General features: G+C 47.4%; 33 protein-coding genes (1 of these 33 only partly in view). 13 read left to right on the top strand and 20 right to left on the bottom strand.

Annotated elements, in window-relative coordinates; all coding sequences use genetic code 11:
- The 3 genes from OU814_RS24405 to OU814_RS24415 form a co-directional block, all read right to left on the bottom strand.
- Window positions 1-210, bottom strand: partial view of a hypothetical protein gene (locus OU814_RS24405; RefSeq protein ID WP_268242351.1) — the start only. It extends 1188 nt beyond the left edge of the window; the window shows 210 of its 1398 coding nt (coding positions 1-210); it begins with the start codon at window positions 208-210; the stop codon falls past the left edge of the window.
- A gap of 120 nt (window positions 211-330) precedes the next feature.
- Window positions 331-1251 carry a HetZ-related protein 2 gene (locus OU814_RS24410; RefSeq protein WP_190651965.1) on the bottom strand — a complete coding sequence of 307 codons (921 nt, stop codon included), beginning with the start codon at window positions 1249-1251 and terminating at the stop codon, window positions 331-333.
- Window positions 1252-1409: 158 nt separating this feature from the next.
- Entirely contained in the window at window positions 1410-1664 is a 255-nt protein-coding gene (locus OU814_RS24415; RefSeq protein WP_017288715.1) for a hypothetical protein, read from the bottom strand.
- 287 nt (window positions 1665-1951) lie between these two features.
- Here OU814_RS24415 and OU814_RS24420 point away from each other — a divergent pair, with 287 nt between their 5' ends.
- Entirely contained in the window at window positions 1952-2626 is a 675-nt protein-coding gene (locus OU814_RS24420; protein WP_086371008.1) for a sugar transferase, read from the top strand.
- Window positions 2627-2761: 135 nt separating this feature from the next.
- Here OU814_RS24420 and galE read toward each other — a convergent pair whose 3' ends face one another.
- Window positions 2762-3760 carry a UDP-glucose 4-epimerase GalE gene (gene galE / locus OU814_RS24425; RefSeq protein ID WP_017288712.1) on the bottom strand — a complete coding sequence of 333 codons (999 nt, stop codon included), beginning with the start codon at window positions 3758-3760 and terminating at the stop codon, window positions 2762-2764.
- A gap of 604 nt (window positions 3761-4364) precedes the next feature.
- Between galE and OU814_RS24430 the strand changes: the two genes are divergently transcribed.
- Complete coding sequence (locus OU814_RS24430) at window positions 4365-5573, top strand: YdcF family protein (RefSeq protein ID WP_017288710.1); 1209 nt, start codon at window positions 4365-4367, stop codon at window positions 5571-5573.
- A gap of 82 nt (window positions 5574-5655) precedes the next feature.
- Here OU814_RS24430 and OU814_RS24435 read toward each other — a convergent pair whose 3' ends face one another.
- Window positions 5656-6726 (bottom strand): hypothetical protein, encoded by a 1071-nt coding sequence (locus OU814_RS24435; RefSeq protein WP_017288709.1) that lies wholly within the window; start codon window positions 6724-6726, stop codon window positions 5656-5658.
- A gap of 194 nt (window positions 6727-6920) precedes the next feature.
- Between OU814_RS24435 and OU814_RS24440 the strand changes: the two genes are divergently transcribed.
- A complete protein-coding gene (locus tag OU814_RS24440; RefSeq protein WP_017288708.1) occupies window positions 6921-8675 on the top strand; it encodes an ABC transporter ATP-binding protein in 1755 nt (584 codons plus the stop codon).
- Window positions 8676-8727: 52 nt separating this feature from the next.
- Here OU814_RS24440 and OU814_RS24445 read toward each other — a convergent pair whose 3' ends face one another.
- From OU814_RS24445 to OU814_RS24455, 3 genes are read right to left on the bottom strand one after another with little or no spacing between them, the layout of a single operon-like run.
- Window positions 8728-9807: a DUF4350 domain-containing protein gene (locus OU814_RS24445; protein ID WP_268242352.1), complete on the bottom strand. Its 1080-nt coding sequence runs from the start codon at window positions 9805-9807 to the stop codon at window positions 8728-8730.
- The gene (locus tag OU814_RS24450) at window positions 9807-10427 is read right to left on the bottom strand and encodes a DUF4129 domain-containing protein (RefSeq protein WP_017288706.1); all 621 of its coding nucleotides are present in this window, start codon (window positions 10425-10427) and stop codon (window positions 9807-9809) included. Before OU814_RS24450 ends, OU814_RS24445 begins: the two co-directional genes overlap by 1 nt.
- A gap of 6 nt (window positions 10428-10433) precedes the next feature.
- A complete protein-coding gene (locus OU814_RS24455) occupies window positions 10434-11054 on the bottom strand; it encodes a CPP1-like family protein (protein ID WP_268242353.1) in 621 nt (206 codons plus the stop codon).
- 375 nt (window positions 11055-11429) lie between these two features.
- Between OU814_RS24455 and OU814_RS24460 the strand changes: the two genes are divergently transcribed.
- Both OU814_RS24460 and OU814_RS24465 read left to right on the top strand, forming a co-directional pair.
- Window positions 11430-12131, top strand: coding sequence for a response regulator transcription factor (locus OU814_RS24460; RefSeq protein WP_017288704.1), 702 nt, complete (start codon window positions 11430-11432; stop codon window positions 12129-12131).
- Window positions 12132-12284: 153 nt separating this feature from the next.
- Window positions 12285-12848 carry a DUF3611 family protein gene (locus tag OU814_RS24465; protein ID WP_017288703.1) on the top strand — a complete coding sequence of 188 codons (564 nt, stop codon included), beginning with the start codon at window positions 12285-12287 and terminating at the stop codon, window positions 12846-12848.
- 12 nt (window positions 12849-12860) lie between these two features.
- Here the strand turns inward: OU814_RS24465 and OU814_RS24470 are convergent, their stop codons facing one another.
- Complete coding sequence (locus OU814_RS24470) at window positions 12861-13121, bottom strand: DUF2949 domain-containing protein (protein ID WP_190651962.1); 261 nt, start codon at window positions 13119-13121, stop codon at window positions 12861-12863.
- A gap of 439 nt (window positions 13122-13560) precedes the next feature.
- Here OU814_RS24470 and OU814_RS24475 point away from each other — a divergent pair, with 439 nt between their 5' ends.
- The 6 genes from OU814_RS24475 to dut all read left to right on the top strand — a co-directional run bounded on the left by OU814_RS24475 (window position 13561) and on the right by dut (window position 20774).
- Window positions 13561-15207, top strand: a complete 1647-nt coding sequence (locus OU814_RS24475; RefSeq protein ID WP_268242354.1) for an alpha/beta hydrolase — start codon at window positions 13561-13563, stop codon at window positions 15205-15207.
- Window positions 15208-15214: 7 nt separating this feature from the next.
- Window positions 15215-16066 (top strand): tRNA pseudouridine(55) synthase TruB, encoded by an 852-nt coding sequence (gene truB, locus OU814_RS24480; protein ID WP_326498327.1) that lies wholly within the window; start codon window positions 15215-15217, stop codon window positions 16064-16066.
- Window positions 16067-16098: 32 nt separating this feature from the next.
- A complete protein-coding gene (locus OU814_RS24485; protein ID WP_017288699.1) occupies window positions 16099-16572 on the top strand; it encodes a molybdenum cofactor biosynthesis protein MoaE in 474 nt (157 codons plus the stop codon).
- Window positions 16573-16656: 84 nt separating this feature from the next.
- Window positions 16657-18483, top strand: a complete 1827-nt coding sequence (locus OU814_RS24490; protein ID WP_268242356.1) for a S8 family serine peptidase — start codon at window positions 16657-16659, stop codon at window positions 18481-18483.
- Window positions 18484-18606: 123 nt separating this feature from the next.
- Window positions 18607-20325, top strand: coding sequence for a GTPase HflX (gene hflX / locus OU814_RS24495; protein ID WP_017288697.1), 1719 nt, complete (start codon window positions 18607-18609; stop codon window positions 20323-20325).
- 11 nt (window positions 20326-20336) lie between these two features.
- Window positions 20337-20774: a dUTP diphosphatase gene (gene dut, locus OU814_RS24500; RefSeq protein WP_268242357.1), complete on the top strand. Its 438-nt coding sequence runs from the start codon at window positions 20337-20339 to the stop codon at window positions 20772-20774.
- A gap of 160 nt (window positions 20775-20934) precedes the next feature.
- Here the strand turns inward: dut and OU814_RS24505 are convergent, their stop codons facing one another.
- The 9 genes from OU814_RS24505 to OU814_RS24545 form a co-directional block, all read right to left on the bottom strand.
- A complete protein-coding gene (locus OU814_RS24505) occupies window positions 20935-21420 on the bottom strand; it encodes a WbuC family cupin fold metalloprotein (RefSeq protein ID WP_268242358.1) in 486 nt (161 codons plus the stop codon).
- 168 nt (window positions 21421-21588) lie between these two features.
- Entirely contained in the window at window positions 21589-23313 is a 1725-nt protein-coding gene (locus tag OU814_RS24510) for an ABC transporter ATP-binding protein (RefSeq protein WP_026148700.1), read from the bottom strand.
- A gap of 418 nt (window positions 23314-23731) precedes the next feature.
- Window positions 23732-24346 carry a DedA family protein gene (locus OU814_RS24515; RefSeq protein WP_190651956.1) on the bottom strand — a complete coding sequence of 205 codons (615 nt, stop codon included), beginning with the start codon at window positions 24344-24346 and terminating at the stop codon, window positions 23732-23734.
- A gap of 139 nt (window positions 24347-24485) precedes the next feature.
- Window positions 24486-26105 (bottom strand): alpha/beta hydrolase, encoded by a 1620-nt coding sequence (locus OU814_RS24520; protein ID WP_268242359.1) that lies wholly within the window; start codon window positions 26103-26105, stop codon window positions 24486-24488.
- 99 nt (window positions 26106-26204) lie between these two features.
- Complete coding sequence (locus OU814_RS24525) at window positions 26205-27398, bottom strand: glycosyltransferase family 2 protein (protein WP_268242360.1); 1194 nt, start codon at window positions 27396-27398, stop codon at window positions 26205-26207.
- Between the two features lie 80 nt (window positions 27399-27478).
- Window positions 27479-29683 (bottom strand): GumC family protein, encoded by a 2205-nt coding sequence (locus OU814_RS24530; RefSeq protein WP_017288690.1) that lies wholly within the window; start codon window positions 29681-29683, stop codon window positions 27479-27481.
- A 323-nt stretch (window positions 29684-30006) separates the two neighbouring features.
- Window positions 30007-30768 carry a WecB/TagA/CpsF family glycosyltransferase gene (locus OU814_RS24535; RefSeq protein WP_017288689.1) on the bottom strand — a complete coding sequence of 254 codons (762 nt, stop codon included), beginning with the start codon at window positions 30766-30768 and terminating at the stop codon, window positions 30007-30009.
- A gap of 1647 nt (window positions 30769-32415) precedes the next feature.
- Window positions 32416-33024: a serine O-acetyltransferase gene (locus OU814_RS24540; RefSeq protein WP_017288687.1), complete on the bottom strand. Its 609-nt coding sequence runs from the start codon at window positions 33022-33024 to the stop codon at window positions 32416-32418.
- A gap of 60 nt (window positions 33025-33084) precedes the next feature.
- Window positions 33085-34359: a glycosyltransferase family 4 protein gene (locus OU814_RS24545; protein WP_268242361.1), complete on the bottom strand. Its 1275-nt coding sequence runs from the start codon at window positions 34357-34359 to the stop codon at window positions 33085-33087.
- Between the two features lie 441 nt (window positions 34360-34800).
- On the opposite strand from OU814_RS24545, the gene OU814_RS24550 reads away from it, so the two are divergent.
- Complete coding sequence (locus OU814_RS24550) at window positions 34801-35808, top strand: glycosyltransferase (RefSeq protein ID WP_268242362.1); 1008 nt, start codon at window positions 34801-34803, stop codon at window positions 35806-35808.
- Between the two features lie 123 nt (window positions 35809-35931).
- Here OU814_RS24550 and OU814_RS24555 read toward each other — a convergent pair whose 3' ends face one another.
- On the bottom strand, window positions 35932-37221 hold the full coding sequence (locus tag OU814_RS24555; protein WP_017288684.1) for an O-antigen ligase family protein: 1290 nt from the start codon (window positions 37219-37221) through the stop codon (window positions 35932-35934).
- Window positions 37222-37801: 580 nt separating this feature from the next.
- Here OU814_RS24555 and OU814_RS24560 point away from each other — a divergent pair.
- Complete coding sequence (locus tag OU814_RS24560) at window positions 37802-39454, top strand: GMC oxidoreductase (protein WP_268242363.1); 1653 nt, start codon at window positions 37802-37804, stop codon at window positions 39452-39454.
- Window positions 39455-39557: 103 nt separating this feature from the next.
- Here the strand turns inward: OU814_RS24560 and sat are convergent, their stop codons facing one another.
- The gene (gene sat, locus OU814_RS24565; protein WP_268242364.1) at window positions 39558-40721 is read right to left on the bottom strand and encodes a sulfate adenylyltransferase; all 1164 of its coding nucleotides are present in this window, start codon (window positions 40719-40721) and stop codon (window positions 39558-39560) included.
- Window positions 40722-41236 lie beyond the last annotated feature (515 nt).

Here is a 41236-nt window from a genome sequence, read left to right on the forward strand (position 1 = left end):
CAGCAGCACCTCTTCGGGCGGCCATTGTTTCACAACTTCGAGGAGAAACCGATACAGGGTTTCTTGAGCTTGGTGAATCGATGGCTCAACCCATTCAGTACGCGACGGCTCCAAAGCAGCAACATCGACTTCATCGACGGCAATCTGGGCTTCAGTTTCTGAAGCATTTGATCGCAGATCTTGCGGCTGTTGGTCTGACGTTGTACTCATAATTCATTCCCAGAGAACAAACGAGGGAGTTGACCTAAACCTCATGAAACGAGTTCAGTAATCTTACGGACACTACCACTCTGATTCAGTGTGCCCACTCGCGACTCTCAAACGAACAAGTTAACGTCCTAACCATTCTGTAACGAGTTCAGGCTGGCTCTTTTGAGCAAACACACGGACTGCATGATAATTCACTTTCTCACGCAGTCGATACACCTGCTTGATTGGCATATCTAACATCTGCGCGATCGCTTCTTGCGTTTTACCTTGTAAATAAAACCGTAACCACTGGGCGGCATCTTCTCCAACCTTCTCGGTCAGATAGTCTTCAAACTGCCGCGCGATCGCGCCTCGCAGTTCTTGCTGCTGTTGTTGCGCTTCTGCTTCTTGGAATTGCGCGATCGCTTCTCCATCTAGCAAACTGACTGTGCCTTCTGCATCATCCGAGGTAATCTCTTCAGAGACGAGCCGAATAAAATCAGCCGCGGGCACTTGAGTCATGCCGCCCCGCTGAGTGCGCTTTTGAAAATTGACGAATCGATAAACTAGCAAAGGCTGGTTGCGAATCGGGCGGAGACAGTACTCTTCGGTTGCGGTTAGCACGATGGCATTGCGTAATCGGGGATCACTGGTGCATTCAGCGATCCACTTCACTTGTTGCTGCATATAGTTGTCATTTTGCAGCAAGTCCTGGATCACTTCTTGTAAGACATCGACAACCGTCGTTTGCCGATCGCGTGACAGCGCAATCCAGGTGTTAATTTTGTTACGAATGACAAACATACTTCCCAAACGCTGCATCAGATTCTTGTAAGCGCGTTGGGGAGGAGTCTCAAAATACCGTTGAACCAGAATGCGATAGCGGTAATCCATCGCTTGGACTTCGATGTCGAGCCGTTCTGCGGTGTAGGTTTCAAAGCGATCGAGATCGTCTCCTAATAACCATTGAACGATACTTTCTCTCGTGGTCTCGCTGCTACGGGGAAGTTCAGTTTTAAGCCGCGATCGCCAGTCCTCGGCGATCTGTTCTACATATGTCATGGTTGCCGTCCTCAATGCCCTGATATAGAGTGTGCCGCAGAGTCGCTCACAAAATCACTTACCCGAATGGGTAAGACTAGTAAACACCGCACTCACTTATATCCGAGGCTTCAGTATAAATCGTTTCTCAAAAGTCGCTCGATGACTCTTAAAATCTTCTAGCTCTTGGAGTCGAGTGACGTGGCAATCCGATCTAGAGTTTCAGTGAGATGAACAATATGATTGACCAACGTCGATTGATTTTCGGTCAAGGTCTGTAAAGCGTTCGTTAAGGCGGAGAGTTGCTTGCCTTGCTGATCGACTTGTGTCGTAATCGTGTCGAGTCGATCAGAGAGTTGCTCGATCGTTTCAGCCGCCGCGATCGTCGTCTCGGCAAGATCGTGCACGATCGCCGCAAGTTGTTGTGATTCCAAAATTCAATTTCCTCCTCATCAGCTGAAATTTGATAGGGCAACGGCTGAACCCTATTTTAATCGAGCTTTCTCATTCCCTGCGCTGTAATTAATTGCGTCAAGCGTAAAACTACTCAGGTTACTCTTCACGGAATCTTCATAAAAGCCAAAAATGCGGACAAGAGTAAAAAGTTTTGAGGAAATATCTGAGTGAGGGCTATTAGTAAATTTGGGCTTTCGTTAGGCTTTACATGAAAGTATGAGACCTGACTTCAGTGATACCACGGTTTCAAGCATTTGCCCGAACTATGTTTAATCCTACTCTTGCCTCGTCATTCACCGATTCTCAGATTGCATCAACCAATTTTCAAGTGCCCCATCGATCTACTACTTCTTTCTTGAAGCGCGCCATCGACATTGTTGGTAGCGTAGCCGGACTCTTGATCGTAGCGATATTATTCGTCCCTTTGGCGATCGCGATTCGGTTAGATAGCCCAGGGCCAATTTTCTATGGGCAAGAACGGCATGGTTTGTTAGGCAAACCGTTTCGGATGTACAAGTTCCGATCCATGGTCGATGGAGCTGAGCATCTAAAATCCCAGGTTGAGAATGAAGCAGAAGGCTTAATTTTCAAAAATCAACAAGATCCGCGCATTACTCGGGTTGGGCGTTTTCTTCGGAAAACGAGCCTCGATGAGTTGCCCCAGTTTTGGAACGTATTGCGGGGCGAAATGAGTCTCGTTGGGACTCGTCCACCGACTCCCGATGAGGTCGCTCAGTATAGCGAACATCACTGGCAGCGCTTAAATGTAAAGCCTGGTATTACAGGCGAATGGCAGGTGAATGGACGATCGATGGTGAAGGATTTTGAAGAAATCGTTCAGTTAGATCTGCGGTATCAAGCGCTGTGGACACCGTTTTATGACATTGTTCTGATTGTGAGAACGATTTATGTCATCTTTGCCAGGGTTGGAGCGTTTTAGATCACTCGAATCATTGTAAACAAAAGCTCTGAGTTCTCAAAACTCAGAGCTTTTGGCATGAATTGGGGATTGTGTCATTTTGCATGAGGCAAGAAGGTGGAGTTTTACAAGACTCCGCCTTCCGAAAATTTTTGTCTAAGCGTGGCGTTTCTGATGCCATTGCCAAGCGTGGCTAAGAATCTGCTCTAAATCCGCATATTGCGGATTCCAACCGAGCAGGGATCGCGCTTTTTCTGCACTGCCAACCAGCGCAGGCGGATCGCCCGGTCGACGATCGCACTCGATCGCGTTAATCGATCGACCCGTCACCTTACGCGCCATCTCGATCACTTCTCTAACCGAGAATCCGTTGCCATTGCCCAAGTTAAATCGCTGAGAATTACCCCCTTGCAGCAAGTAATTCAGCCCAAGCACATGCGCGTCAGCCAGATCGCTGACGTGAATATAATCCCGAATACAGGTTCCGTCAGGAGTTGGATAATCTGTTCCGAGAATTGAGATGGCATCTCGCTTCCCTAGAGCCGCCATCAACACTAACGGAATTAAGTGAGTTTCAGGCTGGTGATCTTCACCGAGCCGTCCCTGGGGATCAGCTCCCGCAGCATTAAAGTAACGAAACGCCACAGATTTGAAATCGTAGGCTTGATCGAAATCGGCTAAGATGCGCTCAACCATCAGCTTCGTCGCACCATACGGGTTGATCGGATCTTGAGGATGATCTTCAGGAATGGGGACTATTTTCGGAACGCCATACGTCGCGCAAGTCGAGGAGAAGACAAAAGATTTAATCCCAGCCGCGACCATTGCTTCTAACAAAGTCAACGTTCCAATCACATTATTGCGGTAGTACTTATCTGGGTAGGCGACTGATTCACCGACATAGGCATAAGCAGCAAAGTGCATCACCGCGCTAAAGGGACGAGCAGCAAACACACGATCGAGCAATTCGCGATCGTTCGTATCTCCTTCGATTAACTCGACCTTCAGCACATTCTCAACAATATCGCGGTGTCCGTAAACGAGATTGTCAAAGACCACCACTTCATAGCCCGCATTTTGCAAAGCAAGCACCGCGTGAGAACCGATATATCCGGCTCCACCTGTCACTAATACGATCGGCTTTTCAGATGACACAATAAATCCTCACCCAAGTTCTAGGACTATTCCCACTTCAGGAACGCGCTTTCACATTCAGGAGAAAGCGGCGAACTTATTTAAGTTTTCATGACGCGGGAGTTACTTGAAAATATCGCGCGTTAACAAGAATAAGATCACTGCAAATACGATACCCGCTAAAATCAGTTCCACTGAATTTTCCTCCTGTACACCCTTAGTCTGTTTGCCACTTTTGCAAAATTGATTGGAAGATTCAAGCCATCAATCTTGAATTTTGCCTGATTTTTGATCCGTTCTGACACTCAAAATCCGTAGATTTTCCAAAAAAGTGTTTCCGCTACGATGTTTTTGAAAAAAATCTGCAATTCGGTTCAAGAAACGCCCTACGAACTAAGAAATTTCGGTACAATCCTAGTCTTGAAACCGTTTATTTTTTAGTGCAAGTCTAAATTAATGGAGTTCGATCGTCATCATTAGGTGATTCATTTTTTACGAACGAGTTACGTTTGCAAATTGGATACCTACGGGTAATCTTGAAGCGATGAAGTTTTATCTTCAATTTAATCGTTGAAGGAGTGCTTTCGGTGGTGAGGAACATTTCAACAATGCAAGGGATTGTTAGATGGTTTTATTAGTAACTGATGTATTTGTGCTATTGACTCAGGTGTTGCTCTGGGTGGTAGTGGGTCTGTTTGCCTGGTATGTCTTGCTGCGCGCACTTCCGAGAGCATTCCTGGGTGGATTAGTTCTTTTACTACTATTAGGGGTAGCTGCATTTACGTTCTATCGCGGATCGCCTCAAGAAGGGCTGATCGGTGATCTGTTCCGAGTAATTGCGATTCCATTTACCCCGCTTGGGATTATCTTGGTCTTGCTGCTGATTGCCTTTACTGAGTTGGTTCGGGGCGGGAAGTTGTCCAAGACTGGATTACTGCTGCTCCGAATTGCGATTCCGGCGTTACTGATTCTCAGTATTCCTGCGGTATCGTACTTCTTAGCACAGCGAGCAGAGGCGGAAGCGATCTCGATTACTCGTCCGATCGCGACCGAAGCGCTTCCGGCGGGGGCAAGGCGAGTGATTGTGGCTTTGGCACAGGATACGACTCAATTACAGTTAAGACCGCTCACGCAACCGATTCCTGCGCCCCCTGCGCCTCCGACCAATCAACTCATTCAGCCGCCGGCTCCGATTCCGCCTGGAGCATTTACAGTGTTAGCAGAGCAACCGATTCAGCTAACAGAGCGAGGAGATATTCTCACCTATACCAATCAGCTTTATCAGGACGAACGAGCACGGGGAACGGCTCCCCTGGTATTGGTAAGTGCAGGCACTCGACCTGAGCGGAATCGCAAGCAGGGAGAAACTCGGGATGAGGTGTCTGAAGCCGCAGATGCGCGGAGATTTTTACAGCGATTAGGAATTCCAGCAGAGGATATTATCGGCGATTCTAATAGTCCGACGATCATTGATAGCGCAAGAAATGCTCGTGAAGAGTTACGACGACGTGGCGTGAATTTTGGCAATCAGTTGATTTTGGTCGCTTCTGCGATCGAGATGAATCGGGCGACGCTCACGTTCACTCGCGAGTTTAATCTGAATAATGTTCCGCTGAGCGTAATTTCGCGTCCGACGAACTTTTACACGTTGCCGCCCAGAGAGTCACTGCGAGGCAGGGCACAAGGACGAGATGTGGTGGAGCGCAATTTTCAACTCTCGGATCTCCTGCCTAGTATTGATGCGCTGTCTCTGAGTTCTAAAGTGCTTAATGAATACATCGCTTCGATCTATTACTTCTTACGAGGATGGATTCGACCGATTCGGACGCTCTAGAACGCATTTGCATTGAGTTTGTATTGAATAAAGGGTAGAGATGGTCCGTCTCTACCCTTTTTCTTCGGACAGCCCCGCGGGATTAGGGAATATGAGGGAGTTGATTCAACGCTGCTGCAATCTGTTTGCCAATGACGGGTTCTGCCATTTGCGTTTCCCACCATGCCAGAGTTTGCTCGTGAATTTCCCGCATTTGCCGTTGATCGCTCAGTAGTGCTGCAAGAACAGGTTCAAGATTTTTCCAGTTTTTCACACGCACGACTGGAGCATTTCGATAAAACTCACGGTTTGGTAAATCTTCAACGACAATCACGCAGCCATAGCGCATGGCTTCACAAATCCGAAAAGACTCAAGGGTGGTTCCTCGGGGCACTAAACACACTTTGGCGTTCATTAAGTTCTCGCTGTAACTCCATGCCGATTCTTCGCTGACGACTCCAAACGCCTGTTGAATGGCTAATTGCACCCGATATTGAGGATGGTTTTGGTGAAAGCGATCGAGATTTTCCAGCATCTGCGATCGCGCCACAATCTTTGGTGTTTTGAGCCAGTTTTTAGTTGACCACTTGGAATAGATATTGTTCTGAACACTGCCATCGAAGAACACATCATAGGTACGATCTTCTATTGCTTTAATAGGCAAGTTTTCAGAATTGTAATATCCGCCGGGTATATCAAAGATAGGCGCAACTCTTACGTTTTTTAAGATAAGCGATCTGAGCTTTTGAAATTCGTAGTTAATTAGTAACGGTAGCCGTAACGATAGATTGCTAAAATACTGAATTAGCGTAATGAAATCTCGATAGGAAGGCTTCAAGAAATTCTTCCATTGCATTTCCTGAGTAATGCCATAGGACTTAAAGACTGCCCCAACTTTGTGAATGTATTGAGGAATTCGATAGTGTTCATCGCCGATGATTAAGACGATGACATTGTCACCATAAGAGGGCAACGTCCGCATATCACTCAGCGTGACATAGAAAACCAGCCCGCTTCTTCCTAGATTTTCCTCAACCTTTTGCAAGACCTGACCAAAGTAGGCAACAAACCCGCGGTTCTGAGGATTTGGGTCGTAGATATCCCAAGGTTCCGGGGGAAGGGTTGGATCGACATAGATATAGTACTGGTTTGCCAGCCTCTGCGTGGTTTGCATCGTTAGAAGCGCCAGATAAATTTGATACTTTCTATTGTCCAACAAGTCGCTTATCGATTCCGTAAATCCCCTTAGTGATCTTGTGAACTTTGCGTGAAAAGTTGGTTAAGTTGCATCCGTATTTCTCTTTATTTAATTGAAATTTGCTTTTTCAAGCACGCTACTATAGGAAAGTTTCGATAGTAGGCAGAGTTATGGCGCGATCGCAGGGACAACTTCAAAAGCTGGGAACTTATCTTCGTCCGCATTGGCGAGATGCAACTCTCGGGGTTTCGGCGTTGTTAGTGGTGAATGCGATCGGCATTTATATTCCGCTGCAAATCCGCAATGCGGTTGATACGCTGAGTGTGACATTTAGTGTCCAACAAATTTTCTCTTATGCGCTGTTAATTTTGGCACTTGCATCTGTGATGCTAGTTGTGAGAATGACTTCGCGAATTTTGCTGTTTGGGGTAGGGCGGCAGGTTGAATTTGATTTAAAACAGAAAATTTTCAATCACTTGCTGACCTTAGAGCCTGCTTATTTTGCTGCGAATACGGTCGGAGATTTGATCAATCGGGCGACGAGTGATGTGGATAATATTCGTCGCCTCTTGGGATTTGCAGTCTTGAGTTTAGCGAATACTCTGTTTGCTTATGCGTTGACGTTGCCTGCGATGATTGCGATCGATGCGAGGCTGAGCCTGCTCGCGCTTTCGGTTTATCCATTTATGCTGATTTTGGTCAGTTTGTTCAGTAATAAACTGCGATCGCAACAGTTAACCGTTCAAGAAGAACTCTCAACGTTGAGTGAACTGGTTCAAGAAGATATGAGCGGCATTGCGCTGATCAAGATCTATGCGCAAGAGCAAAATGAGCGGAATGCGTTTCGAGGTCTGAACCGATCGCTACTAAATGCTAATCTCAAGCTCGCCTTGACCCGAAATATTCTGTTTCCGATTTTGCAGGGTGTCGCTTACGGAAGTGCATTGATTTTGCTGTGGTTTGGAGGTGGATCGATCGCGCGGGGAGAAATTACAGTCGGTGACTTTATCGCGCTGCTGATTTTCGTCGAACGATTAGCATTTCCGACGGCATTACTTGGATTCACGATTACGGCTTATCAACGCGGTGAGGTGAGTATCGATCGCATTGAATCGATTCTGACCGTCGAGCCGAAAATTCAAGATACGCCTGACTCGATTCCGCTGCCGTTAGCGCAAGTTAGAGGCAAGCTGAGTGCTCAGAATTTGACATTTCGCTATCCCGGTGCAACTGAGCCTGCATTGAATCAGATTGATTTTGTGATCGATCCGGGTGAAACAGTTGCGATCGTCGGTGCAATTGGATCGGGAAAATCGACGTTGGCAAATGCTTTGCCGCGATTGCTCGATATCTCACCGAATCAGCTCTTTGTGGATGGGTATGACATTACAGATTTGCGATTAACCGATTTGCGAGGTGCGATCGCTTATGTGCCTCAAGAAAGTTTCTTATTTAGTACAACAATTCGCAATAATATTCGCTATGGCAACCCCATGGCGGATCAATCTGACGTGGAACTGGCTGCAAAAATTGCTCAGATTCATGGCGAGGTGCTGAATTTCCCGCAGCATTACGACACGATCGTTGGAGAGCGAGGCATTACCTTATCCGGTGGACAACGGCAACGGACTGCATTAGCCCGAGCTTTGTTAGTCGATAGCCCGATTTTGATTCTAGATGATGCGTTGTCGAGTGTAGACAATCAAACAGCAACTCGGATTTTGAAGAATTTGTCAGAAGGCACGGTTCGGAAAACGGTTGTGTTTATTTCGCACCAACTTTCTGCGGCAGCCTTAGCAGATCGAATTTTTGTCATGGATCAGGGGCGAATTGTACAGATGGGCACTCACGGTGATTTGATTGAGCAACCAGGGCTTTATCGATCGCTCTGGGAGCAAAACCAGTTAGAAGAGGCTTTGAAGTAAGTGTAGTTCGCAGCCAAAACGCCTACGGTTTGCAATTTGATGGTGGCGAAAATCACCTTGGAAGATGCTGTTTAATTTCGCGAACTTGAGTTAACCATTTGCGTAACTCTGTCTCACTCAAGCGCCGATTCGCAAAAAGCGGCTCCAATTCTGAAGCAGTCCGACCCGTTTGTTCGACCCAGGCGCTCATCAGCGCTTCTCGATCGAGCAACGCTCCCCCAATGCCTAACGATCGCTGAATCTGCAACCGCTCCTCTCGCCCGACAACATCCACCACAAACTCGCTCCGTCTCGCTTTGTACAGCACGCCTGCTAGCGCCTGCGTATACGCCTGACTATCATTTGTCTTAGGACTTTCCAACGGTTGCGGTTGCCCAAATCGGCGATTCTTTGCCCAAATTAATACCAAGATCACTACACCTGTCTGGAGCAACACCACAGCGAGTGGCGTTCTCATCAAATAATCGCCCCAGTTCCGTGCTTGGTCTGCTCCTGATTCTTCGGATTTGTCCTGATAGCCATGAAGATACTCATCAACCCAAATCTTCTGCCCGTATCGAGTAGCAAGCTGAGCGAAAAATGGAAAATTTCCAGGCTCATCTTGATATGCATTGGCTGCAATGAAAGGCGTTACCACGAAAATGACGCGTCCTTTTCCTTTCTTGACTTCCCACACGATCGAGCCGAATCGATCGCCTAAAATCTCCATTGCACCAGATTTCAGCAATCGCCGAGATGTTTCAATTTTTACTGTCCCCTGATCGCTCTGATGCTGTGTCGAAAATCCTGCCTCGGTTGCGGGTAACTCTCGTCCCAGAATGATCCAAGTATTTCCACGTTCTACCCAGTTTTCTACGTCGGTTGCTCTCGATTGCGTCGGATCGATCTGAATCATCGTATTGCCCGTTCCAGTGATCGAGCGATCGACTTCCGAAGTACTCTTGCGCCAGCGTTGCACAGGGGTGCCTTGACGCTGCATATAAGCGTACCAAGCCCCGTAGCCATCCGGCGAACGGCTAAACGTCGAACCGCTCATCAAGCGATTGCTTCTGGGCGCAACAAATAACGTGAGGACAATCAGCACCGCGACTGCAATCAGCCCAAATACCCAACGTCGATCGAGTTTTTTCATCACGCCATTTTTGCCATATCGAGGGTCGCGCGTTCAATGTTGCCATAAGCTCGCTGAACCCGCTCAAACATTTCGGCAGAAATCGGCGCATTACTGAAACAAAGCAGCTCATGCGTCTCTAACACCATCTGATAGGACTCAGAGTCTGGTAGAAGCTGAACCAAGCGCAAATATTCTCGATCTGTGCGGCTTTGATCCGTTGGAATCAATTTTGTCTCACTTAACCGCTGCAACATTGCCATATAGAGCGCACGCGAAGCCTCTCGGTAATTTCCCTGCTGTTGAAATTCCTGAGCCGATCTGACCCAAGCCGCGATCGAGCGTTCTTTTTCGGGTTGCGTGGATCTGCGATCGAGAAATTTGCCGAACTGCGATTGATTAGCTTCTAGCAGCGGACGCAGCCACAGATAAATTTGCCACAACAGCCAGCCCCCCGCGCCAACAATGATCAGCCAAAATGCTGCTTCCCACCACCAAGCCGGAAACGACCAATTCGGCATATCGGGAACCCCAGGCGGTTGCAATCCAGCGAACCTCAACTCAAGCCATTCACCCGCCTGCCGGAAAAATTGCTGAATTTGCCAACTAATATCACTTTTCTGAAATTGATCCGCCGCCATCTGGATTTATTTGGTAAAGCTACTGACCAACCATAAAACCAGAAAAGTCACCAAACTGATCAAAACTTCATTCGTCAGCACCAACGTACCCAAATAAGGTGCTAAAAATGTGTAAGCCACGCCCCCGATCGCAAATCCCAACAGCAACCCAACTATGCCTAATAAAACTGAGCGACCTAATTTTCGCTCCTTACGGTAAAGAAAATACAACGTGCTGCCTGTTGCGAGCGCCATCGCCATCTGAAGGACAGCATTCGTTGGAGAGAAATACACTAACGTCCCTAGCGCTGCCATTGTCATTCCTGGAATGACAATATCTCTGGCACTCGGCTGATCGATCAAACTTTTCAACCATTGAGCCGACTGATTTGCAGGTGCAGGCGTTTCGACAGGAGCCGGGGTCGCCAACTTTTCAGGGAAGCGAATTCGATCGGGCACTTTAATCTTGCCTTCTTGCCGCAACCGTAGCCGTTCCATCAGCACAGAATCATATGCTGCCTCAATTTCCGAAATTTTTCGCTGATCACCAGCTAATTCTTCAACCAAACGAGTTCGTGCCGTTTGAATCTCTTCAAACGTCGCACCTTCGGAAACGCCTAACTTTTCATAGGGACTTTGCGCGCTCATGGGCTTGTTACTCCACCTTCACCTACTAAAGTAACCTAGCGATGGTCGGGATTACAACTAGAGTGTAGACGATAGAATACAGACTTGAGATATTTTGCCTTCAGCAAATTTACGCCCTGCGATATCCGTATACTGCGAGAACTTCGTGACTTGGAGTGTTCGCAATTTCCACATCGAATAGAACGGCGACCGTGATTTTGCGGAAACTCGGACAAATCGGGATATTCTATTCAAAAGCTGAGGCATACTAATGCTGATGACAAGATTCTTCTGTGTAAGCAGAATCAGGGATTTTTCTGTTGGCTCCGATCTCAATTTGCTCTAGGTACTGTCATCTGCCCTTCTCAATTTATTTTTTAGCGCAAGGTTATGGTCATGGCTCCAGCCAAGATACTCGTCGTTGATGATGATCCAGCGATTCGCAATTTGGTTCATCGTTTCTTGACTAAGCAAAATTATCAAATGGAATCTGCTGAAGATGGAAAGTCTGCGATGCAGGTGTTTGAGCAGTTTAATCCTGATTTGGTGATTTTAGATGTGAATTTACCGGATGCAAATGGCTACTCGCTGTGCCAAGAAATGCAGAGCCGGACAAATGTATTTGTCTTGATGCTGACAAGCCGCACGGATGAGGCGGACAAAGTTCGGGGCTTTGCTCAAGGTGCAGATGATTACATTACGAAGCCCTTCAGTTTGGTGGAATTAGGTGGACGAGTGGGGGCAATTCTCAAACGTCAGCGAATTGTGACCACCGCAGAACAGCAGTGTCTCACGTTTGGTGGATTAATGATTGATCCGGTTCGGCGTGAGGTCAAGTTGAATGAGGAAATTGTGCCGTTGACGGCATTAGAGTTTGATTTGTTGCATTTCCTCGCAGCACATCCCGGGCGAGTTTGGCGACGGGCTGAGTTGATTCAAGAAGTTTGGGATTATGAATATGTCGGTGACCAACGTGTGGTGGACGTGCATATCGGACAAATCCGCAAAAAGATTGAAATCGATACGAGTCAGCCTGCTTTGATTCAGACGGTGCGGGGCGTAGGTTATAAGTTTGAATCGCCTGCGGTGGTCAGTTAGAGCAGCATTTGAGTCTAAGTGTGCCGGGATGAAATTCGTCCCGGCTTTGTTGTATTTGGGCGCGATCGCGAGTTTCATCATCATTTTTAATTGCAAGTCCGACTTCCGACTGCATCTTGTTTTAAGCTGGAACTAGCTTCTGTGTGAATTCCTATGGCAAGATCTGACTCTTCTCCGACCTTGAGAGAAATTGCAAACACATTTCGATTCGCGGGATGGTTTAGCTTTTGGTTTCAGTTAGTTTTAACTGTGATCTCTGGCGCAATTTTGTTATTTGCCGCCGTTTCAAATCGCAATCCTCAAGGAACGAATCCAACCACAGGGATTGGAGTTGTGCTGACCGTCTGTGGAATCTTGGTGCTGGGATTCAATATGTATTGGTCGTTAATGAAATATGTTCCCATTGGGCGGCAGCTGAGATCAGAGAATCCAGCAGCACGTCCGAAAAAGGCAGAGGCGATTCAGACGATTCGGATCGGACTGATGGCAAGTTTGGTGGGGACGTTGCTGGCGCTATTGGGGGCAGAAGCGATCGTCGGATTACTGTTTGGAAAAGCTGTGAATCAAGGATTTGCAGGGTTCGTGAACGTTGATCCAGCGAAGTTTATTCAACCGATCGATATTTTGGTGGTGCAAGCTAGTATTAACGTGATTTTGGCTCAGTTTGCTGCGATTTCGACATCGCTGTGGCTACTCAACAAAATGAGCAAGCAATAACTCAAGCAAGTACTAGCGAGCCATCCAATCAAAAATCTGATTCAACTGATCAATTGAGACAAATCCGTAGCGCCAAAGCACCATTGGCAACGTGCCTCGTTCTTGTTGGCAGTGACGCAGAGCAAGGTCGATCGAGTCGTCTGAAACTGCCAATTCGTCTTTTAGATAGTCAATGAGTTCAATCTCTGTGGATTCAGCAGGTGCTACCCAATCGATCTGTTGGAGTGCAACCTCTGAACTTTGTTGAATGGTGTCGGGGGGTAGAACCGCCATCGAAATCCTCGTCATATTGAAGTAGATGTTTTTTTAGGCTGTCGGAGCGCAGGGACATCATCCTATCACTAAAAATTCGTCCTTGTGCTGCTTTAACTGTGACTTCAGGGGGAGAATCTGAAATTTAGAATTGCCGTACCAGATGTTATACGACTAAGTTGAGGAAATTATGTCGATCGAAAGTCTGAACTTGGTAAGGGTGCTCGTTAAATATGAGACACGCTACTAGTAGCAAAAATCAATCAAACTCATCTGTCACACTCTATCCAAAGTGCCCGGAGTTGCAAATTAGACTTCAAGCTAATGATCAAAATTTCAGCTTGGCTTAATTTTTGTTTAGAAGGAATTCTTTTTATTTCTTTGGAAGTTGCCGCTTTTTCTGTAGGTGCGTCAAAATGAGCCAGTCTAGGTTCAGGTCGTTAGGATTCCGTCCGAAGATATGCAACAGTCGAAAGTCGCCAAATTTTTCTTCTCCGCGATCGCAGGACTGATTTCTGTTCTCGCTATCAGTCTCCCAGTCCGGAGTGCTGAGCGGATTTTTCTGTCGTATGGCATTTTAGAGCGATCGGTTTCTGTTTCTGCCCTGGAAGCTTATGCGCGTCAGGGCGTGCTCGATAGCGACCTTTATGTGTATTCGCAATATGTCGATGCAACGCAATTGGCGATATTGCGCAAGGCGTTGCTTGCCAAGGCAGACCTTAGTCCGGTTGCGGTTTCGCAATTCTTGTATACGCAGCAAGGTGAGATTTTGTTACGCCGTCTGGGAGAAGTGATTCAGCCGGAATCTCGCGATACAGGATTTTTTGCGATTCGAGCGGCATTGATTTTGGCATCGGCTGAGCCAGAAGGGTTAACGTTGCTGAATGTCTTTCGGAAGTTTCCAACGCGGGGGATTCGGATTGATTTGCAGCGCAGCCTCCAGATTGTGGATGATTTTGGAGATTTGATTGGACGCACGAAGCAAGCGACTGATTTAATCGCTCAACTTGCAAATCAAGAGTCTACGCCGCTACCGGGGGATATCCCTGATTTAACGGCGCGTGGGGCATATGGATTTCGGCGAGATTCGTGGAGATTAATCGATCGATCGCGCGGATTTGTTCGAGCGTTGGGACGAGAGCGTGTCTTTCCGGTCGATGTCTATTTACCGATCGCGCGTCGTCAGGCTTTGCCAAAATCGATTCCAGTGATTGTAATTTCGCATGGGCTGGGTTCCGATCGCGGAACGTTTCGATATTTAGCAGAACACCTCGCGTCTCATGGATTTGCGGTTGCCGTTCCAGAACATCCCGGCAGTAATGCTAAACAGCTACAAGCTTTAGTCGATGGCATCGCCAATGAGGTCACGAGTCCGAGTGAGTTTGTCGATCGACCGCTCGATATTAAGTATGTGCTAGATGAACTGGAGCGTAGAGCCAAGTCTGATCCTCAATACAGTCGCTTGAATGTCAAGCAAGTTGGACTGTTGGGGCAATCTTTTGGCGGTTATACAGTGATGGCATTAGCGGGTGCGCCGATTAATTTTGCACAGCTTCAGCAATCCTGTCGTCCAGAGGAGATCGATCGCACCCTGAATCTTTCTCTCTTGCTGCAATGCCGTGCGGCTGCTTTACCACCGATTAACTACAATTTGAGCGATCCACGGGTCAAAGCGATCGTTGCGATTAATCCGATCACCAGTAGTGTTTTCGGACAGGCATCCGTGAGTCAGATTAAAACCCCGATGCTGATGGTAGGAAGCAATGCAGATACGATCGCGCCTGCTTTGCCCGAACAGATTCAGCCATTTACGTGGTTACAAACGAATGACCGATATTTGGCGGTGATTGATCAAGGAACGCATTTCTCAACTTTGGGACAGGCAAATGATGAAGGGGTTCCGGTTCCGCCGGAAGTGATTGGAGCGAATCCCGCGATCGCGCGGCGCTATATGAATGCGCTGAGTTTGGCATTTTTTCAGACTTACATTAACAATCAATCGAGCTTCCGACCCTATATTTCTGCAACCTATGCCCGTGCAATCTCCCAAGATCCGTTACGGTTAAGTCTGGTGCAATCGTTAACGCTCTCGCAGTTGGGTAGGTGATTTGCTTGTGGATGGGTTTTTGAATCTCAATAAGCCGTTTGGATTTACGTCACATGATTGTGTGGCAAAGGTGCGGAGGATTCTGGGGACGAAGAAAGTGGGACATGCGGGAACGCTTGATCCGGCAGCGACGGGCGTTTTACCGATCGCGATCGGTCGGGCGACTCGATTGCTGCAATATCTGCATCACGATAAGGCTTATCAGGCGACGATTCGATTTGGGGTAACGACCACAACCGATGATTTAGAAGGCGAAATTCTGACGCAAGAAGCGGTTGCGAATCTGAGCTTAGAGAATGTGCAAGAGAAGCTCTCTTTGTTTCAAGGAGTGATTGAGCAGATTCCGCCAAATTACAGTGCGATTCAAATCGATGGCAAGCGATTGTATGACTTGGCTCGGGCAGGCAAAACGATCGAGGTTCCGGCTCGAACTGTAGAAATTTACAGCCTAAAGGTGCTGGATTGGAGAGCGGGCGAGTTTCCAGAGTTGGATCTGGAAATTGCTTGTGGAAGTGGGACTTATATTCGATCGATTGCTCGCGATTTAGGAGCGGAACTTGGCACAGGTGCGACTTTGGCGAGGTTGCTCAGAACCGAGAGTAATGGTTTTTTGCTCGCAGATAGTTTGAGGCTTGAAGACTTGCCTGCGCCTTTGATGGATTCTGAACATGCAGTTTTGCATTTGCCAGAGGTGGAGGTGGACGAAATCATTGCGCGGCGCTGGTGTCAGGGACAGAAAATTGCCTTGGGACTTGCGGCAGGAATTGTGCGGGTGAAGTGCGATCGCTTTTTAGGAATTGGGGAGATTCGAGAAGATGGGGTTCTGGTTCCGAAGATGGTGTATGAACCGATTGCTTAGAATGAGAAAACATTGATTTGCTGCGTTCTTCTATGATTTCATCGACTCCGCCAAAGCCCGTTCCCACGCATCCCGGCGATCGTTTCACGATTACGATCGCGCCGCTTTCGATCGAAGAAGTCTACAGCCAAGCAGATGACGCAGCCAATGGCGCGATCGTGCTGATGAGCGGTATGGTTCGGAACAATACTGATGGATTTTCAGTGCTGCATCTGGAGTATCAAGCATATGAACCGATGGCGATCGCGGTTTTCAAAGAAATTGCATCTGAGATTCGACAAACTTGGAAGGATGTCACTCATGTCGTGATTCATCACCGCGTTGGACGATTAGAGATTGGGGAAATCAGTGTATTAATTGCCGTTGGATGCCCGCATCGTACGGAAGCATTTGAGGCTTGTAAATACGCGATCGATACGCTGAAACATCGCGCCCCGATTTGGAAAAAAGAGTTTTACTACGGTGAAGATGGCGCGATTCGCTCTAGCTGGGTGAACTGTTGCTAGGTGATTAGGATCACCAGTGTTATAAAGATTTGACGAATTGAAGCGGGAACTCTGGGAAGGTCGTTCCTGCCTTAATTCGTCACTATGTCTTTCGACAAGCCTGCTTGGAGTGCGATCGCCAATCCCAGTGATCTGATTGCTACGAACTCCAATGAATTGTCTTGGTTCTCGATCGCTGAAAATCGCGCGGTCAATCGGGCTTCTTATATTCTCGATCGCAATACGCAAGTCATTGATATCTATGACTACGATCGCGATGGCAAGACTGATTTACTCTGGCGCGATCGTCAAAGCTACTCCTTCCTAACGAATGGACAGCGCGTCGAGCTTTACACCGTTAGTGATCTGAACTGGCAGATTGAGCGAATTGGAGACTTTGATGGCGACCGCGATCGCGATATTCTTTGGCGTAATCAACGTTCTGGAGAAGTCGCATTCTGGCGATTGAATGGCATGTCCCTCGAATCGAGCCAAATTACGACAACAATCAGTGATTTAGCATGGCAGATTGCAGATGTTCAGGACTATGACAATGATGGCGATTTAGATCTGTTTTGGCGCAACGATCGAACTCATGAAAACGCGTTCTGGCAGATGAATGGCACAACCTTAGAACGCAGTATCTACATCGACTCTGTTGCAGGTTGGACATTGGAAGGCAGCGGTGACTTTAATGGAGATCGACAATTCGATCTGCTTTGGCGCAATGGGCAATCGGGACAAGTTCAGATCTGGCAAATTAATGGCATGAGCGTCAGCAAAAAGTCTAACTTGTCGATCGCGCCTGATTTTTCTTGGGATATCAAAGGCTTAAGTGACTACAACCAAGATGGAACAACGGATATTTTATGGCAGCAATCAACGACAGGTGCAGCCGGCTACTGGGGCATCAATCAGCTTCAATTCCAGACAGTCACACTTCTAGACTTCGGAAATCTCCGCATTCAATCCTTTGAGCAAAGTTATGCTCCAAGCCCAAGCTATAGTGCAAGTTTTGGTTATGGGCTTGTGAATGCCGCGATCGCAGTTGCTACTGCTGTGAAACAAGCTCCTATGACTTCAGTTCCAGCAACGTCTTGGAGCATAGATATGCTGAATATTCCAGAAGTTTGGGCGCGAGGCTATACCGGGCAGGGAGTTACGATCGCTGTGATTGATTCTGGTATTGATATCACTCATTCTGATCTCAAGTCTAATATCTGGACGAATCCAGGTGAAATTCCTAACAATGGCATTGATGACGATCGCAATGGCTTTATTGATGACGTAAATGGCTGGAACTTTAGCTTAAACAACAACGATATTTCACCTTCGAGTGCTCATGGAACTGCGGTAAGTGGAGTGATTGCTGCGGCTCAAAACAATGTTGGTATCACAGGAGTTGCTTACAGTGCTAAGTTAATGCCACTGCGGGTGACGAACGCTCAAGATAACTGGAATGGGAACTTAGCAAGAGCGATTCGCTATGCCGTGGATAATGGGGCACGTGTGATTAATATGTCGCTGTGGTGGACAGATTCCGCAGAACTCAGAGAGGCAATTGCCTATGCTGCTAGCCGCAATGTGATAACTGTGACTGCGGCATTAAATGAAGGAGCCTCTCAACCGAGCAATCCAGCGAGCTATGCAACACAGTTTGGGATTGCTGTGGGAGCTGTGAATCGAGATCGACAACTCACTGCCTTTTCAAATCGATCGGGGTCGAATCCAAAGATGAATTATGTGCTTGCACCTGGACAAGACATTGAAACAACAGTGCCAGGAAATAGCTATCAATCGGGCTGGTGGGGCACATCTCTGGCAGCACCTTATGTGTCGGGTGTGGTTGCATTGATGTTAAGCGCAAATCCAAATTTAACGCATGATCAGGTGCGTCAGATTTTGATGGAATCAGGAAATGCGATCGGGTAAAAGGAAGATGGATGCCCAATTGATTGACTCAAGCGATCAAGGTTGACGCAGGCGGTTTAGGGCAGCGAGAATTTGTCTGCGATTTCACAAACTGTAACTTGCAACTGTCTTCTGCGATCTAGAATGAGATCAAGTCGCGTTTGGCAAAGTTTAGTTATCGAAACCGTCTACGGAAACCTCCAAGGTCTAAAGAGCAGTCAACTCAAGCAGCTTCAACGGCTGTATCATCAGCGCTTACCGGGCGATCGCATCACTACAGCCGAGTTTGCTCAACGGATCGCAGCCATTAGTTCTGAAATCAATCAGCCCGTTTGTACGTATGTGAATCGTCGCGGTCAAGTGATTCGGGTTGGGGTTGGAACTTTACGCCAAACTCAGATTCCAATGCTGGAACTGCCGCGTTATGGTGCAGAGCGACTCTGTGGCATTCGTTGTATTGCGACTCAACTCAAGTCAGATCCACCGGGAGACGCAATGCTGACGGTGATGGCATTGCAACGACTAGATACCTATGTAGCATTAACGCTGACGGGAGGCGGATTTGAGCGGCGAGGTGGTGGTGCAACCGGATATGTGAAGGCGGCTTACTTAGCGCATTTAGTGCCGCATCCAGAGGTGAGTTGGACAGTCTCGCCGCCGCTAGGGTTAGACGTGGTTTCAGAGCAAGATTTTCTGGCGTTGGTTGAAGGGCTAGAAGAAGAATTTCGCCGTGAGTATATTGCTCAGCAAGTCGATCGCGATCATGATCAGGTCTTAATTGTCGGATTACAAACGGATAATAAGTCAGCGCAACGGTTTCAGACCGAGTTAGAGGAACTGGCAAGACTGGTCGAAACCGCAGGCGGCGAAGTCCTGCAAACGGTGAAGCAGAAACGCCCGCGTCCGCATCCTCAAACCGTAGTCGGAGAAGGAAAAGTCCAAGAAATTACTTTGGCAGCGCAAACGGTCGGGGCAAGTTTGATTGTGTTCGATCGTGATCTTTCCCCGGCTCAGGTTCGTAATTTAGAGATGCAGATTGGCATCCGAATTGTCGATCGTACCGAAGTCATCTTGGATATTTTCGCGCAACGAGCACAGTCTGGAGCCGGAAAACTTCAAGTGGAACTGGCTCAGCTTGAATATATGCTGCCGAGATTGTCAGGACGCGGACAAGCGATGTCTCGATTAGGAGGCGGGATCGGCACAAGAGGACCTGGAGAAACGAAGCTAGAAACCGAACGCCGAGCGATTCAGCGGCGAATTTCGCGACTTCAGCAAGAGGTGAATCAGCTTCAAGCGCATCGAGCGCGCTTGAGACAGCGCCGACAGCACGAAGAAATTCCCTCGATCGCAGTGGTCGGCTATACCAATGCAGGAAAATCGACATTGCTCAATGCTTTAACGAATGCCGAAGTCTATACAGCTGATCAGCTTTTTGCAACACTCGATCCAACAACTCGACGATTAAATTTCACCGATTCGGAAACACATGAAGCAACGCAACTGTTGTTAACGGATACCGTTGGATTTATTCATGAATTGCCGCCTTCTTTGATGGATGCGTTTCGTGCCACCTTAGAAGAAGTGACAGAGGCGGACGCTTTGCTGCATGTGGTGGATCTGTCGCATCCGGCTTGGCAAAGTCAGATTCGATCAGTGATGCACATTCTAGGTGAGATGCCCATTACACCGGGACCTGCACTCTTAGCGTTTAATAAAATCGATCAAGTCGATGCAGAACAATTAGCGATCGCGCGCGAAGAGTTTCCCCAAGCCGCATTTATCTCAGCCCATGAGCGACTAGGACTGGAAACACTCAGACAGCGATTATGTCAGCTAGTTCGATATGCAATGTCAAGCTAATGTTGTAAGGTATGCAAAGCGCAAAAGTAAAACTTGTCAAGCTAGTAGACTCGGCTAAGCTACCCCGATACGAACATGAGGATGATTCAGGTTTGGATCTGTTTGCGCTGGCAGAGCAAGACATTCCTCCTGGAAAGACAGCGCTGATTGGAACAGGAATCGCGATCGAGCTACCGCTCGGAACCGAAGCCCAAATTCGTCCGAGAAGTGGGTTAGCACTGAAGCATTCGATTACAGTTCTCAATACTCCAGGCACAGTTGATGCAGGCTATCGAGGTGAAATTGGAGTGATTTTGATCAATCATGGGCAAGAATCCTTTAAAGTGCTGAAGCACATGAAAATTGCCCAAATGGTCATTGTGCCTGTGATTCGTGCAGAGCTTGAAGAAGTCGATCTCTTATCCGACACTGTTCGCGGAGCAGGTGGATTTGGTTCGACCGGAATGTAAGTAGATTGCACTTTGACTCAGAAGCGGTTGCCTGTAAAAGCAGGTTGGCATGAATGGGACTGCATCCCGAAAAGTGCGTCTCGATTGTGCTTGAGTATAGTGCTCAAGTAGATTGAATCTTGTTCTGCGATCGATGATTGGTAGATGCACCTGCACAGTACTACTGAAAATGCTGCATCCAAGTTTGAATCCACTGTTGAGCTTCGGCTGTATTTTCTAAAGGAAAAGTTTGCAGAAAATCCTTATCTTCGATCGGCATGTAAGGTCCTTCTTTTAACTCAAACATGACGGTATCTGGCTCAAGCGCGATCAAAGTGTGAAACATGCCTTCTCCAAGTTCTACTCCTCTAGTCGTTCCAGTTGCGCTAATTTTCTCGGTATGAATGACTTCTCCGGATTCATCTAAAATCAGAATACCGATCGCGCCTTGCAACACTAGAAAGAATTCAAAGCCACTCTTACCTTCGGGGCGCACATGACGGTGCGGACGAACATAAGTCCCAGGCTGCAAGACATTGAGAAAGCGCTGAACAATGTCGCTATGCTCATGAAAATTGTAGTTCTTGCGATGGCGAGGACTCGTGCGGGCTTGTTCAGCGATCGCATCCATCAAGGGTTGAGTCAGGCATTTAATGGGTAGGGTCATGATCGAAACCTATAAATCGCAATTCCAAATCAGTTGGGGAGTGGGGAGTAGTTCTCTGGATTAGCTCCCTACTCCCTACTCTTCTTAGCCTCTACACCTCAAACCGGATTGCTATAGAACAATCAAAATGACGCCCGATCGTTGCTCCACAGATGGTAAACGTGAAGCTTAGCTAAACTGCTGTGCATAGAATCGTGCATATCGTCCGCCTTCTGCGAGCAATTCTGTATGAGTTCCAGACTCTACAACTCGTCCTTTCTCCATGACCAGAATGCGATCGACGCGTCTCACCGTCGCTAAACGATGCGCGATGATAAACACAGTTCGACCTTGCATAATGCGTTCTAAAGCTTCTTGAACCAAAGCTTCGGATTCTGAATCCAACGCTGAAGTTGCTTCGTCGAGAATCAAGATCCGAGGATTGAGCAGCACCGCCCGCGCGATCGCTAACCGCTGCCGCTGTCCTCCCGATAAATTTACTCCTCGCTCACCGACCCAAGTTTCATAGCCATCGGGGAATTGACTAATAAACTGATGAGCATTGGCAATCTTGGCAGCTTCTCGAACTGCATTCATATCAAAATCGAGTTGTCCAAAGGCGATATTTTGCGCGATCGTTCCCGTAAACAAAATCGTTTCCTGCGGCACAATCCCGATTTGATGCCGCAAACTTTTCAGCGAGACATCGCGAATGTTCGTACCATCAATCCAGATTTCTCCTGCTTGAGGATCATAAAATCGTGGAATTAAATTCACGAGCGTCGTTTTACCCGCACCCGATGCCCCCACTAAAGCCACCATTTCGCCCGGATAGACTCGCAGACTCAAATCTTGCAGAACAGGACGATCCGGACGATAGGCAAAAGAGACATTCTCAAATTCAATTCTCCCGGTCACAGAAGGCAGAACTTTGGCATCGGGTTGTTCCACGATCGACGGGTTAATCTGCAACAGTTCAAACACACGATCGACCGAAGCCTCTCCCTGCTTAAACTCGTTGTAGTTCAATGTCACTGTGCTAATCGGCTCAAACAACATCGCGACCGCGACCACGAACGCAATGAATTCACTGCCCGTCAAGTTTCCTTGAGAGATTTGCCAACTGCCCACTAACAAGAGCGCGAGAATACCCAGTGCATCTAAGAATCCTTGAACTGGGTATTGAATCGCTCTCAAACGTTCTGTCGCGTATCTGGCTTGACGATTGCGTTCTGAACCTCGGCGGAATTGTTCGATCGCATAATCCTCCGCTGCAAAGGCGCGCACTAATCTCACGCCACTTAACATCTCTGTCAGCAACGCCGACAAGTCTGAAATCCGGCTCTGGCTCCGATACGACAACTTCCGCATCTTCTCGCCAAACCAAGCCGTTAATCCAGCCAGCAACGGAGCCACGATCAGCGTTGAAAGCGTCAACTGCCAATTGAAATACAGCATCGTAATCAGCGTCACAACGAGCTTCATCGCATTCGGCACAAACTGGCTAAAGAGCTTCTGAATTACCTCACCAATGCGATCGACATCTTCTGTCAATCGATAGGTCAGATCTCCAGTCTGCACCGTTTCAAAATAAGCGAGACTCAAGCGTTGAATATGAGAAAACGTGCGATTTCTCAACTCCATCGCAATACTCAACGAAGCTTTGGCAATCAGCGTTTCTTGACCGTATTGTGCAAGTTTTTGGCTTCCCCAAATCAAAATCACATAGCCAGCGGTTTCCGCAATTGCAGCAATTCGCCCCTCGCTGATAAACCGAGACATTTTTTCTGACAAAAATGCCATGGCGGGCCAAGTCACCGCAAAAATGACCGCACACATCAAGGCATAAACGATCGTGCGCCATTGGGGGCGAAGATAAGCGAGAAGCTGCCAGTAGTTAGAACGTTTTTTCAAGATCGATTTGACTTGTGTTCCTGGTAGATGTGAATGTGAGAGAGCAAAAGTGAACTTGCAATCATAACGATTAATAATTAGAAGGATCGGCACCGGCGATTGATCTACATCCGGAGTGACTTTTCCGAGCGAGTATCCTATCACCGTCCGTCTAAATGTCCAATCCCCTTATCAGATTAAACGAAATAAAGGGACAATCGCGCATTGCTCCTATCCTCGCAACGATTGAAGTCAAGGTTCGCACAATAAGTCGAAATCGCGTTGGCACGATCGCTTGATGCCTGGGCTTGTGATCTAAACGGCTGTGCTGAGACAATCTGCTCAAAAGCTAGGAGCCTTATTTCTGGAAGAGTTTACGCCTGAATCTGTTCCCCGTCTCATCTCAAAATTGCGGCACAATTCTAGAGATACCCATGCCTTATTGGGAAGCCTTTCGATGTCGAATTAACCAAACCACAAAGGCGATGACTAAAATGCCGAGAACAATCTTAGAAACAGGCGCAAGATATTCATCCACCAATTCATACTGGTCGCCCAAAACATACCCAACATACGTTAAAGCAGCAGTCCAAATCGTTGTCCCGATCGTGGAATACACCAAAAACGGCATGAGTCGCATTCCACTTAACCCCGCAGGGAGCGAGATCAACGTGCGAATGCCGGGAACGAGTCGCCCAAATAAAACGGCTTTGGTTCCATGTTTATAAAACCAACGATTGACTTTATCAATGTCTTGACCGGTTACGCCGATCCATTTGCCATAGCGATCTGCCAGTTCTCGAATTCGCTTCTCGCCGATCAAAAGTCCACCATAGTACCAGAGCAGCGTTCCTAAGATTGTCCCCACCACACCAGCCAGCACGGCATACTGAAAGTTCATATCTCCTTTCGAGACAGTGAATCCAGCTAGCGGCATGATCAGCTCGGACGGAATGGGCGGGAATAGATTTTCCATGAACATGAGAAATCCAATTCCGATGTATCCCAGCGACTGCATTGTACTGGTAATCCATACAGCTAAAGCTGAACTCATTTAAGGTGACTCCTCTGTCTCGTAGGTTTCCGTGCGCGGACGATCGCACAGGTTCATGATATGAACTTTTATGAAACTTTTACGAACAAGTTCGAGCCAATCCGCACAGGTTAGATAGAACTTCTCCAGTCCTTTAAATTCAAAAAACCGACGCTAAACTCAGCCAACGCGTAATATTTTCAGGCAGTTCAGTATTCAACCGCATGGGTAACTCTGGCTTCGATAGCGATCGCGCATAATCCGGGGTTAAGAACGGCTGATAGGTTTTGGCAGCAGGAGTCGCTTGTTGCACAAATGCCAAAGTGACCCCTTGCAACAATCGCCGCAATGGTTCAACTTCCTTGCCCCTGCGCTCTTTGACTAACGTTCCTTGCGCCACGGCTCCACTGAAATTGCCGGGATCGCTCACACTGAGATGGGTTGTCCCAATTGCCGTTAATAAATACTTCGGAGTCGGTAATTGCAAAAAGGGTTGAAGCTGCTGCGTAAATGCTGGAGCTAACCGATCGTCGGTACTGGTCAAGATCATCGTTGGCGTAGCCACAGATTTTAGACCTTCCTTACCAAAAATTTGCCCGATCGCCGGGTTGAGCGCGATCGCTTGCACAATTCTTGGATCTCGAACACTAATTCGGTTTTGGGGAAGTTCAGCCGCTGCACATTGCAGCCAATCCGCTGGAACCCGCTCTAATAGACCACTTTCTCGACAGAAATCGCGTAATTCATCAATCCGCAACTCAGCCCCAGCCAGCGCCAACGCTTCATACCCCCCCAACGAATGCCCAATCATTGAAACTTTTTGAGTATTGAGTTTCCCTTGTAGTTCGCCCGGTTGTTGATTCAATTCCGCAAAGCGATCGAGCAAAAAACTCACGTCTTTGGGGCGATCAATAAACTCAGTTCCAGGCACTAAGCGATCAGGATTCAAAGCGGGCAGTGCTCCACCACGCGTGACAAACGGATGCTCGATCGCGGCGACTGTAAATCCATGCGATGCCAAATGTCGAGCCAGATATGTTAAAAACTTCCGATTTGCCTCAAACCCTGGCGCAAGCACAATCAAAGGCGCTTGAGGATTGGTCGAACTCCAATACAAATCCACGGGCAATTGGCGATTCCGTTGATCATCGAAGAATGAAAAAAACTGTTCTCGAACCGGCTGATTTCCAGGCGCAGATGGATCAAGTTCAGCGCGAAATCCTGGATTGCCCGCTGGCAAACTATTCGTTAATAGCGATTGAATCCCTTGAGTTTTCCAGTAGGAAAAATTCAACTGAGACGCGATGCCTAGCGCTTGGGTGACATCGATCGTCACTGTATCTTGTGGAATCGCTTTGATCACCCCAATTGCATCGAGTTGATTTGCCTGCCGAGCTGCTAACCAAAACCCCGCTTGCAGCGTTTCTAAACTTAATTCTGGAGCAGCTTGTCGGATCGAATTTAAAACCTGCTGCCCCGATGGAGACTTTAACAAGTCTTCAACAATCCGCGTGCCCAAGTTGGGATCAAGCTCTAATCGACTCGTCAAAGCTTTGCGAAACTCAGGAGTCAGAATTGCAGTATAAAGCTGAAGCGATGTAGAGACTTTTCCACTTTGAGCAAACTGTTCTAAATCCGCAACCTCGATCGATTGCTCAAACGGTCCAAATCGCAAATTTAAACGTTCAGCGGCGAAACTAGGAGCAACGGCTGACAGGGCTAGGGCTGCACCCCACATAAAACTATGACCGAGTGTTTTCAGGGAGACGAATCGCTTCACGGTAAGACTTCCTATACCAGCTTGTGTGCGCTATGTTCGACTTTAACCCCGACTTAAATCCTCTGCCAAAGTTCCTAATTATTTACGCTTCACGAGTCACTACTCTGAAGCCGAGCGCACATCCCGCTCTGTGCGCACCCAAGTTTTCTGCGGACGCACTAAAAACTTCAGATACACCGGAATCTTCCACAATATGTACATTGGAACCGTGATCAGGTCGCGCAGCGATAAATCGTCGCGCCCAAACTTCGCCCAAGCTCCAAAAACTGTCCCTGCAAGACAAGCTCCAGCCGCGATCGCAATCATTCCAGGGAACCAATGCCCACTTATCCAACCCCAAAACAGCGTAATGGCACTGATTGCCAACCAGCTCATGACATACAGCGATAAGGGCGGGACACTCAGCTCTAGAGCAACTCCTAGCGCATCCAAATTTCTTCGCTGAATTGCACTCTTGATTAAGACTGGAACAAAGGTGGTGATCGCTTGCAAATGTCCATGCTCCCATCGGGTGCGTTGACTTTCACCCGCACGGCTATTCTGCGGCAGCACCCCCGTTACTCGTGCCTCTGGACAATAAAGGGGGGCAAATCCAGCGATCGTTAAATCCACACTGATCTTCATATCTTCAACGATATGACCGCTCGCTAAACTCACGGCTTGAATCGCTGCCCAAGGAAACGCCATCCCTGTCCCCGTTAATAAACACGGCAGCCCAAGATGAGTTAATCCGAGCGGTCGCACCAGATTTTTGAGCGTGAAAGCAAATGCGGCAACAGAGTGTTTAGCCGTCGCTTGAGGCGGTTTCTGGAGTAAATAGGTCGCCTGAACCGGTCTGCCCGTTGCCATCACTGTATCGACTAATTGTTCGATCGTGCCTGGCTGCACCTGACAGTCTGCATCCACTACAATCACGACATCAGGTGGATCTGCAGCTAGATGCGTTGTGCCATAGTCCAAAGCATATCCTTTGCCACGCCGGAGTGTGTCATGGCGCTCTAGTACAGTCACACCCATCGATCGAGCAATTTCGGCAGTTCGATCCGTGCAGTTATCTGCAATAACAATCAGCTGATCTTGAGGTCGCTTTTGTGCTGTTAAGGTTTGCAGCGTCTCTGCAATTTCAATTTCTTCGTTGTGAGCAGGGACTAAGATCGCCACCCGCGCAGATGAAGACGACGGATAAGCTGGCTCGATTCGCCGTGCGAACACAGCAGCCAGAGTTTCTAACAATGTCCAGCAGCTCAGCCCCAAGAAAAGAGCTGCAACTCCCAAAAAACAGGCACTCAGCATAAATACAAAATCAAGAAGATCGGTGTGGTTACGGTCAGATGATTTGCCGCAACCCTTTCACATCTACAGAGAATCTGAGACTATTTTGTCAGTAACGAACGGACTGAACGAGCACCTTCTCCCCGTTCCGAAACCTGCTCACGCGGGCTGGTGTAGTAGAAGTAGCTGTCCGGCTCATAACGCACGTTGACTCCATTCGCAACCAGGCCTAGAATATTTGGCTCAGAGCGATCGAGTAAAGATTTAGCAGCAGAGATGCTGCCAGCATCAGCTACGCCCGGACGAACTGTGATCAAGACGCCATCCGCCATTTTGCCTAGGACAGCTGCATCTGCAGTTCCCGCTAGGGGTGGCGTATCAAACAGGACGTAATCATAATCCTTAGCAATCGTTTCTAACAAGGTCGTCATTGCTTCGGAATCCAAAATTGCCAGGGGATTCGGTGGCATGACACCCGCAGTCAGAATCGAAAGATTGTTCGTAATCGGCTTGACTGCTTGGCGCAGTTCGCTCTGATCGACAACCACGTTACTCAACCCAACCGAGTTGACAATGCCCCACAAGTGATGCTGCGAGGGATTTCGCATATCGGCATCGACGAGCAAGACTTTGCGACCCGACTGTGCCATCGTAGCGGCTAAGTTCGCTGCTACTTCAGACTTACCTTCACGGGGTACCGCACTGCTGATTACGATCGTCTTCACTTTCTTGTCGAGACTCATAAACTTCAGATTGGCTTGCAGCATCTGATAAGCTTCATGAATCATCGATCGCGGTGAAGTCATTGCAATCACCCGTGGCGAAATGTCATCGGCACTCGGCGAAACGATCGTTGGCGTATCACTGGTTTCAAACTTCGGAACTAACCCCAACATTGTGTAGCCGTATTGCGCTTCGGCTTCTTTGACCGTCTTCAGCGACTTGTCCATCATGTCTCTAAAGAATGCTGCCGCAACTCCCAAGAGCAAGCCGATCATTGTGCCTGCGGCTAAGAGAATCAACCGCATCCGTCCGGTTGGCTGTGTCGGAACAAGAGCGTTTTGTAGCACACGGGCGTTGCCAACTTGCTGATTTCTTGCAACTTGAATTTCTTGCAAGCGGCTTGTGAGATTCTCATAAGCCTTCTGTGCTAGGTCTTGCTTACGCTCTAATTCGCTTTGCTGTTTCACTAATGTTGGGGTTGCTGCCATGCGGCTGCGGAAGCTTGACTGCAATCCAGCAAGCGTTCCTACACGGCCCTCTAACCCTAATTTTTGCGACTGCAGAGTGGCTAGGCTCTCTGCTAATTTCCGCTTGATATCGCCGACTTGTAGCGCACCAGGAGCAACTTGCACACTTGCTCCGACTGCTTCGCTCACCCGAGATTGCAGTAGTGCATTCAAGTCTTGCTCTTGTTGCTGCAAGGTCTGAATTTGCGGAGTGGTGCTCTTGAAGCGAGCTTGCTCAGTGACCAAACGAGTTTGGACTTGTTGCAATTGGCTCAAGGCTTCTTGAACTCCAGGCGACTGGCTGAGTGAAGCGAGATCGATTGCTTGCCCTGTCTCTAACCCTAACTGATCGCGCACGACTTGCTCTTGACGGGCGACGTCTGCTAACTGCGATCGCGCTTGGTTGAGCTGATCTTGTAGGAGCGAGAGCGAATTAATATTTGCAGCGGATTCGCGTTCTAAATCTACAATCTGATTTTGAGTTCTAAATAGGCGTAACTCTTCAGAGGCTTTTTGCAACTCTGCTTCCGCTCGCGGCAGTTGGCTTTCAATAAAGCGACCTGCTTTATTTGCTTCTTCTTGGTTCGTCTTCAGATTATTGTCGATGTAAGCCTTCATGATCTGGTTGACCACGTTTGCTGCCATCTCTGCGTCATTATCGCTGTACTTCAAGTTGAGAATGTCCGTTGTCGGCACTGCCTCAACCTTGAGCTGCTTGCTAAGTTCCTCGGGATCCATCGGACGACCCTTGGAGTTTTTCAACTGCAGAGTATCGATCACACGCTGCAAGATCGGATACGACGTAACGACAACCGCTTGCGTGTCAAGCGGGTTACCCTCGCGCTTGAGCGATTCCAGTGTCCCGACTTTTTCACCGACTCCGGTTAAAGAGGTCGTGCGGTTCGACTGAACTAAGAGTCGCCCGTTTGCTTCAAAGCTAGGACGTTGCATCGAAGTAGCTAGCCCAACCAGCCCAACGGTTGCTGCAAGAACAGTAGCAGCAGTTAACCAACGGCGTTTCAGGATAAGCCAATAGTTTTGAAGATCGAAGTCTTCAGAATATTGCTTGGTCTCCATTTTCATGCTTGTCATAAAGGGGAATTGAGGAATGAGGGACTCATAACCTGGGGAACATAGGAAGCCGAAAACTGATGGCGCTGAGAATGATTTGAGAAGCAAACAGGATTCGGTTGAGATGCAAGCCTGAAAATATTCGGCTTTGAGTTCAGTCAACCGATACGACTTTGAGCGCAGCTTTTTAAGTACAGTTTCGCTAGATGGTATCGCGTTCGGATCACCTTGTCAGCCTTTCTCCCATAACTATGCCATAACTTAGCCTTCAAAAAGGTGAGATTAAGGATTTGATATAGAAAATATGCTGAAATGCATCCGTAGTCTCCCTAGATTGTTTTCATTAATGATCGTGATTTTTTATGCGATGCAGTGGTCGGTTCGGATGCCCAGGGGTTTTGATAATTGCGAAAGCGCTGCTGAAGAATCAGCCAGAAGAACGGCAGGTCGTGAACGAGATACCGTTTCCAAAGTCGCTTCGGTTCACACAGAATCCGGAACAACCATTCCAGTCCTACATCACTCATCCAGCGAGGAGAACGCTGGATTGTGCCAGCTTCAAAATCGATCGTCGCCCCAATCGCGAGAAAGGTTTTGACATTCGGAAGCTGATCTTTATAGTTTGTGAGCCAGAGTTCCTGTTTCGGTGCGCCAACCCCGATCGCTAACACGGTTGCGCCAGAACGATTGATCAGGTCAATGATGGCTTGGCACTCTGCTTCGTTTCGCTCGAAACCGAAAGAAGGAGAATGAGCCGCAACAACCATGTTGCGACCAACCTTGTCGTTAATTCGAGTTCGGGCAACCTCTGCAATGCCAGGAGCAGCCCCAAGAAGGAAAATTTTGACGCTGGGGTCGTTTTGATAGTACGTGTAGAAAGCTGGAAACAGATCAGAGCCAGAGATTTTTTCTTGCACCGGGGTTCCTAAAAAATAGGAGGCATATACTAACACACGACTATCACAGACTTTGAAATCCGCCCCTTGATAGGCACGGTAGAATTCATAGTCATGCTGTAACTTCATGAGATGATCCACATTGGGTGTAAAGACTGTCCCGCCAAGCCGCAGCTTTTCGAGTAGCTCAATCATCGTGAGGTTGTGGATTCCAATGTTAAGAAGGTGAACCTGTCTCATTACTTTGCCCGAAAGATCTCTACTACGGCTTGCCCAATGGAGAGCTAGAGCCTGTGCACCGAAATATCTGTCCCAGTTGGGAGACATATTTCGGTGATCTGCTGATTTGCACCCGTATCAAGTTGAAAAAACAACACACAAGAAGCCCAGCTGATTCAGAAGTTATTGTGAGCAGTTGCCCTATCGAACTCCGAGGCGGCTCTGTATGTAATCTAAGTGGCTTTCTGAAGGTGCGTCTACTCGCTTTACTGAATCTTCACGCGACTATTAAGGGATTATTCGGTTAGGGAACCGTGGAACTACGGAACATGTTTCTAATGAATCTGTGAAGTTGTTAATCATCTGTTACACAAAGACAACACACGAAGCGCTCTAAAAGTTTTGCTGCGCCTGATCGTATTGAGCTAAGCGGTTTAGAGAGAAGCTATCTTCTAATTTGGAACAACATACTTTAATCAATTGAATGATTAACAACAAATTCATTAGCAGAATTTTTCTATGAATTTGATACAAAATAGGCTCAAGATTTAGCGATCTCACCAATAGAGATTTTGATAATTTCTCATCATATTACTGGATAAAATCTGACATAAATCCATGAAACTAACTGTCTATTTATTAACAGGCCTGCTTTTGAAATATCACAAGACTTAGATTCTAAACACCTGATTTACTAATTTAGACGTATATAGACTTCCAGTCCAACGAAGATGATATGCATTTACGCCATCACTACATGAACTATTTTATCGTTCTAATGATTTGAGACTAGGTTTTTTAGGGCGTTACCAATTTACAAAAGAATGGATTTACGTTGTTCTAAACTAGAAGTCTTTCAGCGTGGGCGCAAGTTGCGCTGTTATAAAACAAACAGAATTATATTGAAATATATCTAAGATCGTCAATTTTCAGCTTAAATAAAACCTGAATCTTATCAACGCTATTTTTTAGGAATGTATCATTTATTCTCAAGGAATAGTCTAGCTTGCAATACCAGAATATCTTGCAAGTAGAATTGGTGCATTATGATAATTTAGCCATGCTTTAGAGCTAATTTTATCAATGTCAGAACTGGGCATTTGAACCATTTTACGAGCGCTCTATTGTAGATTACGTGAATGCACTGAACAATATCTTTTTCGCTCTAAAAGTCCAGATTTTCTTCATTGATGCTTTACGAAGGCTTGCCGCACTCTAGGCTATGGTCTGGCATACCCAACTACATGATCGACTCAATTCGATTGAGAACTTTCTACCTCCTTGGATATAGGCAGAGTTTTTTCAACGAGAGTATGGAGCCATAGCAATGCTTTTTCGGCTGAATCGCTTGGGGAGTGCTCGATCTAGAATCACACGATCGAGCTTCCTTTCAACAGTTCAGGTTGCAGTAGTGAATTCTAGGCTTGGCAGTATGATGGGCTACTTAGACGTTGCTACTTCCCGTGGAAATTTGTAGATCTGACCGAGATCGATAAGAACCAGCAGACTATATGACTTCAGAGAGAAGACGCGATCGCTTCGCAAAACAAAGCCCCCTAATAGGCGCGGTTGAATCACCTGTTAGGGGGTTATATTGCTATATATTAATATGCTTATGTAGGGTTATTTAGTAATGGGAGCAGCAGGAGCAGCCATTGCTGCTTCTAGGTTCAACACATCATCAGATGTCCCTACGGGAACAGCTTTTGGTTTAAGGATTTTGGCAGGAATCCCAATGGCAGTTTCTCCAGCTCCAATATCTTTGAGAACTACTGCATTGGCTCCAATACAAGCATCATCTCCAATCACAACCTTTCCTAAAATCTTCGCCCCTGCTCCGACATTTACCCGATTTCCCAGCTTCGGGGCTTCGTAGGCGCGATCCAGATAACGATTGCCTAAGGTACAGCCTTGGCGAATAATGCAGTCATCTCCAATTTCACAATTTCCATGAATGACGATCGCACTTTGATGCTCGATCACCACTCTTCGCCCTAGCTTGGCACTATAAGGTAACTCAATGCCGTAATGGTTGCGAACTTTGCGAAAGAGCATACGGTAGAGCACACTCAGCGGAGCACGCAAGGCAAGAGGCTGAATTTGCATTCTCCAAACCCCAAAACGGTAAACGGCAACGGCTCGAAATCCGGGTTTTGTCCAGTCACGCCCATGGGCATTCCAGTCTTCGACAATTTGTTGCCACAAGGTTAGGGAGTCGGGTGCATTGCTCATGGATTGAGGCTCTTGTCTAAGGGTAGGGTGAGTCATTGAGAAGAAACGATCGAGAGGAAACTATTGAGAAGATTGCACAAGTGGAACAATCAGATCACGGGTTTCAGTCAAACCCCTTTCTACAGCAGGCTTTGCAGTCATATCTTTAAAGAGATTGGCAAGCTTCTGCGCCTCGATCGCCACATCGTGCTGCTCCAGCACTCGTGCTGCTCCAGTTTGCCCCATTTGAGCTAGGACTTCGGCAGGAAGTTCGATCGCAGTTTTAATTGCAGTGGTGAGTTCTGCGATAGAGCCTGCAGGAACTAGCCAACCGCAATCATTCGGGATGACCAATTCAGGAATGCCTGCGATATAGGTACTAATCACAGGTCTGTGTAAGGCGAGTGCTTCCATTAAGGCAACAGGTAGCCCTTCTGCAAAACTCGGAAGAACTAAAGCACGCGAAGCGAGAATGTGTTCGCGCACTGTTTCGCCACTTGCCCAGCCTGTAATTTCGACGTGATCTTGAAGGTTTCCTTCAGCGATCAAAGCTTCAATTTGAGGACGTAAGGGACCATCTCCTACAAGCACTAGCTTAATTGCAATGCCTGCAGCAACGATCGGCTTAATCGCTTCAACTAAAAGCAGTTGCCCTTTCGCTTCACAGAGTCGTCCGACACAGACGATTTTGGGTTCTGAAGGAATAGGAGTGGCGCCTGTGAAGAAAGACCGATCGACTCCACAATGCACAACTTGAATCTTGTCCCATTGCGATTGATCGCACCAGCGATAAAGCTGGCTTCTGCTAAATGAACTCACCGTTGCGACGAAAGAGGAACGCTGAACCTTTTCGACGATCGATAAAGACTGAATCATGTCGAATTCTTCAGGTCCGTGGATTGTGAAGCTGTAGGTTGGACCACCTAGGGCAGTGCACAGCATCGCAACGGTCGTTGAATTCGTGCCGAAATGGGCATGGATATGCTGAATACCGTCTGCTTGAAACCAGTCGTTTAGAACACAAGCTTCAGCCAAATAAATCAAATGGCGTAAGACTCCGCGATCGGAGCGTCGCCCAAATTTTACAGCGAGCTTAAGTGCCTGGAGAACTTGATGAGGACGAGTGACGATTGCGGCTGCCAGACTCTTCAATAATGTAAATCCACCGCTCTCTAAAACTGTGCGGGTGAGCGCCAGTTCTTTTTGATCTTCGTCATCTACGAGTTCTGCATGACAGGAGCGGATGGCATACCGACCGACCGAAATACCGCTAGCTTCGACTCCGTGAATCTCACGCCGAATGAAACTGTGACTGACTTTCGGATACTGATTCACCAGATATGCAATTTTAGTCATATCATTTTTCATAAGACTTCAGAGTGCAACTTACGGATAGGAAATTAGTCTCAGTATAAGAACGGAGCATCTTTTCACAATTCTTTGAGCTTACTCTTTTTCATTCTTTGCTGGAAGTCATGGAATTGTGAAGGAGCGATGAAAATATTGAACCACGCCATGGAATAGCACTGAAACGCTGCGAATGTGATCTAGGTCTACCGATAAGATTGATTCATCTGTTCATGGTTAAAAGGTTCTAATCACGATTACTGTAAATGCAAATATAATTCTTTTGAAGATAATTTACTGTCATCCTAATTACATACCGCAACGATTGATGGATGGGGCGATTTATAGATAGAGCAGCAATCTATCAAATCCTAAAAGTTATAGATTGTTACTCGTGACTGTGCAGGGCTTGTAATCATTAACTTGGACAAAGTTGAGCGACTTAAGATCATGTTGGAAAAAATTGGGGTAGTCGCGATCGGCAGAAATGAAGGAGATCGACTGGTGCGATGTCTGAAATCCTTGGTCGCCCAAATGCCAACCGGAACATTGATCGTCTATGTGGATTCAGGATCAACCGATGGCAGCGTTGCATTTGCGGAGTCGCTTGGAGTTCAGGTTGTCAATTTGGATTTATCGATTCCGTTTACGATGGCGCGGGGGCGAAATGCTGGATTCCGGCATCTGGTCGCCCAGGTTCCAGATCTCAAATATGTGCAATTCATTGATGGCGATTGCGAACTCGTTGAAGGATGGATCGAGACTGCGATCGCGGCATTCGCGAGTGACGCAACATTCGCGATCGTGTGTGGACGACGGCGAGAGCGATTTCCAGAGCGATCTGTCTATAACCGTTTAGCTGACATGGAGTGGAATACGCCTGTGGGAGAAGCAGAAGCCTGTGGAGGCGATGCTTTGATACGGGTCGAAGCGATCCAAGCCGTGGGCGGATATAACGAAACCCTGATCGCAGGTGAAGAGCCTGAGATGTGTGTGCGCTTGCGGAAATTGGGCTGGAAGATTCAGCGAATCGATGCCGAAATGACGCGACATGATGCCGCTATGCTGGAATTTCGGCAGTGGTGGAAGCGTTCAGTTCGTGGCGGTTGGGCAATGGCAGCGTGGACAGATTTACATGGCGCGCCACCTGAACGGTATATGGTGCGCGAAAATCGCAAGCACTGGGGCTGGGTCATGGGACTGCCGCTAGTTGCAATCGGGCTAGCGTATTTTACGTCAGGGCTAAGCTTGCTCGCCTTTTTGGGCTATCCGTTGCTGTGCTGGAAAATCTATCGCTATCGTCTGAGTCGGGGAGATTCGGCATCTGATGCGCGATCGTATGCAGGATTTTGTGTGTTAGGAAAATTTCCTGAATCGATTGGACAGTTTAACTATTGGTCAACTAAGCTACGTGGTCAACAAGCTAAGTTAATCGAGTATAAAGAGCCTGCGGTTTAAGCAAAGTGTGAACTGCGATCGCGCTTTGGAACAGACTAAAGTCATCGAATTGAACGTTAGATCAAAACAGCGCGGCTCCATTCATGAATGGAGCCGCGCTGTTGCAAGAGAGGCGATCCGTCCTCAAGTCTGAGACTCAGAGAACTGTCGCAACTGTGAAACTTCTGGAACTCGTTCACGTTCATCCTCAAACGCTGGCACTTTCTGCTTCACCGTCAGAATGGTAGCAACAAACAAAACCCAGTAGATATTTGCCAGCCGCAACATGTAGCTCTCGGTGACATTATTTAGCGCTAGAAAGGTCAAAAAGCCCAACGCCCAAAGATGCTCTGGATGCTTAGACCCATACGCTTTCATCAGAGCCATCACAAACCCAATCACATAGCAGATTAAAAACAGCGCTAATCCAACCAAACCAACATCTAGAGCGACTTCAATAAACCCATTGTGAGCGTGAGGTGCATTAAAGCTCTGGGATAGATAATAACCAATCGCCTTTGGATACGGGCTTTCAGGCGACCAGAACGCACTGCGACCAAAGCCGAACCAAGGGCGATCCCACAAGCGATCAAGCGCAACTGACCAAATGTAGGTTCGTCCCGTCAACGTCGGATCTCTTCCAAATGCTTTAAGCAACTCAGTCCAATTCGATAAGACCCCAACCACAGTCGAACCTAAGACTAAAACTCCCAAACTTCCAAGCACGATCGATTTTCTCCCTTGCCATCGGAAGTTTCGATAAAATGTCATCATGGCTAACATCGCGACACCCAAAAGCAAAGCCGTTCTGGAGGTCGAGAGCAGAATCAGTGCAGTTGCTCCAGCAATCCCAATCCATTTGAGCCAGCGATCGCGCGGATGTTCAATCGGCAGCGCAAAGAACGACACCATTGCGATCACCATCATGCTGCCAAAGGTGTTTTTGTAGTCGTAAATCCCTTTCCACGCCCCAGGGTGATCGACAAGATGTTTTCCAATCGAGGGTACGCCCAAGGCAAGCGCAGCACTTGCTAGTCCCCCGATCGCAAATGTCATCGCGTAAAGTTTCACCTGCTGAGTCAGTGAAAACCGAGTAGCGATGTACAGCCCAAAGGTAGTCATTTGGAGCACTTCTCGATTGGCGAGGAGCGTCCATTGGGGAAAGTCTGACCAGGCGAAGGAGAAAAGGACAATTCCGATAAAGAGCCACAATATCCAATCTCGCTTCACTGTGATGATGGCGCGCTTAGCATTGAGCATCACTAGTAAGGTACTCACTAACCAGATGAAGTACCGTATGGCGGTCATCACAATCACTGGAACAGGACCAGATGTGGTTCCATCCTCACTGCCTCCCAAGGCAAGACCGCCTGTAAAGAAGGTTAAGCCGAAGATGACGAAACAGGTTTCAGCAAATAGAAGCAGCTTTTTCACGTCTCAGTCTATGGATTGAATGCAATATCTCGATCGAGACCTGCAATGAGTTTAAAGGGTCTTGCTCCTCAAAATCACATTCGACACCCGAAATCCGGAGAATCTTGACACTGCCTTACCAATTATGAGGAATTCAACAACCGTAAAACTCCGGAGTTTGATCACCGAAAAATCTGATAAAAACCTTTCACAGTAGTAATTTCAATGATCAGCACAAGCTAACTTTACACAAATTAAACATTCTTTGATGCAAACCTAATGATCCCGGGTTTTTACATAGATTTTCTGCAAAGTTGATCGGAGTTTACAGAATCAGCTTGTCCCCTAGCGTATATTCTACGTGTTCTTCCGCGCCGATCTTGAGAGCAAACTTGTGCTTTAAAGAACAAAGAGGAACAGTCGGATTGATGGGCATTTCCCGAGATGTTCATCTTCGTCTTTTCTATACGGAATGAATAGTGCTACTCACTTTATCTTTAGGTGCATTGAAGTAATTTTCGCAACATCGTTGTGAAGAAAGCTTTGCTCTATCGGAGTGAGTGTGATTGAAAGGATTCGATTTGGCAACGGAGTAGTTAGTGTGAACGTCAGTGACCTCAGAGCTTTGAAAGATAATCTGGTTATCGAAACTGATCTATGTATTGTGGGAAGTGGTCCAGCAGGACTCTCAATCGCGAAAGAGTTTGTAGGAACGAATGTTAAAGTTGTGATTTTAGAAAGCGGGGGCAAGTCAGAAGAACCTGAAACGCAAGCGCTGTATGAAATTGAAAATATTGGTGCGCCGCGCCAACTCAATCAAGATGTAATCCGCTCTCGAATTTTGGGCGGATCGTCTCATATTTGGACAGGTCGGGTGGCACCGTTTGATGAATTAGATTTTAAGGAACGATCGTGGGTTCCTTACTCAGGTTGGTCAATCTCTCGTCGTAGCCTCGATCCTTATTTAGTCCGAGGCGGCGAGAATCTGGGGATTGGTCCTCACTGTTATGATGAGCGGCTTTGGGAAAGATTTAGAGTCAATCGCCCTGCTTCGCTGAATACATCAAAGGTGCAGCCTGTGTTCTGGCAGTTTAGCAAACATGTGACAAACCGCCATGAACCAATGCGATTTGGACAAGACTTTATGCCGGAGGGCGCGCCTAATATCCAGTTGATTCTGCACGCGAATGTCACGCATCTCAATACGAATCAAGCTGGAACGAAACTGGAATCGGTTGAAGTTTCGACACTAGAAGGGAAAAAAGCCTGCGTGAAAGCTCGAGCGATCGTGCTTGCCTGTGGTGGAGTCGAAAATGCCCGGCTCATGTTGGCATCGAATCGGATTGTGCCGCATGGCGTTGGTAATCAAAACGATCTCGTTGGGCGCTTCTTAATGGATCATCCAGGCTGTGTGTTGGGCAGTTTTGACCCAGACTCGGCACAGGAGGTGCGCAATCGCTTTGGGCATTACTGGCTAGATGATGCGAAAGGACGGCATGTGTATCTGCATGGTATTGCCTTAAGCCACAAATTACAAGAGAAAGAGCAGTTACTCAACTGTGCAGCCTATCTCGAAACAGTGACCTCTGAAGATGATGCTTGGAACACGTTAAAAGACTTGAAGACCCGCTTGAAAGAAGGAAAAATTTCGCTCAAGTCTTACCAAACGGCTTTGAACGTCCTGACTCGTTCCCCTGAGATTGGACATGGGTTGTATCGCCGCTACATGAAGCATCGCCCCACGATTAACAAGGCAGAAAAAGTGGAATTGTTCTGTCATGTTGAGCAGCGTCCTGATCCCGATAGCCGCGTGATGTTGTCGGATAAAGTCGATCGCTTAGGCATGCCGATTTCCAAACTGAACTGGAAAATTAGCGAACAAGAACGGCAATCGGTTCGACGCTTAGCGCATTTAATTTGTGATGAATTCGATCGCTTAGGTCTACCGAAGCCAACTCTGTCGGCTTGGTTGGATCAAAAAGAAGGATGGGAGTCGAACTTTAGCGATCGCGCTCATCCGACGGGCACAACGCGCATGTCAGATGATCCCACTCAAGGCGTGGTCGATTCTAATTGCCAAGTTCATGGCGTAGAAGGACTGTTCATTGCAGGTAGCTCTGTTTTCCCAACGGCGGGCTATGCTAATCCGACGCTGATGATTGTTGGTATGTCCCTGCGGTTAGCCGATTGGTTGAAGTTTAACTACTTACCAAGAGCACAGAGAGCGATCAAGCTAGAACAGAGCGTAGTGTAGAACGCAATCATTCGCAAATTCTGCTTCTACCCGAGGCAGAATGTCTTGCTAAAAAAAGAGACGTTGCGATCGCAACGTCTCTTTCTTAATGATGGAGATGTGATTAAACCTTCATCGCCTTCGCCAATTCTGCTGCAACTTCAGGACGTGAGAATTCAGGTGGCGGCAACTCACCCCGACGCAGCATTTCTCTCACTTTCGTCCCTGACAAGTGAATGCGTTCTTCTGGCAAACTCGGGCTGGTCTTGGTCGTCGCCATCCCTTGCGTCCGAGTGCAGTAAAACGCATGTTCAAATTTCAGAGGCTGAATGCCTAATGCACCTGGCTCAAACTCATCAAAGATGTATTGAGCGTCGTATGTGCCGTAGTAGTCGCCGACTCCTGCATGATCTCGTCCCACAATGAAATGGGTACAGCCATAGTTTTTCCGAACGAGCGCGTGAAAAATGGCTTCGCGAGGTCCGGCATAGCGCATGGCTGCGGGATTGATGGCGAGAATGACTCGATCGTTGGGGAAGTAATGCTCCAACATGATTTCGTAGCAGCGCATCCGAATGTCTGCAGAGATGTCATCTTCTTTCGTTGCACCGACCAATGGATGCAAGAACAATCCATCTACGGTTTCCAAGGCGCACTTGATGATGTATTCATGCGCTCGGTGAATTGGATTGCGAGTTTGGAATCCAACTACTGTTTTCCATCCTTTTTCTCGGAATGCAGCCCGTGACACGGCTGGATCAATCTGATAGGACGGAAATAACGGGTGCGGATCACGCTCTAATAACCAAACCTCGCCTGCCAAATTGACATTGCCCTGAGCGTAAACAACCGCAACTCCAGGATGCTTTTCTTCATCGGTGCGGTAAACCTTTACGGCTTCGCGCGCTTTGTCATAGGTGTATTTTTCGCTCAACTGCAATACGCCGATATAGCGTCCAGTCGAGTCATCTAAGCGCACTAAGCTGCCTTCTTGTAGCGGTGCAGCAACTTCTTCAGTCACCGAGAGTGTGACCGGAATCGCCCAGGGTAACCCATTGGCAAGGTGCATTTCTTCGACCACACGATCGTAATCGGCTTTGCCCATAAATCCGGTCAAAGGGCTAAATCCACCGATCGCGATCAGTTGTAGATCAGAGACTGCTCGTTCGTCTAATTGAACACGAGGCAGGAATTCAGCTTTTGAGAGGAATTCTTCGCGCTGAGCGCCAGTAACAATGCGGTTAATTAATTCTCCGCCGTGCGGTGCGATGCCGTCAGGGTGACTCATGGTATGGAAATTAAAGGGTTTAAATTTCCGCTTTTCACATCGGAAAAGTGGTCTTTATTAAAGTTAGCAGGATGTGTGCCGATTTTGTAATATCGCTGTTCAGAAAAATAGAATGGCAATGCAATCAGCTTTTTGTTCTGTTGAAGAAGATTTTGATCTAATCGGGACAAATTCAGTTCGCTGACTTTAGCGATCGACAAGGGCACGGTATTCAAGCTATCTATTCAAGTGACAAGGCGCTCATCTGCATAGCGTGCCTAAAGCTCAATTTAAAGCTCAAGTAGAACCACTTTTTCGACAAGCAATTGTTACTTAGCAAATGCTGTGAACGTTTTCTGTTGATGTGATACAAGGTCGCATTATCTATCCTAGTAAGCTCTACATCAAGCTGATAGTAGTTCTCGTTATTCTATGAGTTTGGTCTTCAATCAGCTAGCAATGCTTTTTGCTTGAATTTGATATTTGTTTTTACCACCCCAAGTCTAAGTTTGAAATCAAGCCGAAATCTTCATTGT

The organism is Leptolyngbya sp. GGD (assembly GCF_026735145.1).
GTDB classification, from domain to species: Bacteria; Cyanobacteriota; Cyanobacteriia; order Leptolyngbyales; family Leptolyngbyaceae; genus Leptolyngbya; species Leptolyngbya boryana.

What these genes read in the sequence shown, in the direction of transcription:
- OU814_RS24410 (WP_190651965.1), bottom strand. Translation starts at nt 1,251, where the DNA reads ATGACATATGTAGAACAGATCGCCGAGGACTGGCGATCGCGGCTTAAA.
- OU814_RS24420 (WP_086371008.1), top strand. Translation starts at nt 1,952, where the DNA reads ATGTTTAATCCTACTCTTGCCTCGTCATTCACCGATTCTCAGATTGCA.
- OU814_RS24430 (WP_017288710.1), top strand. Translation starts at nt 4,365, where the DNA reads ATGGTTTTATTAGTAACTGATGTATTTGTGCTATTGACTCAGGTGTTG.
- OU814_RS24435 (WP_017288709.1), bottom strand. Translation starts at nt 6,726, where the DNA reads ATGCAAACCACGCAGAGGCTGGCAAACCAGTACTATATCTATGTCGAT.
- OU814_RS24440 (WP_017288708.1), top strand. Translation starts at nt 6,921, where the DNA reads ATGGCGCGATCGCAGGGACAACTTCAAAAGCTGGGAACTTATCTTCGT.
- OU814_RS24445 (WP_268242352.1), bottom strand. Translation starts at nt 9,807, where the DNA reads ATGAAAAAACTCGATCGACGTTGGGTATTTGGGCTGATTGCAGTCGCG.
- OU814_RS24450 (WP_017288706.1), bottom strand. Translation starts at nt 10,427, where the DNA reads ATGGCGGCGGATCAATTTCAGAAAAGTGATATTAGTTGGCAAATTCAG.
- OU814_RS24455 (WP_268242353.1), bottom strand. Translation starts at nt 11,054, where the DNA reads ATGAGCGCGCAAAGTCCCTATGAAAAGTTAGGCGTTTCCGAAGGTGCG.
- OU814_RS24460 (WP_017288704.1), top strand. Translation starts at nt 11,430, where the DNA reads ATGGCTCCAGCCAAGATACTCGTCGTTGATGATGATCCAGCGATTCGC.
- OU814_RS24465 (WP_017288703.1), top strand. Translation starts at nt 12,285, where the DNA reads ATGGCAAGATCTGACTCTTCTCCGACCTTGAGAGAAATTGCAAACACA.
- OU814_RS24470 (WP_190651962.1), bottom strand. Translation starts at nt 13,121, where the DNA reads ATGGCGGTTCTACCCCCCGACACCATTCAACAAAGTTCAGAGGTTGCA.
- OU814_RS24475 (WP_268242354.1), top strand. Translation starts at nt 13,561, where the DNA reads ATGCAACAGTCGAAAGTCGCCAAATTTTTCTTCTCCGCGATCGCAGGA.
- OU814_RS24485 (WP_017288699.1), top strand. Translation starts at nt 16,099, where the DNA reads ATGATTTCATCGACTCCGCCAAAGCCCGTTCCCACGCATCCCGGCGAT.
- OU814_RS24490 (WP_268242356.1), top strand. Translation starts at nt 16,657, where the DNA reads ATGTCTTTCGACAAGCCTGCTTGGAGTGCGATCGCCAATCCCAGTGAT.
- hflX (WP_017288697.1), top strand. Translation starts at nt 18,607, where the DNA reads ATGAGATCAAGTCGCGTTTGGCAAAGTTTAGTTATCGAAACCGTCTAC.
- dut (WP_268242357.1), top strand. Translation starts at nt 20,337, where the DNA reads ATGCAAAGCGCAAAAGTAAAACTTGTCAAGCTAGTAGACTCGGCTAAG.
- OU814_RS24505 (WP_268242358.1), bottom strand. Translation starts at nt 21,420, where the DNA reads ATGACCCTACCCATTAAATGCCTGACTCAACCCTTGATGGATGCGATC.
- OU814_RS24515 (WP_190651956.1), bottom strand. Translation starts at nt 24,346, where the DNA reads ATGAGTTCAGCTTTAGCTGTATGGATTACCAGTACAATGCAGTCGCTG.
- OU814_RS24525 (WP_268242360.1), bottom strand. Translation starts at nt 27,398, where the DNA reads ATGCTGAGTGCCTGTTTTTTGGGAGTTGCAGCTCTTTTCTTGGGGCTG.
- OU814_RS24530 (WP_017288690.1), bottom strand. Translation starts at nt 29,683, where the DNA reads ATGGAGACCAAGCAATATTCTGAAGACTTCGATCTTCAAAACTATTGG.
- OU814_RS24535 (WP_017288689.1), bottom strand. Translation starts at nt 30,768, where the DNA reads ATGATTGAGCTACTCGAAAAGCTGCGGCTTGGCGGGACAGTCTTTACA.
- OU814_RS24540 (WP_017288687.1), bottom strand. Translation starts at nt 33,024, where the DNA reads ATGAGCAATGCACCCGACTCCCTAACCTTGTGGCAACAAATTGTCGAA.
- OU814_RS24545 (WP_268242361.1), bottom strand. Translation starts at nt 34,359, where the DNA reads ATGACTAAAATTGCATATCTGGTGAATCAGTATCCGAAAGTCAGTCAC.
- OU814_RS24550 (WP_268242362.1), top strand. Translation starts at nt 34,801, where the DNA reads ATGTTGGAAAAAATTGGGGTAGTCGCGATCGGCAGAAATGAAGGAGAT.
- sat (WP_268242364.1), bottom strand. Translation starts at nt 40,721, where the DNA reads ATGAGTCACCCTGACGGCATCGCACCGCACGGCGGAGAATTAATTAAC.